This is a genomic window from Blautia pseudococcoides (genome assembly GCF_001689125.2).
In the GTDB taxonomy this organism is placed as follows: domain Bacteria; phylum Bacillota; class Clostridia; order Lachnospirales; family Lachnospiraceae; genus Blautia; species Blautia pseudococcoides.
Genome location: NZ_CP015405.2, coordinates 5,048,450 through 5,106,120, shown reverse-complemented (window position 1 = coordinate 5,106,120; position 57,671 = coordinate 5,048,450). Strand labels below are relative to the sequence as shown.

The following is a 57,671-nucleotide window of genomic DNA, read 5'->3' as shown; positions in this document are numbered from 1 at the left end:
GTATCCACTTTTGCCAAATAGTAAGAGTTTTGCCGGATTGTATCTTTTACCCGACAAAACCCTCATTTTCAAACTATCCGGCGTTATCCCCGTCCCCACCCAGATGGAAACTTATCCATCTCTATTCCTTTAAAAACACAACTCCATTTTCCCCAAATACTCCCGCAAACCCGCCTAGAATCAAGGTTTCCGCACCAGCAACACGGCGGTTTCCACATGCACCCCAGCCGGAAACATATCACAAACTGCCACCCTCTCCAACGCATACCCCTCACCGCACAAGATCTTCAAATCCCTTGCCAGTGTAGAGGAATCGCAGCTCACATACACGATCCTCTCCGGTTTCATGTCCAGCATAGTTGACAGCAGTTCCTCATCGCACCCTTTTCTGGGTGGGTCAACCACAATCACATCGGCATAGATTCCTTCTTCTTTGTACTTCTTTGGCAGGACTTCCTCTGCCTTGCCCACATAAAACGCCGCATTCTCTATCCCATTCAGCTCTGCATTCTTCTTGGCATCCTCTATAGCAGCAGGTACTATCTCAACGCCATTCACCTGCTTTGCTCTCTGCGCCAAAAACAAAGAGATGGTTCCAATACCGCAGTACAGATCCCAAACTGTCTCTTTCCCCGTAAGGCCTGCATATTCCAGTGCCGTCTCATACAGTTTCACAGTCTGCACGGGATTGACCTGGTAAAAAGAAAGGGGGGAAATCTGATATTTTACATTACCGATATAATCCGTGATATATTTCTGCCCCCACAGCGGAATGATCTTATCCCCTAAGATCACATTGCTCCGCTTTTTATTCACATTCGCCGTAATACTTGTCATCCCCTGAACCTGTGTAAGCTTTTCGACCAACCGCTCCTTTTTCGGAAGGCGCTCCCCATTGATGATCAGACATACCATAATTTCTTTTGTAGTAAAACCATAACGGATCAGCGCATGACGGACAAGGCCTTTCCCTGTCTCCTCATTGTACGGCTCCACGTGGTTTTCTTCCATATATGCAATGATACGATTCAGTATCTCCTCATTTTCTTTTACCCCCAGATAACAATTCCTGTTTGGAATAATGGCATGGGTCCTGCCGGCATAAAACCCTGTGACGATCTTACCGTCCTTATCTTTCCCAAAGGGAAACTGCGCCTTATTTCTGTAACGCCACGGCTCGTCCATACCCATTACTTTTTCAATGGCAAAATCCTGAAATCCCCCGATATGGCGAAGATTTCCGTCTACCTTGTTTTTCTTGAACTCCAGCTGTTTTTCATAGCTGAGAAACTGAAGCTGGCATCCGCCGCACGCTCTGGCCTTTGGACATTTGGGTTCTGTCCGGTCAGGGGACGGGACAAGTACATTCATGAGACGGGCAAATCCATAATTCTTTTTTGTCTTCATGATCTTTGCTTCCACTTCATCCCCAATCACCGCATCTTTAATAAAAAGCGTATACCCGTCCGCTTTACCGATTCCGGAACCGTCATGGCTCATATCTTCTATTTTTACTGTGACAATATCATTCTTCTTAAATTCCATCTCTGCTTCCTTCCATCCGGATACATTCCACTGCCTGTATCAAAGCATGTCTGAATCTTTATTCCGACATAGTGTAACGCACCTCTTGCCAAAAACAATTTTCAAACCCACTCCGGCCCAAAAAGGGAGTGGCTTCTGCCTAATGGCATTCTGCCGCTCCCCTTATAATGATTGCCGGGCAGATAGTTACAGTCTGCCCGGCTGCCTCGCGAGGTCAGAAAATATTCTCTTCCCCTTACTCTTCACATCCGGTCTTTCTCAAATTTGACTCAAACAGCCGATTATAACCCAGCCATTCCTTACTATCTCCTGCTGCGCGGAAGATTTCCGTCAGGGTCTCCATCTTGGCATCCGTATTGTCCGCAAGATTCAACGCCATGGCCTCAGCAAGGGCAGGCTTCTTGGGTGACCCGTATTCCAGCTCTCCGTGGTGGGCCAGTATACAATGCTTCAGCTCACTTTCCAGTTTTTCCGGAAATCCCGGGATTTCGCGGGCTTTATCATGGATCATTTCCGCCCCCATCATAATATGTCCCAAAAGCTGTCCGTCATCCGTATAATCGTTCATAGGAAACGGGCTGAGTTCTTTTGTCTTGCCGATATCATGGAGCATTGCCGCTGCGATCAGCAGGTCCTCCTTCAGAATCGGATATGTACTGCAGTAATAACTGCAGAGCTTCACTACACTCAGCGTGTGCTCCAAAAGTCCTCCGATAAATCCATGATGCACAGTCTTCGCGGCGGAGTTCCCCTTAAATAACTTGATAAAGGCCTCATCCTCGGCAAAAAAGCTGTGCAGAAGACGGGAGAGATAGATATTCTTCACTTTGCTTACAAAATTCAGGAGTTCCCCATACATGGCCTCCACACTTTTGTCGCTGACCGGAAGATAATTTCCCGGTTCATACTCTCCCTCCGATGCTTTGCGGGCACGTTTGATGCTCACCTGCAGAGCGCCCTGGAAGCTGGTAACATCACCAACAACATCCACATAGTCCAATGTACCGAAATCATCAATCCCAAGAGAATTAGGATCCCATATTTTAGCATCAATGGTGCCTGTCTTGTCCTGTAAAATCACATTTTCGTAGGGTTTTCCGTTTTTTGTGACTGCCGGCTGCTTGTGTTTGCACAGATAAATCCCCGCTAACTTTTCGCCTTCGTGCAGTTCATTGATAAATCTCATATTTCAACCACCGGCGCGGTCAAATGCACTCCGCCGCCGGTTCTGTGTGTCTGTTTCACACAGAATCCTTTCTTTTTATAATGCCCCCAGAGTCACTTCAAAAGTGACCTCCACATAGCCTTCTGTTCCCTGGCGCATTGCCTTGACTTCTATGACAGAACCGGCTTTGCAGGATTTAAGCTGCTGCTGATAGCCTTTGACTGTCTCCACCTTTTCTTTGTTGACCTCCACGATCACATCCGCATTCCGGATATCCGCCTGCATTGCCGGTGAATCCACCTCCACGCCTTCCACAAAAACGCCTTTGGGAATGCCTTTTTTCTCAGAGATCTCTGTGGTGATGGTCTGGCCCGTGACGCCCATATAGATAATATCCTTATTGTTGGACAGATTTTCGATCAGATCCTTCGTCTGGGAAATGGACAAACCGGTAATGATATTTTTTGTGTCCGCCTTGGCAAAGGACTGGGCTATGACACCCACAACCTCTCCCTTCAGATTCACCAGAATACCGCTTCCGTCTCCGCTCCCCACAATATCCGTTGTGAGGATACCGTACTCCGCGTCCACTTTTGACACAGAATTGGCGGTGGAAGTCACCACCCCATAAGCTATAGAATCACTATACCCCATCGGGCTTCCAATTGCAATAACAGGTTCCCCCTGATTTAATCCGTAGGAATTTCCGAGAGGTGCGGTTATGATCCTTTCCTTTGTCTCCGCCGGGATATCGGACACAGGAACCTTCAGGATGGTGAAACCTGTATTTTTATCCGCTTTCTGGAATCTGGCATCCACCATGCTTCCGTCACAAAATACCACTTGGATCCGGTCCACATTCTCCACGATCCTGTATTCTGTGAGTATAAACATCTCCTGCCCGTTATCCGCCACGATCAGACCTGATATCTGGTTCTCATAAGGCGTCTGAAACCAGTCCTCGTCCTTTTTGCTGCCAATCACCGTCACCATGGCTTTCTTAGGCTCTTCCGCCTGTTTCAGGATCTCTGTATACATGTTCTCGTAATCATCCAGGGTCATCTCCCTGGACTCCGCCTGGGCTGCCTGACTGTCCTCCCCTGTATTGTCTCCCGTCTGCTGCTCCGCCTGCCCGTTGTCCTCAGAAGACGTTTCCTCCTGGGTCCCGGGCTCTTCGTCCCCCGGAATATTTACATAAGGAACCTCTTTGCGCTGCATGTTTTTCTCTATTTTAGGTTCCACATAGGCAAATGTCAGCGCCGCCGCAAGGCCAAAAAGAACCCCTCCGGCTGCAAGAAAGCCGGCGTGCCTGGCCAGCTTTTTTTTATCAATAGGGCGCTCTTTGATTGTCTCTTTCAGAAACTCATAATTATCTGTTATACTGTCCTGTTCCTGCTTTTCATCCCCGTGCCTTAAATCTTCTTTTTTTTCATCATCCATAACACATCTCCTGCCGCTCTGTAAAAGATGCAATAACTTTTAATTATTTTATCAGACAGATATGAACAATTTGTGAAGAAGGAGAAAATTATTTCTCCTACTCATAAAATGCACCTTTCCTTTCCAGCAATTTTGCGTTAGAATAAGAATATCTGTATCATGGCCATAGTATGCCATCACAGAACCGGACATATCAATGATATACTAAAAAAGGTGAAATTTATGAATGAAAAAGCATTAAAAACTCTTGAGTATCACAAAATCATAGAACAACTGGAGAGCTTTGCCACATGTTCCATGGGAAAGGCCCTGTGCCGGGAATTGGCTCCGCTGGATGAAATCGGAAAAATAGAAGTGATGCAGCAGGAAACTGCAGATGCCCTGGCCCGGGTCTATCAGAAAGGCAGCCTGTCTTTCGGCGGGGTAAAGGATGTCCGCGGCTCCTTAAAGCGCCTGGAAGTGGGAAGTACCCTGGGCGCCGGCGAACTGCTGGCTGTCTGCTCCCTGCTGGAAAATACAAACCGGGCAAAAGCATACTCCAGAAAGGAAAACGAGGATGACCGCACAGACTCCCTGGACAGCATGTTTGAGGTACTTCAGCCCCTGACTCCCCTGTCTGCAGAGATAAGGCGCTGTATCCTCTCCGAGGAGGAGATCGCCGACGACGCAAGTCCGGGACTCCGCCAGGTGCGGCGCTCCATGAAAAACGCCAACGACAAAATACACAGCCAGCTTACTTCCATTGTGAACGGCGGCTCCCGCTCTTATTTGCAAGATGCGGTGATCACCATGCGGAATGGCCGCTACTGTATCCCTGTAAAAGCAGAGCACAAAGGCCAGGTACCTGGTATGATCCATGACCAGTCCTCCACCGGCTCCACTATTTTTGTAGAACCAATGGCTGTAGTAAAATTAAACAATGACCTGCGGGAACTGGAGATCAAGGAACAGCAGGAAATAGAGATCGTGCTGTCAAACTTAAGCGAATTAGCTGCCGAAAATCTGGAACTTATCGGCGACAACCTGAAAATCATGGTGGAACTGGATTTCATCTTTGCCCGCGCCCTGCTGGCGAAATCCCAGAACGCCTCAGAACCCGTCTTCAACCGGGATGGGATCATAGACATAAAAAAAGCCCGCCATCCGCTCATTGAAAAGCACCAGGTGGTCCCCATCGACGTGCGCCTGGGCCAATCTTTTGATCTGCTGGTAGTCACAGGCCCCAACACAGGCGGTAAAACCGTATCCTTAAAAACAGTTGGGCTTTTGACCCTGATGGGGCAGTCAGGCCTTCACATACCAGCCTTTGACAACTCCCGCCTCAGCGTTTTTAAGGAAGTCTACGCAGATATCGGAGATGAGCAGAGCATTGAACAGAGCCTCAGTACCTTCTCCTCCCACATGACCAATGTAGTGCGCTTTATTGAGAAGGCAGACAAAGATTCCCTGGTGCTCTTTGACGAGCTGGGTGCCGGAACAGACCCTACAGAGGGCGCTGCTCTGGCGATCGCCATCCTCTCCTCCCTGCATGAGCGGGGCGTGCGTGTTATGGCAACTACCCATTACAGTGAGCTGAAGGTTTATGCCCTCTCCACCCCCGGTGTGGAGAACGCATCCTGTGAGTTTGACGTGGAGACCCTGCGTCCCACATACCGTCTGCTCATAGGTGTTCCCGGAAAGAGTAATGCCTTCGCCATCTCCGGCAAACTTGGACTGCCGGAACATATTATTGACCGTGCCAAAGAGCAGATCAGCCAGGAGGATGAATCCTTTGAAGATGTGCTGACCAGCCTGGAGCAGAGCCGCATAACAATTGAAACGGAACGGGAGGAAATCGCTTCCTACAAAGAAGAGATCAAAGCCCTGAAGGCACAGCTTGAAGAAAAACAGGACAAACTGGAACAGCGAAAAGAGCGGATCCTTGCCCAGGCCAACGAGGAAGCACACCGTGTACTGCGGGAGGCCAAGGAGTACGCAGACCAGACCATGAAAGTTTTCAACAAGGCAGGTAAAGAAACCCTCTCCGCCAAAGAACTGGAGCAGAGACGTTCCGAACTGCGCAAAAAAATGGATTCCGCAGGTAAAAAGGTTGCCCTTAAAACACCTCCTAAGAAGACCTCCACACTCCGCCCCCAGGATTTATCTTTGGGCGACTCCGTCAAGGTACTGAGTATGAATATTAAAGGAACCGTAAGCTCCAAACCCGATGCCAAAGGAATGCTCTTTGTACAAATGGGCATCCTGCGCTCCAAGGTACACATTTCCGACCTGCAGCTCCTGGATGAACCGGTCATCACAGGCCCGGCACTTTCCAAAACAGGAGCCGGCAAGATAAAAATGAACAAATCCGCCTCTGTCAGCACAGAAATCAATCTGCTGGGCAAAACCGTGGACGAGGCTGTGGCAGAGCTGGACAAATATCTGGATGACGCATATCTGGCGCACTTAAACAGCGTCCGCGTTGTCCACGGAAAAGGCACAGGTGCCCTGAGGAAGGGGATACACAACTACCTGAAACGCCTGAAATATGTAAAAGACTATCATCTGGCTGAATTCGGCGAAGGGGATGCCGGAGTCACCATAGTAGAATTCAAGAAATAAACCATAGGGGGTATATAATGGCTGCGAAACAGAAAATACTGATCGTTGATGATGACAACAATATTGCAGAGCTTATCTCTCTGTACCTCACCAAAGAATGCTTTGACACCATGATCGTCAATGACGGGGAGGAGGCTCTGAAGGCCTTCGCCTCCTTTGGCCCCAACCTCATCCTGCTTGATTTAATGCTTCCGGGCATGGACGGCTATCAGGTCTGCAGGGAGATCCGTCACAAATCCAATGTTCCCATCATCATGCTCTCCGCCAAAGGGGAGATTTTTGACAAGGTGCTGGGACTGGAGCTGGGCGCGGATGATTATATGATCAAGCCTTTTGACTCTAAGGAACTGGTGGCAAGGGTGAAAGCCGTTCTCCGCCGCTACCAGCCCACCGTGGCTCCCGGAAACCAGCCTTCCGGCAAATATGTGGAATATCCAGATCTGGCCATCAATCTGACCAACTATTCTGTTGTGTACTACGGAAAACAGGTGGATATGCCGCCAAAGGAACTGGAGCTTCTCTACTTTCTGGCTGCTTCCCCCAATCAGGTCTTCACAAGAGAACAGCTTTTGGACCACATCTGGGGATATGAATATATCGGAGACACAAGAACCGTGGACGTACATATCAAACGTCTGAGAGAAAAAATAAAGGACCACCCCGCCTGGTCCATCAGCACCGTATGGGGTATTGGCTATAAATTCGAGGTCAAAAACGGATGAAAAAATCGCTTTATATCAAGTTCGTGGCATTTTTCCTGATCCTGGGGTTCATGGGATTCTTTGCGGTTTCCATGATAGGCCCCTCCATGGTGGAAAACCACCTGGAAGATGTCTACAGCGGAGATTTATACCGGGAGGCTGCCTCCATAGCGGAAAACAGAGCCTCCAAATATTATCAGGAACAGGCCTCCCTGGACAGTGTCGCCATGAATCTGAAAACCCTGTCCATCTATCAGGACGCGGAGATCTGGCTCATCAGTCCCAATGGTGAAATCCTTCTGAATACCTCCGATGATTTTTCCGCGGAGGAAAAAAAGATCATAGAGCATTTCAACCCCGGACATTCCAGCGGCTCCTATTATCAGATCGGCAGATTTTACAGCCAGTTTGAGGAGGACCATCTCAGCGTCATGGTGCCTGTCACCTGGAAAATGTCCATTCAGGGCTATGTTGCCATGCATCTGCCCATGTCCATTCTGCAGGAGCAGGAAAATGATGTCATGAATATTATTTACATTCTGATCCTGATCATTTTTCTGGTCATGCTTTTGATGCTGGCTGTATTCTCCTTCATGGTCTATCGTCCCCTGAAGAAAATCATTGCGGGAGCGGACCAGTTCGCCTCAGGTAACCTGAAACACAATATCCCGGTATACACCAGGGATGAGATGGGCTATCTTGCCCTGACTCTGAATTATATGTCCGATGAGCTTGACAAGACAGGAGAATACCAGCGGAAATTCGTCTCCAATGTTTCGCATGACTTCCGCTCCCCTCTGACTTCCATCAAAGGCTATACGGAGGCCATCCTGGACGGCACTATCCCCCCAGAACTCCAGACCAAATATCTGAACATTGTGGTGTACGAGACAGACCGCCTCTACAAACTGACCCAGAGTCTTCTCACCCTGAACGACATGGACGAAAAAGGTAGGATGCTGGACTATACGAACTTTGATATCAACAATACCATCAAGACCACTGCTGCCGCCTTTGAGGGCACCTGCCGGGAAAAGCGCATTTCCGTTGAACTGCTGCTCACAGGCCAGACCCTGTATGTTTCCGCAGACATGGGCAAGATCCAGCAGGTCCTTTATAACCTCATTGACAATGCCATCAAATTCAGCCCCGCAGATTCCGTCATCAAGGTGGAAACCACTATCAAACATGAGACTGTATTTGTCTCTGTAAAGGACTCCGGCTGTGGTATCCCCAAAAGCAGCCTTCCGAAAATCTGGGACCGCTTCTACAAAACCGACCCCTCAAGAGGCAAGGACAGAAAAGGCACCGGACTTGGACTATCCATTGTCAAAGAGATCATCAATTCCCATAACCAGCATATCAATGTCATAAGCACAGAGGGCGTGGGAACGGAATTTATCTTCACTCTTTCTAAAGGAACCGAAAACAAAAGCTAAAAACAACAGGCAGCCAAATACAGTGGATCATACTGATTTGGGCTGCCTGTTATTTTTATGCCTTCTATTGTTTCCAGTCGTATTTCGTCAGATGTCCCTCCATCTGCATATGGTCAAAATGGTTCTGCCGCAGCGCCTCATAGAGTACGATAGCCACGGAATTAGCCAGATTCAGAGAACGGATATTTCCAATCATAGGGATACGGATGGCTGTCTCCTGGTTTTCCAGAAGGATCTCCTCAGGAATCCCGGCACTCTCTTTGCCGAACATAATGTAACAGTCCTCCTCATACTGGACATCCACATAAGTCTGAGGGCCTTTTGTTGTTGCCATGTATATTTTGGCACCCGGATTGCGCTCCAGGAAATCCTCATAATTCATGTAGGTGGTCACATCCAGGTCCTTCCAGTAGTCCATTCCTGCGCGTTTGATCGACTTTTCATTCAGCATAAACCCCAAAGGCTCGATCAAATGCAGCCTGGTGCCTGTGGCAACACAGGTTCTCCCGATATTTCCTGTATTTGCCGGAATCTCCGGCTCGAAAAGTACAATGTTAAGTTTTGCCATAATTGTTTCGCCTCTTTTTCCGCCCGGACTCTTTCCGGTCCGTCTGCGGACTTTTATCCAAGATATATTTTATAAAGCTCGTCACTCTGGGGTTTATCCAGATATCTGGTATCCTCACCATTTCTCAGGATCCTGTCATTGCTGTCCGTGACTTTTCCCACCACTGCTGCATGAATTCCCGCCTGCTCCAGCTTTCTGACCAGACCAAACCCGTCATCTGTGGTTATCAGCATGGAACCGCTGGACATGAGGATATAAGGGTTCAGCCCCAGCACCTCACACACCTCCACAGTCTCCTGCCGGATGGGTATCTTCTTCAGATCAATATCAAGACCCGTGCCGGAACCGCTGCCCATCTCCCAGAGCGCACCGAACACGCCGCCCTCTGTAATGTCATGCATGGCAGAAACGCCCCAGGATTTTGCCACTCTGGCCTCGGGCACCACGGAAAGATACTGGTCAAACCTTTTCGCCGTCTCCACAAAAGAAGGGGCAAAACGCTCCAGCAGAGTTTCTTCTTTCTCTTTTGCAGCAATGGAAGTACCTTCCAGTCCGATCCATTTTGTTATGACAACATCCTGGCCGGGCATTGCCGCAGAGGTGGTCAAAACCTCTTCTTTGGGAATTCTGCCCACACCTGTTATGGAAATAAGGGGCTGCTTCACCACATCTGTGATCTCCGTGTGCCCTCCCATAACCTCAATATTCAACTGTTCACAGGCTGCCTCCAGCCCCCGCATCATCTCTTTTAACTGTGTTTCCTCTGTCTCCGGTGTCAAAAGTATCGTCACCATGATCCCCAGAGGCTCTGCCCCGGAAGCTGCCAGATCATTGGCTGTGATATGCACGCTGTGGCTTCCGATATCCTTTACGGTCCCGGTGATGGGGTCAGAGGAGAATACCAGCACATCTCCTTTTGCCGGCTCCAAAACCGCACAGTCCTGTCCCACTGCCGGTCCGACCAGGACCTCCGGCCTTCTATGCTGTACTTCTTTTAAAACGGAACGGATCAACACCGGTTCCGGTAATTTTCCTATCTTCATGTTCCCTGTCCTCTCTGTCTGTCAGTTTAAAAAGGACAATGCCATGGGAAGAACCATAGCCAGAACCAGAATCCCTGCCACAATACCTGCAACCACGCGTTTTACTTTTTTATTATTCATATTCATCATTGTCATTTCACCTCATAATCTTTCCATAACACCCTAAAATCGTATCTATCAGTCTGGAGGCTTCATTTTTAGTCAGGCTCTCCACATCCATGCTAAGCTCTATTCTATGATATTTTACTAATTCCTGCAAGTGGCGTTTTTGTGCCTGTGTGGCAGGTCCCTGCTTTTTAACTTTGTAATTCAGTTTTTTGGGTGTAAATAGCTCTGCATTGTCTTCGCCGTACTCACGTTTCAGCCTCTGATACAGAAGGTGTGTTGTCAGTGCGTCGTCCAGTGCCCTGTGGGCATTCTCCTGGGGAATCCCATAGTGTAAGCGGAGACTCTGCAGGCTGCGGCTTGGAAGGTCGGCAAGCAGCGCTCTGGAAATTTTCAGAGTATCCATTCCCTCCGCCTCAAAGGTAAGGCCGCTGTTGACTGCGCTGTGCTTTACAAACCTGTAGTCAAACATAATATTATGCCCCAAAAGCGGCAGGTCACCGCAGAAGGCAACAAGACCTGCCACCACATCTTTTATTTCCGGCATCCCCACCACCATATCCTCAGTGATTCCCGTCAGTTCTGTGACCTTTTCCGGAATCTCCATTCTTGGATCAATGAGTGTGCTGCATCTTTCCTCCACAATTCCATTCACCACCCTGGCAGCGCCTATTTCCAGGATTCTGTCTGATTTGGGTGACAAGCCCGTAGTCTCCAGGTCCAGAGCTATATATGCATCCATATCCTTAATACCCCTGTAACTGCTCAGTAAGTGTCCGGACCGTTATTGTTCAGACCTGCTGCTCTGTTACTTTTTCCTTTTCTTTTTTTGTCGTTCTTTATATTCTTTACAGTAATCTGTCAAAAAACAATCCTCACATTTTGGACTTCTGGCAAAGCAGATCTGCCGTCCAAAGGTGATGATCTGTATATTATAGAGAATCCAGTGTTCTTTTGGCAGAACCTTCATAAGATCCAACTCAATCTTTTCGGGGTCCTCCTCTTTTGTGAATCCCAGGCGTTTGGAGATCCGTTTTACATGGGTATCCACCACAACACTGGGCTCATGAAAAATATTTCCCCGGATGACATTGGCGGTCTTACGCCCCACTCCCGGAAGCAGTGTCAGCTCCTCCAGGGTGCCCGGCACCTCACCGCCGTATTTTTCACAGACCATCTGCGCACATCCTATAATATTCTTTGCCTTGTTGTGATAGAATCCTGTGGGCTTAATATCCTGCTCCAGCTCCTTCAGGTCCGCATGGGCAAATGCCTGCATATCCGGGTACTTTTTAAATAAATCCTTTGTCACTATATTAACCCTGGCATCTGTACACTGGGCGCTTAACATGGTAGCTATCAGAAGCTGGCCCGGATTTTCATGGTTCAGATAACATTTATATTCTGTTGTATAGACTTCATCCAGTTTATCAAGTATCTCTTTTGTCCTTTTTGTCATGGTCATCTCCTTAATTTTTAAAAGCCTTTTCCCGGCAAAACATTTACCGTTGCTGTCCACGCCTGGCCCGGTCCCCATTTATAGCTGCAGGTCAGCCGCGTACATGGCGGCATCATAGGTCAGCGGGTTCCGTTTCTGGTAATCAAAAAGTACCGGGAACTCCCCTCTTGCAGGCAACGCTTCATCGCCATCCGCCGTTCGCCCAATGCAGGCACGCTTCTCACTAACGCGCATTATATCGTAGTGGAAAACTTCCAGATGGGTCATTTTCATGGTCTGCCTGGCCTGATATCCTTTGTAGTCCCCAAGGAGAACCGGGGCTTCCTCCTCTTTTTTGTAGAACTCCAGTACTTTTTTCTTATAGGGCGCCATGTCACTTGCCCAGGCAGGCCTAGTCTTCAGGTTTTCCCTGGCATACAGGTCAAACAGCATCAGTTCCCGGAAATACGCCATATCCACCTGCTGCCTCTCCTCCAGATATTCCAGAAGTATTTCATACCTCCGGATACGCGTGTGGGAAATTCCCCGGTATCCCTTTTCATCATAAAACGCTGCCAGAGCCTCATACATGGAAAAGGCATCTGCAAACAGCTCTTCCATAGCTGTCACTGTGCGGATAAACTGGCTGCTGTTATAATAAACCTCCACCATCTCCTCCACACCTTTTAATTTCAAAATATCCCCATAGGAAATCCAGTCGGTCCTCAGGACTTCATAGGGTTCTGTCTCCTGATAGACACATCCGTACGCCTCTGCCTTCTCATACATATAAGAGCCTTTTAATACCTTCAGAAACCCAAGCTGAAGCTGCTGGGGCCTGAGGCTGTAAACCTGATCAAAGGATTGGCAGAAGCTTTTGTAATCCTCAAAAGGAAGGCCTGCGATCAAATCCAGATGCTGATGCACATTCTGCCCCTTCTGCACTTTCTTTACAGTCTCCTCAATTTTATCAAAACTGGTCTTTCTCCGTATTTCCCGGATAGTCTTTTCATTGGTGGACTGCACCCCGGTCTCAAGCTGGATCAGTCCGGGCCGCATAGTGGAGATCAGACTTGTTTCTTCCTCTGTCAGCAAATCAGCAGCGATCTCAAAGTGGAAGTTTGTTACCCCGTTGTCATGGTCCCTGATGTATGTCCAGACAGCCATGGCATGTTCTTTTTTACAGTTGAATGTACGGTCCACGAATTTCACCTGAGGCACCCTTTGATCCAGGAAAAACTGCAGTTCATCAAGTACCAGGTCCAGGCTGCGGAACCGCAGCTTTTTATCAATGGAGGACAGACAGTAGCTGCAGGAAAAAGGACAGCCTCGGCTGCTCTCGTAGTAGATGATCTTATGGGAGAACAAGGACATATCCCCATAAGGAAATACCAGTTTGTCCATATCCATGATAGGCCTTTGGTCAGTCTTTACCATGTCTTCGCCCTGTCTGTAAACAATCCCCTGAATGTCTTCCATGCTCCCTGTCTGCTGCACATAATGGGAGGCCAGTTCCAGAAAAGTCTCCTCCCCCTCCCCGCACATAACACCGCAGGCCCAGGGACAGCCCTTTAAAAATGTCTCCGCATCAAAAGAAACCTCCGGTCCGCCCACCCAGATATCCGTATCCGGCAGAATCTTTTTCACATCTCCCATAAGCTCTTTTACATAGGAAATGTTCCAGATATAGCAAGATACACAAAGTACATCCGGTTTCTGCCTGTATACACCCCGCAGGATCTCATCCTTCTGCTGATTAATAGTATACTCTGCAATATCTGCCCGGATCCCATGCCCGGCCGCATAAGACTGCAGGCTGTACACCGCCAGATTAGAATGTATATATTTGGCATTTACTGCCATAAGCATGATCTTCATGACGCATCCACCTTCTTTTTTGGTCCCCCGCAGCCTCTGCCGCAGTCCGAACAACTGCCGCTGCAGCTGCAGAATTTACCTTTTTTTATATCTTTCACCTTTTTTCGGATCACAAACCCGGCATAGGCTGACACCGCAGCAGCAAGTATAATGGTAACTGCCATATTTCCTCCTATTCAAAGGAGGTGCCGCACCCAAAAGCTCCCTGCGAAGCCCGATACAGCACCCCCACTATATATGATCCTTAAACGATTGTCACTAGTACTACAGGAACAAACTTCCCACCTGGAATACCAGCACAGATGCCGCGTATGCCAGTATAAGCTGAAACAACACCATTTTTAAAGTCCAGGCCCAAGACCTCGTTTCCCTCTTGATCGTGGCCAGTGTAGCCACACACGGTGTATACAGCAGACAGAACACCATCAGGGAGTAGGCATTCAGCGCGCCGAACCCCACAGTACCCAGGGAAGCGCTGAGCACTGCCATACCCTGGACGGAGTTTACGTTGTTCACACCGTAGAGCACGGAAAAACTGGATATTACCACCTCTTTGGCAGACAGGCCTGAGATCAGCGCCACCACGATCTGCCATGTACCCAGACCCGCAGGAACCAGCAGCGGTGCCACCACTTTTCCAATCTGGGCGCCAAAGCTCTGTGTCACATCCGCGGTCATGCCATGGATACCGTAATTTAAAATAAACCAGATAACAATAGAGGCGACAAAAATGGTTGTACCTGCTTTTGTCAGATAATCTTTCACCTTTTCCCATACATATATCCGGATCGTCCTGGCATTAGGTATTTTATAATCAGGAAGTTCGATCAGAAGGGTTGCCTTCTCACTGCTCTTCCACACCTTTCCTATAACCAGCGCTATGGCTATGGCCATCAGAAGTCCCAGAGCATAGAGGGAAAAAGCTGCGATCATGGCAAACTTTCCGAAGAACATATCCGCAAACAGAACGTAAATAGGCAGCCTTGCCGAACAGGACATAAACGGTGTCAGAAGTATGGTCTTCTTCCTGTCCTCCTGGTTTTCCAGCGTCCGGGATGCCATGACAGCGGGAACCGTACACCCAAAGCCCAGCACCATGGGAAGAAACGCCTTGCCGGAAAGTCCCACCCTTCCCATAATCCCGTCCATGACATAGGCTACACGTGCCATATAGCCGCTGTCCTCCAGAAAGGCCAGAGCCAGAAACAGGATAAAGATATTAGGCAGAAAGGTCAGGATACCGCCTACACCAGTCATGATGCCGTCCACCATCAGCGAGACGAGCCAGTCCGCAGTCCCCAGGTTTTCCAGCGTGTTTCTTGCCACAGTAAAGGCCAGATCCATCCAGGATTCAAACAATCCCTTAACTGCATCTCCCACTGTAAATGTGAGAAAAAACACCATGGCCATAATTCCCAGGAATACCGGAACTCCCCAGACGGGATGGGTCAAAACCCTGTCCGATTTCTCTGTCAGGGATTCCCTGTTTCCCTTATAGAAAACACATTCTTCCAGAACTGACTCTATATATTCATATTTCTGATTAATAATCTGTTTTTCATAATCCCTGTCGATCAGGTCAGACACATCAATGGGATGCTCCTTGAATATCTGCTCATCATTTTCCAGGATCTTTATACTGTGCCAGCGGATATTTTCACTGTCAGGATGTTCCGCTGCAATACGCTTGGACACTTCCAGGATCTTTCTCTCAATATCCGGACTGTATGTGACAACCGGGTCAGCCACAGGCTCCTCATAATGATGCTTGACTGCGTGCAGAAGTACATCCAGGCCGCTCCTTTTTCTGGCAGACACAGGTACCACCGGAATATTGCCCAGCATTTCCGGAAGTCTGTGAAGGTCCAGCTCCATTCCCCGCTCCTCCACAATATCCATCATATTAAGAGCCAGGATAACCGGTTTACCCAGCTCCAGAAGCTGCAGAGTCAGGTACAGATTCCTTTCCAGAGCGGAGGCGTCCACAACATTTACGATCACATCCACCTCACCGCCCAGAATAACCTTCCGGGATACCATCTCCTCCATAGAGTAGGAGGTCAGACTGTAAATGCCGGGCAGGTCGATCAGCCTCATCTTCTGCCCTTTATAGGATGTCTCCCCCTCTTTTTTCTCAACCGTGACACCCGGCCAGTTGGCAACCTTCAGGTTTGCCCCTGTATATGCGTTAAATAAAGTGGTCTTGCCGCAGTTTGGATTGCCTGCAAAGCCTACGCGAATTTCCTCTTTCATCCTCCAAGCTCCTCCACTTCTATTCCCTCCGCGATCTCATTGCCAAGCGCCCATCTGGTCCCTCTCACCTTGATAATAGTGGAACCATTGTGCTTTCTGTTCAGGACTACTACCTTTGTTCCCTCCAGAATTCCCAGTGCCTCCAGCCGCCGCTGGATTTTTTCCTGCTCCTGAACGCTGGTTATGCGGTAATTCCGCAATATATCCGCCTGATTCAGCTTCATCTGTTGTACTTCCTTCCGTTTCTATTTTCCCTGCTGCTTCCCGCCCACGTAACGGGACGCATCACTTTTTCCAGCCTCCTGGGCTTCTTCTATATGTTTTGCGTATTCATTCTCCTGATATTCTGCCTTGCCGCTCTTCTCACTGAAGGTCATCTTGAGCAGAATAGGTGAAATGATCGTTGTGATAACTACCACCACCACGATCGGCCCCAGAAGGGCGGAGGACATCAGACCTACTGCATTGCCCTTTGCGGCAACAATGAGGGCCACCTCGCCTCTGGATACCATGCCCATGCCGATGCGGACACAGTCCTTGTTCTTATACTGACAGACTTTAGCGCCCACACCGCAGCCCACGATCTTTGTGAGCACTGCCACAATAACCAGAACCACTGCGAACGTGATGATCATGGGGCTCATATCCGGAAGCTCCACCTGAATACCAATGCTGGCAAAAAACACCGGTGACAGCAGTATATATGACAAAATCCCAAACCGTCTTGCAATGTAATTGGTGTGCGTTGTCTTGGTGATGATCAGACCTGCAAAAAATGCCCCTGTAATGTCTGCGACTCCGAAAAATTTCTCTGCACAATAGGAAAAGAGCAGACAGATAACAAAGGAGATGATGACGAACCGCTGCAGGTCCCTCTCATAACCCTTCACCCACTTTTTAAAGATAATGTGAAGCACATAGCCTCCAACGCCTACAAACACGAAGAATCCCACGATTTTTGCAAATACAACCACCACATTCACGCTGGAATCCGCCAGGCTTGTGATGACGGTCAATGCGATAATACCCAGCACATCATCAATAATGGCAGCGCCCAGAATGGCATTTCCTGCCTTGGTGTTTAATTTACCCATCTCTTTTAAGGTTTCCACAGATATGCTCACACTGGTCGCTGTCAGAATGACACCGATAAAAATGTTCTGCAGCATAATACTTGCTGACGCATTGGATGCTATCATGCCCGGACGGTTGAAGAACCAGGCTACACCAAATCCTCCCGCAAGCGGAACCAGCACACCTAAAAGGGCAATGACAAAAGAGGCCTTGCCGCTCCTTTTCAGCTCATCAATATCTGTCTCCAGGCCTGCGCAGAACATCAGCACAATAACACCAATCTCCGACACCTCGTGGATAAACTCCGTCTGCTTCAGTATCCCAAAACAGGCCGGCCCCAAAAGCAGTCCCGCAAGCAGGGCGCCCACCACCTGAGGCATCCTGACTTTCCTGGTAAGAAGTCCAAAAACCTTGGTGCTCAGTAATATAAGCGCCAGGTCCAGTAAATAATTATAAGAGTTCATGTTGTTTCGTCCTTTCTCTCCCCTGTGTCTTACTCTTTTCCCGATTTCCGCACAAAACGAAATCGAATTAATCGTACCACACTTCTAAAAAAAAGGGAATGGAAAAACATCACAAAACCTCAAAAAACCACACAAAAGGCCGCCCCAAAAGGGCAGCCTTATCCTTGTCCGTCATCTCTGTGCTTTACATGGATCTGCGCTCTGCGATTTCCGCCATCTTGGCAGTGTTCAGCCTGGTATCACCATGTACACGGCTGTACGACAGATACCCGTTCATCCTGTCAATCTTAGTCAGGTTTGTGGACCCGCAGATCGGGCACACATCCATCTCCAGCTCCTCATGGCCGCAGTCATCACAGTAAGCCAGGGAGAGATTCACACCCTCATAATATCCCAGCGTCATGGCTCTTCTCACCAGCGCCCGGATCGCGTCTGTATTGTACCCGATGGGATAGCGCACATACTGGATCTTGCCGCCGTTGCACAGCTCCCAGAAACGGCCCTCACAGTCCTGCTTCTCAATGGGGGTGATCTCCTCTGTCACATGGCAGTGGAAACTGTTGCTGACATAGGGGCGGTCCGACACGCCCTCCACAATGCCGTACATCTTTCTGAACTGTTCCACCTGCAGACCGCACAGGCTCTCTGCCGGGGTGCCGTAGATCGCGTACAGATTGCCGTCCTCCTCCTTGAACTGGCTCACCTTATTGTTGATATACTGAAGGACCTCCAGGGCAAAGGCACCGTCCTCCCGGATGGACTTTCCGTTGTACAGCTCCTGCAGCTCGTTGAGGGCAGTGATGCCAAAGGAGGCTGTCATAGGTCTCAGAAGGGGTTTTATCTTGTCAGAGGGCTTTAGACTGCCTCCGTAAAATCCGCCCTCACAGTATGCCAGCGGATTGGTGGATGCCTTCATCTCCCCCAGATAGTCATAAGTTCTGATATGAAGCTGGCGGATCATTTCCAGGTAGAAGTCAAGCACCTCATAAAAATCACGGTTCTCCGCTCTGGCCTTTGCCAGGATCATGGGCAGATGCAGGCTGACAGCCCCCACATTGAACCTTCCCACAAACACGGGCACATCCCGGTCATCCGCAGGTGTCATACCGCCCCGCTCATACCAGGGGCTTAAAAAGGCGCGGCATCCCATGGGGCTGATCACCTTTTTATACTTTTTGTACATACTGGAAATATAGCCTTTCCCGCTCATGGACAGCCAGTCCGGATACATGGTTTTGGCTGAGCACGCAATACCGGCCTCGAACACATCCTCACTGGTGCCGCCCTCCCCGTGGATCTCCTCATCATATAAAAAGACAATCTTCGGAAACAGCACCGGTTTCCTGTGGCCTGCTTTTCCCTGTCCCTCTTTATGTACATTGAGAAGGGAAATACTGCACATCTTTTCAAACCGCTTGGTTCCCAGTCCCAGCGTCACTGTCACAAATGGGTAATCTCCTCTGGAGGAACCCACGGTATTGAGCTTGTACTCAATACCCTGCCATCCCTGATCAAAATCCCGCTGTACCTTGTCATATGCGTACGTTTCCGCTTTCTCCAGCGCGTGTTCCCACTCCGGGTCCACATATTTTAAAAATTCTTCTCTGTATTTTGTGTAGCTTTTCTCTGCATAAGGGGCAAGTATCTTATCCACCTCGGGCACAGTAAAACCGCCGTACTGCTGGGCAGCTGTACTCAGAATAATATCTCCCATAACATCAAAAGCGGTGTCCAGTGTCTTCGGTTCGTTGTACCACACATTCCCCATCTCAAATCCGCCCCTCAGCACATTTGCCACGTCAAAAAGACAGCAGTTCATGGTATCCAGCCTTGCGGACTGGTCATGAATGTAAATATAGCCGTCCTTACATGCCTGCAGCTCATTGCGGTTCATGAAGAATTTCCGGTACAATTCCTTGTTCAGTTCATTAAAGATCAGGCTCCTCTTGGTCGCAACCAAAGCACTGTCCGTATTGGCATTGCTCTTGTCACCGATATAACGGATAGACTGGCTTTTGGTATACACCTCGTCCATCATGTGGATAAAATCATGCTTATAATTTCTGTAATCCCGGTAGCTCTTGGCAACTGCAGGATTCACTTGCTCCAGTGCTCCCTCCACGATATTGTGCATCCCCTGGATGGTGATTTGGTCCTTTCCCAGGGACTCTGCCTTATCTGTGGCGTATCTGCACAGAAAGTCAATCTCCTGCTCTGTAAAGCTGTACATAATTCTTTCCGCGGATTTATTGACTGCTCTGACTATTTTCTGTACGTCAAATTCTTCTTTTGTTCCGTCTTTCTTAATTACATAAATCATTGCCTTCTCCTCATTGCAGCACTACATCTTGTGTCACTTATTATTTTATTGTTTTGTTATTACCAGATTTTGTATCACAAAGTATATCATGTTTCTCTTTGAAATGGAAGTGGGAATATTGCACAAATTCTTGACGAATTTAATCCAATATCCCCACCAAAGCCCTGTGGCCTCTGCATTTTCTACCGCGTAATATTATTAAGCCATTTATAACTTTTATACCGTTTCCAGGAAAACGGCACTTTTATCACCTCATCGCTGCACAATATTATGTAAACCCATGGCATGGGCACATGTATCACAAAGGCTGCCACAGCCGCAGCAAAAATAGAGCAGAGCCACATGATCCCCACATCCAAAAACAGCCCGAACATGGTATCTCCCCCGGCTCTGAACACGCCCACCACTAAAGTAGAGTTAAAGGACTGCCCCACCACATAGTAGGACATGATCACCATCATGACCTGAAGATAGGATTTTGCCAGAGGCGTCAGTTTCAGCATATTGCACACAAAGGGCGAGATGATCAGGATCAGGATACCTCCCGCTGCCCCAAACAAGAGGGACAACTTGGCAAACCGGTTTCCATAGTCCCTGGCAAGCTCCTCTTTCTTCTCTCCGATCGCCTTGCCTATCATGATGGCCGTTGCGTTGGAGATACCAAAGGCAATGACCATGGACAACTGTCTGCACACCTGTGCCACGGAATGCGCCGCCACAGAGGCGCTGCCCAGATGCCCCACAATGGAGGAGATTGCAGCCATACCCGCGCCCCAGGCAAATTCGTTGAGAAGCACCGGAAACGCATACACGAAAAAATCCTTTTCCAGCCATTTATATCTCTTAAACATGTCTTTGATGCGTATGAGGACCACATCATTTTTCTTCCGCGCATAATATACCACAATGATAACCTCCACAGCCCTGGCGCAGAGCGTGCCGATAGCCGCACCTGCTGCCCCAAGAGCCGGCGCCCCAAAAAGGCCGAAGATAAATATTGCATTCAGTATAATATTCACAGACAGGGATGTGGCGTACACCACCGTGGCGATGACCACACGCTCAATACTTCTGATTATGTTCAGATATACATTGGTAAACGCTGCAAGTATGTATGAAAATGCCACGATCCGCAGATAACTCACGCCCTCCGCAATGATCGCCTCATCTGAGGTAAAGATCCGCATCAGCAGGTCCGGCACACACACAGCCAGCGCCGTAAATACTGCAGCAGACAAAATGGCGATCCGAAAAGACATGCCCATAACCTTCTCAATGGTTCTGGTATCATGTTTTCCCCAATACTGGGCAGTCAGCACACAAGCCCCTGAGGTAAGCCCGAAGAAGATCAGGGACAATATAAAATACACCTGGTTAGCCAGGGAAACGCCGGAAAGGGCAGTCTCTCCCACTCTTCCCAGCATGATAACGTCCGTGGATGTAACCCCCACGTTGATCAGGTTTTGAAGTGCCATAGGCATGACAAGGCTCAGCACATTTCTGTAGAACCGCTTGTCCTCTGTTGTCATGCTAAATCTCATAGTTCAATCGTACCGTCAAAAACCACTTCCGCCGGACCTGTCATGTAAATGGTATTCTCTTTCCTGTCCCAGAAAATCTTCAGGTCGCCGCCCAGCAGTTTTACCGTTACCTCCTCCTCTGTATATCCGTTCATCACACAGGCCGCCGCCACTGCACAGGCTCCGGTTCCGCAGGCCAGGGTCTCCCCGCTGCCTCTCTCCCAAACCCGCATCTCCACGGTCTTCTCATCCAGGACCCGGACAAACTCTGTGTTGACTCCCTCAGGAAATGCCTGGTGTTTCTCAAAATACGGGCCGATCTCTTTAATATCCAGCCCTTTTACATCATCCATGAACACAACTGCATGGGGATTTCCCATGGAAACCGCAGTCACCTCGTAGACCTGCTGATCGACAGCCAGAGGCTCCCGGATGACTTTTTCTTTTTTATGCTTCATGGGAATATTTTCCGTGTAAAACTCCGGCTTTCCCATATTCACTTTCACCTGGGCCACCCTGCCGTTTTTCACAGTCAGATCCAGATATTTGATTCCGCTTTTGGTATCCACACTGATCCTTGTCTTATCCGTCAGTCCGTAGTCGTACACATATTTTGCCACACAGCGGATGCCGTTGCCGCACATAGCACCCTGGCTGCCGTCCGCGTTATACATCTCCATCTCAAAATCCGCATTCTCTGAAGGTTTGATCAGAATCAACCCGTCAGATCCAATGCCGAAATGCCGGTCACTGACCTTTCTTGCCGCTTCAGACGGATCTTCCACTGTCTCCTGAAAACAGTTTACATACACATAATCATTGCCGATTCCCTGCATCTTTGTAAATTTCATCACCGCTGCCTCCTTTGCTTTGTATCCTGTGTTCTCCTTTTTCTTTTCCTCCGGACAGCATAATTCCATATCCGGTCCGCAGAGAAAAAAGAGGGTGTCTGTAAAAGATACCCTCTTTGTTTCTTTGCTATTAATCATAGCAATCCATAATTCTTTTGTCAATGCAAAAAACAGTTATCACTATTCACAGTTTATGTCAGACTCTCCTTATTAGCAGGTAGCTCCGCCCACCTCATGAAGCTTGGCGGAAAGGATTTCCTCTTTCCTCTCCAGGATCTCATCGGAGATAAGCTGCGCTTCCACATTCTCAAATCCAAGACGCTCAATGGTATCTGAAAAACGCTCTCCTGTCTTACCCTGTTCCCTGTACAGAAGCAGTGTTTTCTCAATCAAGCTCATAAGCTCTTCTTTAGTTGTGAAAATTTTGCTCATAGGCTTACCAATGGCAATTTTCTTTCCCCATCTACCGCCCAGGTAAATCTTATAACCATAAGTACCGTCCTCGATAGCATCAAAATGACAGGTGCCGATACAGCGTCCGCAATTGATACATTTGTCCCTGTCAAGTTCCATAACGCCGTCAACTAACTTTACGGCATCAATAGGACAGGCTTTCACAACTCCGCACTTTTTACATCCGCTGCACATATCCTCATCATAGTTTGGAATGAGCTGACCAACGATACCCAGGTCATTCAGGTTCGGCTTTACGCAGTTGTTTGGACATCCGCCCACAGCGATTTTGAATTTATGAGGCAGTTTTACATCATGCCAATTTGTATAAAACTCATCATGGATCTCCTCTGAAAGACCAAAGGAATCTAAAAGACCATACTGGCAGGTAGTTCCTTTACAGGAAACCACAGGGCGCACTTTGGAACCGGTACCGCCTGTGTCCAGCCCGCATTTCTGGATATAGGCACGGAACTCGTCAATCTTCTCATAGGGAACTCCCTGTACTTCAATAGTAAGACGTGTGGTATATGTAACTGCACCGTTGCCGTACAGCTTTGCTGCCTCCCCAATACAAATCTGCTGTTCTGCTGTGATCTTTCCGTTTTTTGTGATAATCCTGGCGGAAAAATTGTCCGTTCCCTTGTTGCTCAAAAAGCCCAGGGCTTTTACTCTTTTTTCATCGTCCTTGCTCACTGTTAATGTTGCCATTTTAATTTCCTCCAACTTTTTATCTTTTATGGCCTTGCCTGTCCTGTGCGATCCTGTTGTTAATCTTGCTCATTTTGTCAGTCTTCCGTCAAATCTTCCCCGTTAAAGGTACTTCCGCCTTCCAGAACCTTTGTATTGGTATACCCATAAGATTTCAGGCGGTTCTGCAGCATGTATGCCCTCTTTCCTTTTGCACATACCAGAAGCATTTTCTCATCCTTGCTGTGGCCTTCCACTTCTCCGTCAACTTCCTCCAGGTTCATGAACTCCACACCTTCCAGGGTTGGTTTCAGGGAAGCGTCAATCACCTTATAACCTTCTGCCATTCCCTCTGCAAACTCAACCGGAGTAAAGGTCTCGAACGAACCGGACATCTTGTTCAGAAGAATATTGATGCAGTGTGCAAACGGATGGATGGCAGTTGAGAATGGCGGTGCGTAAGCAAAATCCAGATGCTCCAGCTGCTGCACCGTGGCCTTCAGACTCAGTGCCGCTACAGCAATATCCACCATCTTATCCACAGCGCCTTTTCCAAGAACCTGGATCCCCAGGAACTCACCTGTTGTTTTATCCCCAATCATCTTAACCAGGAAAGAACCCGCTCCCGGATAATAATGAGCCTTGTCATCCACTACAGCCACAACGGAAACCACATCGTGTCCCACATCCTTTGCCGCCTGCTCTGTAAGTCCTGTACGCCCCGCATTCAGACCCGGCAGTTTTACCACACCTGTTCCCAGAACACCGGGATAGGAAACATCCGCACCGGCAATATTCTGTGCCGCGATCCTGCCCTCAATGTTGGCTGAGGAACCCATAGGTGACCATGCCCTGGCATGTGTCATGCGGTTAGTGATCATGGAGCAGTCCCCGAGAGCGTAAATATTCTCATCATTGGTCCTCATATGGTCATCTACCAGAACGGTCCTGTTCGGTGCAAGCTCAATGCCTGTATCAGCCAGGAATGCGGTATTTGCACGGATACCAAGGGAGAGTACCAGAGCGTCGGCTTTGATGGCTCTTCTGGATGTTTTAACCTTCTCAACCGTTCCGCTGCCTTCCACACCCTCTAGCTTTGTATCCAGAAGTGTCATGATCCCCTGGTCTGCCAGATGATTCTCCACAAACTCTGCCATCTCCGGATCAAATCCCGGCATAATGTGAGGGAGCATATCCAGAACTGTAGTGCGGATACCGCGGCTCTGAAGATTCTCTGCAACTTCCAGACCGATAAATCCACCGCCTGCGATCACTGCTCGCTTAATTTCCCCCGACTCCGCTGCTTTTCTGAGCGCTTCCGCATCATCAGGAGTTCTCATAAGAAATACATTTTTCATATCCAGTCCCGGAAGGGGCGGTACAACCGGAGACGCACCTGTTGCTATTACCAGTTTATCATATGTATATTCTTTTGTCTCACCGGATTTCAGGTCTTTTGCAGTTACCTTTCTGCCCTCACGGTCAAGCCCTGTCACCTCAATACTTGTCTCAACTTCTGCTCCTGTCAGTTTTGCAAATTTCTGAGGTGTGTTGACGATCAACTGGCTTCTCTCATGAATGACATCCCCTACATAATAAGGAAGCCCGCATCCTGCATAAGATATGTCTTCACTCTTGGTCAGAATCAGAACTTCTGTTTCTCTGCTTTCTCTTTTCAGTTTTGCTGCTACCTTTGTACCTGCGGCTACACCGCCGATGATCAATACCTTCATAGCCCATACCTTCTTTTCTCAAATTTGCTTTTCATGTTATCCGGTCCCTGCTCCCGTCTCCGTTACCGTTCCGAAATCGTTAGGATCTGCAGACCTGCCTGCGAACAGTGACCAAGGATTCGTTACTGTTCGCGGGATAGTGTTGTGCGATCAGCAGCAGGAATTATTTTCCTTAGCTTTATATCCAGTATAGCACTTGTACATGTATAAGAAAAGTAATATAATATTATATAATTAATAGGTTTTACCTATGATAAAGGAGATTCGTTATGACAATCCGACATCTGAAAATATTTCTGGCTGTAGCAGAGGCGGGAAAGATGAGCCTGGCCGCGGAACAGCTTTTCATCACCCAGCCCTCCGTCAGCCAGGCTATCCGGGAACTGGAGGAACACTATGGGACCCTGCTCTTTGAACGTCTCTCTAAAAAACTATATATCACAGAGGACGGCAAAACCCTCTATATCACTGCCAAACAGCTTGTCACACAGTTTGAAAGCCTTGAGGAGAGCATGCGAAAGGAAAACCGGCGGGAGAAGATCCGCATCGGCGGCACCATTACCCTTGGCAGCGGTATCCTCTCTAAAGTAGTCCGGGACCTGAAAAAGGAACAGCCGGACCTTGATATTTATTCTTATATGAATAATACGCAGATCATAGAACAGAAGCTTCTGAACATGGAACTGGATGTGGGCATCGTGGAGGGCAGGGTCAAAAGCCGCGATCTGGTCAGCATTCCCCTTATAGATGACATGCTTGTGCTTGCATGCGGCCAAGACCATCTTTTTTATGGCCGTCATACCTTATTTATCAATGAGCTGAACGGACACGATTTTGTAAAGAGAGAGCCCGGCAGCGGCACAAGAGAGCTGTTTGAAAATTTCATTGTCCGCCACGGCCTTGATATCCACACAGTCTTTGAGGAGAGCACCCCTGATTCCATAAAAAATGCCATACAGATCAACAACTGTATGGCTGTTATCTCCATCCGTCTGTTGGAAAAGGAGATCCAGAACCAGGAGATCCATGTATTCACCGGTCCTCACAAAGAATGGAACAGGGACTTTTCCTTTGTATACCACAAGGACAAATACCTGACCGATTCCATTATCCGTCTGAAGGAGATCGTGAGCAGTTACAATGATGTGGAAGAAATAAAAAAACTGCCCGGAGGACAGTTAGTTGACCGCTGAACACGGAAAGGCGTTACTATTCAGCCCTCCGGCTTCACAGCAACAAAAGCATGCACACAGACTGCACAAACCGCAGTCTGGCGCGAGGCTGCCTCGGGATTGCCTTGCAATTGCAAGGCAACGCCTCGCGGACAGTGGAAGAAGGCTGAACTGTTACGAAAGGCTGCCGTTTTCAGCGGCAGCCCTTCCTACTTCATTTAAGCTTCTACAAATACTTCTTTTCCCATACCGCAGATTGGGCATACCCAGTCTTCCGGAAGGTCATCAAAAGAAGTTCCCGGTGCGATCCCGTTCTCAGGATCTCCTACCTCAGGGTCATATTCATATCCGCATGGTTCACATACATATTTTTTCATAATATTATATACCTCCTATAATCAGCTTCTCCAGTTATCTCCTGAATTACACTGATTTTATCACATATTCATTCATAAATCCAGTCTTTTTTTGTCCAATTTATCCATTACTAAATATTGTTAAGAAGAGACTGCGCACTTACAAAACTCATAAGTGCGCAGCCTCTTCATCCGGGAAAGTAAGAGGAGTTTACTTTCCCTTCCTTATAATTTGGAAACCCATATACATAAAACAGATTTCCTAGACATATTCTAAGTAACTATTTCTTTTTCTTGTAGCCAGCCATCTGCCGTGTGTCAGCATCCGCCACCACAGCTCTGGAATTCTTCTTTCTGGCCAGTACCATAATCTGTTTTGCATCTGCCTTTGTGAAAAACAAGCGCTTGCTTCTATTGCCCCTGCCAAAATGGAGCGCTATCAGTTCCGGATGCTTTCTGTCCTCACGGATCACCGAAACGATCTCTTTCCAGCTCCAAAAATCATAGTGTGTGGTAATCCTCATCTGATAAAAAATTTCCAGTCCCCTCTCGGTAATGACTGTATCCTTTTTCATCAACAGTGTCAGTATGTACAACACACCAAATACAGCAGCCACGCGGTAAGGCGTGATAATACCGCCGATGATCAGGGCGGCGGATAAGATCCAGCAGCCATATGTCACCCACGGTTTACGTGGTTTCAAATCCCTTGCATAATATATCGGTCCTTCTAATGAGTCCCAGGGAAGATGCTCAACGCTCACTATGATACTCCTTTCAAAAAACAATAGACATCATGTTTATGCCTGTGCTCTCGGTGCTTTACCTGCTGCACGCATAGCTTCAAGATTCTTCACTGCCAGCTCATGCTTATCTGCTGGAGCTGCTGCCGGTTTGCGCATGGTTGTCTTTCCAAAAATATTGGTATACGCACCGTCAGCCCAGAAGATATTGCGTCCCAGGAACGCCAGAATCGCCGCAAGAATCGGGTTTAACAAGTTAACGAATGCAAATGGGAAGTACATGAACGGATGCACTCCCAGAACGCCCATCTGGTAAGCGCCGCAGCCCGTCCACGGGAACATAACTGCCCACAGAGTACCACAGTCCTCCAATGTCCTGGACAACATATTTCGTCCCAGACCCATCTCATCATATTTGTCCACATAAAGCGGAGCCGGCACACCAATTCCCAGGAACTGGTCACACATGGTAGCATCGCAGAATAAGGATGTCAGAAGTGTGGCAAGAATCAGACTTCCCACAGAGTGAAGTCTCTTCTTCAGACCTCCGAACAGTGTATCCACACATCCGCAGCGCTCTAAAGCACCGCCGTAGGCTACAGCCAGCAAGATCAGATTGATGGTCCACATCTGGTGGTCCATACCTCCCCTGCTCAGCAAGTCGTTGGCCAGATCGTTGGTTGATTCAAATGTTGTACCATAATGCAGAATGTCAAACAGTTCTCCTAAGCTGTGCACACCCTGGAAAATTGCTGCAAACAGAACACCGCATCCAACAGAGATTGAAATACCAACCAGTCCCGGTACCTTCATGATACAAACAACCACGATCACAACAATAGGAAGCAGCAGAACCGGACTTAAATTAAAGCCTTCTGCCAGTGCTGCCTGTAAATCTGTTGCAACAGAGGCATCGAATCCTGATGTATCAATATTCAGGCCCATGATCGTATATAAGATCAGGGCGATCACAAACGTTGGCCCGGTGGTCGAGACCATGGCCGTAACGTGGTCAAATAGTCCCGTCTCTGAAACTGCTGCTGCCAGGTTTGTAGTATCGGACAGTGGTGAGAATTTGTCTCCCACGTATGCGCCGGAGATGATCATACCGGCTGTAATGGCAGGATTAATACCAAGGCCTGCGCCAATACCTAAAAAAGCAATACCAATGGTAGCGGTAGCCGTCCAGGAAGAACCACATGCCAGACCAACAACAGCACACATAATACAGCCGATCGGCAGGAAAAGCTTAGGTGTCAGTAAATCCAGGCCGTAATAGATCAGGGCCGGAATTGTACCGGACATAATGAAAGATGCCACGAGAATACCAACTGTACAAAGAATCAGTATGGCTTCCATTGTAGCACTCAGTCTGTCCAACATACCAGCTAACATGTCGGAAAAGCTGTGTCCGCAGAGACAGCCGATGATACAAGCCACTACGATAGATACCAGTAACGGCATATGGGCATCGCTGTATCCGCTTCCTCCTACGAAGCCATAAAGCATGAGTGCCATCATGACAACGATTGGAATAATTGCCTCGATAAAATTAGGAAGGCGAACCGTACGTTCTTTCTTTTCTTTTTTTCCCATTAAAACTTACCCTCTTTTCTTAAATTATTTTTGCAGGACAGTTTAAGAATTTATTTTGTTTCTATAGCTCCGCCAAGGGCCTCCTCTACCGCTTTGACGAGAGAGCCATCCTTAATAATTTCTTCACAGTAGTTGATATCACCATATAATTCACGGTCCTCATCTAATGTGGCAACCTGTTTGCGGACTAAGTCATAAGCAGCCTGTGTTCCTTTGCCCAGGCCTTTATTGCCGCGCATATCAATACCCTGGCATGCAACCATAAGTTCCATAGCCAGAACACGTCTTACATTCTTTGCGATCTCTCCTGCTTTTCTGGCAGCGATCGTACCCATAGATACGTGGTCTTCCTGACCGGCGGATGACGGGATACTGTCAACAGATGCCGGATGTGCAAGAACTTTATTCTCGGAAACTAATGCTGCTGCAGAATACTGCACGATCATGAATCCGGAGCAGACGCCGCCGTGAGGTGTTAAAAAGGCAGGCAGTTCACTGTATGCCGGGTTGACCAGACGCTCAATACGTCTCTCAGAAACGTTAGCCAGCTCGGAAACTGCGATTCCCAGGAAGTCAAAGCTTAATGCCATAGGCTGTCCGTGGAAGTTACCGCCGGAGATTCCGTTCTTATCTTCTTTAAAGATGATCGGGTTATCTGTTACAGAGTTGATCTCAATATTTACATGGTCAAGTACATAATTCACTGCATCCTTGCTTGCGCCGTGGATCTGCGGTGAACAACGCAGGGAATAAGCATCCTGTACGCGGATTTCGCCCTGGCGTGTAGTGTTCTTGCTGCCGTCCAGAAGTCTCAGCAGGTTTCTGGCTGTCGCAAGCTGTCCTGAATGAGGACGTACATCATGCAGACGGTGATCCAGAGCGCTCACAACTCCATTCTGAGCCTCGAAGCACAGAGAATCCGCAATATCCGCAACCTTCAGAAGCTGCAGTGCGTCGTGCAGTGCCAGAGAACCAGCGCTTGTCATAGCCTGTGTACCATTGTTCAGAGCCAGTCCTTCTTTTGCGGACAGTTCAATGGTCGGAATGCCTGCACGCTTCATAGCCTCTGCACCCGGAAGGAGTTCTCCTTCATAGTAAGCCATACCCAGGCCCAGCATAGGCAGAACCATATGAGACAACGGTGCCAGGTCTCCGGAAGCTCCAAGGGAACCTTTCTCCGGGATAAACGCAGTAACACCTTTATTCAGCATATCAACCATAGTCTGAACAGTTTCCAGACGAATGCCTGAAAACCCTTTGACCAGGTTGTTGATCCTAAGCAGCATAATACCTCTTGCAACATCAACGGGGAACGGATCACCAGCACCAACCGCATGGGTGATGATCAGGTTTTTCTGAAGAGCCTTGCACTGGTCCTGAGAAATTACAACATCGCTGAATTTACCGAACCCGGTTGTGATCCCATAGACAACCTTCTCTTCCGCAACAAGATCATCCACCACTTTTCTTGACTCGATAATGTTCTGTTTTGCCTCCTCGGCCAACTCAATTTTTGCATTCTCACGACAAATTAAAGCAATCTGTTCCAGTGTGAGGTCTTTACCAGTAATTACAATGTTGCTCATATCGCACCCTCTTTTCCTTATATTTTATAGTGCAATTATACAGACCCCTGTGTCAAAAAAGCGTCAATAAATGTCAAATTCCACAAACGAAATTATCTGACAATTCTCTTTCATCGTCAAATTCCTCGTGTCGCGGTCATTCTTCCGTCATTGACGAACAATATTTTTTCGTATTATCAGGCTAAATTAAAATATTTTTTTATAGCGGGAACCTTTTATCAGAATCCCGCTTTATTCTTGATCTCCTTCAAAACTTTCACCGTGGTCGGATTATTCATTTTTTCCGAGAGCTGTACCCCCTTTTTGTAATGGCTTTTTGCCTGCTCTGTCTCTCCCTGATCCAGAAGGACAAGTGCCATATATGCCTCAGCCCTCTCAAGTCCCCAGTAATATCCGTGTCTTTCAAAACAAGCGATGGCCTGTTCCAGATACTCCCGGGCTGCTTTTGTCTTTCCCAGAATATAATAAATCTGGCCAGCATTGGAATAGAACTGCCCCAGTCCGTTTGTGACCACCTTGCCGGTTCCCTTTTCTATGGCAATTTTATAGTAGGACAGGGCTGACTGGTAGTCACCGGTAGCACGGCAGGCATCCCCGATATAGTTATAACATGCCGCAATGCTCATAATATAGCGGGAATCTCTTCCGCTGTAATCCTCAAATATCTGGCGAGCCTCTGTCAGAGTCTGGCGGGACTCCTCATATCTGCCTTCATGGAGCAGGTACCAGCCTTTCAGCCTCATAAAGGCCCCCCTTTCATCCGGTTCCTGTACATTTATCAGGGACAGGCCTTCATCCACGTATTTTTTTACCAGCTCCAGGTCCTCCACCTGAATCCCGTAAAAAATCATCTGCTTGAAATTATTCAGAAGAGACTTTTTATCCTCCAGCATCTCAGCCAGTTTCATACTCTCCTCAATATTGCGGATGCCGGACGCGTAATCTCCTACAGCAATGTCAAAACGGCCCTTGATATAATACATTTCCTTTTTCATTTCCTGCAGCTGATGAGAATCCTCGTCAAACTGGATCACCTTTTGGGCCAATTCTAACAGTTCATTTGCCTCAAAGGTCACTCCATAGTTGTCGTCGCCATATTCCATCTCCCAATGAAGTACAGGAAAGTTTTCATTGACAATCGTATAATACTCTTTCAGATATTTAATCTTATATTGATACGCTTTCACCATATTATGGCACTTCTCATAGTGGTGGATCGTCATTGGAAGATACCCAAAATTTTTCTTCCCCTCAGCCTTTGACTCATAATACTCAGCCAGCATTTGATGATACATGCGTTTCTTGCCCTCGCTCTGGCGCTCGTAGATAAACTGGCGGAATACCTGATGCTCAAATTTATAGTAGACATTCCAGCCAACAAGGATTTCTTTGATCAAATGGCGCTCCTGCAGTTTTTCCAAAATGCGGACCAGCGTCAGCCTGTCCATCTTTGGCAGCAGAAGCTCTATCTCCTCAATACTGATCTTTTCCGGAAACATGCTCATGCAGTCCAGCACTTCATTTTCCGTTTCCGGCAGACCTGCGAGCCGGGCTTTTATCACATTGTTGGTCTTCTGGGATTTTTCCAGGGTATATCCTTTTTCTTTTATGAGACTGACCAGCTCCATCAGGAAAAATGCATTTCCATCCGTCATCTGGTAAATGCTTTTCTGTTTCTGCTCATCCCCATTGAGTTCAGGCAGATACTTGCGAAGCAGCTCCATGGTCTCCTCCTCCGTAAAAGGGTTCAAAGAGATCACATGAAGATAATCCTTTTTCATCAGTTTCTCCAGCGATTCCATAACCTCCACATCATTGTTCTGGTTATAGGTACACATGAGCAGGATCCTTTCTGTCCCAAGGGTCAGCAAGATCCTGTTCAACAGCTGGAAGCTCATGGTATCCATCCACTGGATATCATCAAAAAACAGCACTACCTTATGCTTCTCCACAATTTTGCGGAACATATCCAAAATGGCCTTCTCCATAAGCTGATATGTGAGTCTTCCAAGGGGTTTCTCATCCCCCAGAATACTGCCTTTGAAGAAGCGGTCAAGCTGTGCCTGCTCCTCCTTTGTGATGGAGCGCTCCAGCAGCCCGTTTTCCACGCATTGCTCCACCTCCCAGAAGATATCATTCCAGGGACGCAGGAAAAATTCGGACTCCTCCCTGTAGCAGGCAGCATACAGAGGGATCATCTGATAACCCCGTACCATCTTCTTTGCCTTATCAAGAAGGGCTGATTTTCCCACTCCGTCCTCCCCGTTGATCGCCACACATTGAGGATGGCGGCTTTTCCCTGTGCCCACAATACACTCGCTGACCTGGTATATTTCAGAAGTCCTGCCCAAAAAAGGAGCATTCCAGCCAGCGGCTTCCACAGTGGTATTACCTTTTACATTAAAAATGCGGTGAAACAGTTCCTTGATCTCCGGGGACGGCTCCACACCCAGTTCATCAGCCAGAACCTTCTCCAAATCGTAATACAGCTTGATCGCCATATTATAGTTTCCATTCACCGCATAGATGTCCATAATCTCATAGTACAGCTTTTCATTGTAGGGATCATGCTTCAGCAGAATATTGCTGTACTTTTGAATCAGATCCACATCTTTTGTGGCATCTGCGTCGTACAGCTTTTCCCTGGCACATTTTATAAAGGCCTGATTGTACTGCTCCTGCATGGAGGTGATCCACTCTTCGTATTCGTAGCTGTTTTTTATCATAAAATGGGAGAGAAATCCCTCTTCCTCGTTTTCCAGAATGTTCTCCGCACTGATATGGTCCCAGTCAATATCGGGCATACACTCCGGATTCAGAGAGATACTGGTATGGCCTGCTGTCACCAGAATTTCTTTGCCCAGCAGTTTTTTGATCTGGTAAACCGCTTCTCTCAGGTTCTTTCTGCCCACATTCTCATTGTCCGCACCCCAAAGCACGTATATGATCTCTTCCCTTGTAGCTGTCTTCTTCACACAGAGGTAATAGAAAAAACCCTCTGCTTTCTTATACGGAAAATTCACACGTTCTCCGTCTACCTCTACATAAGGCCTTCCCAAAAGATGTACACTGATGTTCGCCACAATTCATCCCTCATATTCTAAATCGGTCACTGGTCACAGCCCTGCAAAGCAGGAGCCTCATGGACAGTAACCTCCATTTACAGTCCCAAAGTCAAAAATTATACTGTGTTAAGTATACTCTAATGCGGACACAACTGTCAATACTTCACCAAATCATGGGATTTTAAAGCTTCTTCTTGTTATTACTTTACCATGTAAAAATGCAGCAGATGAATTTCATTGTATTTTTTCACTGATAAAGACAGGTTTCTTTCCTGTTTCTTATATATTTTCACAGTTTGTTTTTTCGCCTATTATTTATAGGAAGAAACTCCTTCGCAAAGTGTAAAGCGGTTCTTGCGGAACGTGATCAGCCCTTCCTCCTGCATTCTACCCAGCTCATCGGACAGAACACTGCGGTTTACGCAGAGATAGTTTGCCATTTCCTCCCTGGAATAGGGGATCTCCACGGTATCACTGCCTCTTTTGCGGCATTGAATGCGCAGGTATTTTAATACTCTCATTCTCACACTTTTGGTGGAGAGAATATCAATTCTGTAAAACTTCCTTACGTTTTCATTGGCTATGAACTCCATCAGCCTGCGTTCCAGCTCCTCCTCCCATTTTTCATGACCCGGCATCCAGTCAAAATACCAGACTTTTGCATCCTGGCTGCCGTAGGCCGAATAGGGACTTTGCCGGGTGGGAGTGCAGACAACATCTGCGCCAAGCATATAGGAGGGGACCAGTTTCTGGAAGAGTCTTTCATTTCCCTCCATATCAATGCGCACAATGCGCACCTCCCCTTCCAGAACAATGCCTAACTGTCCCACAGTGTCGCCCTCGTGCAGGAGTAGTTGTCCTTTACCGTAGTCTTGTATCCTTCCTCCGAGGAGACTGCAAAGTTTTTTGAGTTCTTCTTTATTTTTTTGTCTGAACAGGCAGCTGTGTGTTAATATTTTTTCATAATTCCCCAGTTGGTCCATTTTGTGTTATTCCACCTTTTTGTTTGCTTGTTTTATTTTATCATTTTTGGGTGGGTTCGTAAATTAGGTAATTTGTCACTTTGAATTGAAAGGGGACGGGCTGGCGGGGGTGTCTGCTATGCTCCTTTGGCAGCCAGCTTCGTTCCCCACTTCATTAATATTTACGAAAGATGTAAGAACCCCGTTGAAAATTCATAACATATAGTATATGATGAAATTATGAAAACTGCCTGGAGGGATTGTTATGATTCGCAGACCCAATATTTTATACTATAACAATGGGCAGACGGAAAAGGGAAAAGTTTTGGAAAAAGCGGCACGCCGTATGGGATTTGATTTTTCTCCCATACTCCCACAAAATGTACTGCAGACAGTGGGATATCTGGCGAAAATTAAAGGCTTTCCTCCGCGGAAAATATCCATGCTGGAAAACCTTCCTTCTATTCCTGTGGATGTTATGGTTATGTGTAATTTCACTGACGATAACCTGAACCACCTTCTTCGTATGATGAAGAACGGAGAACTTCCGTCCGTTGCCTTAAAAGCAGTCCTCACATCCCAGAACTGCTTCTGGACATTTGCTCATCTTGTAAAAGAGCTGGAGGAAGAACACAGAGATTTTATGGATAGAGAAGAGGAAAAATAAGGCTGGGGGAACGCAGGTGATGCGTTCCCTCAGCCTTGTTTTATAGCCCATAGGCTGCTGCTGTCATATAAGAATTTAAGGTAAGACGGATTCCGCTGCCCCCTGCAGAGTATTCCATACCGTCCCGGTCGTCTGAGGACCTTCCCTGCATAGTATTTTAGTTTCCCCTCCAGGTGCATTTATCTGTCCTCGTTTATGTACCATGGAAATTGACTGACTCTCAGTTTTGTGCAGCCATAAGGGATCAAACCAATCTCTTCCTCCTCACCGTCCGGACGTACGGGACTGGTTGGAAGGATTCCCGCGCTGTTTGCTTCCAGTTCCCAGGCGTCTAGCCGCCGCCCTTTAGTTTTCAGCTTCACCGGAGGATGCGCTTTTGAAAAAGGTGTTTCTCCCACTGGGTTTATGCTGACTTCAAAAGCCGGACTTTCTTCCAATGCATAATTCCAGGCACTTTCCGGATAAACCTCATAATCCCTGACTCCGGCTACCTCTTTTACTGTTTTCCATCTTTCTTTCATGTCCAGGGCATACACCAGGGGACCTCTTTCCACTGCCATGCTGTTATGGAACCAATAGGATCTTTCAATGTCCATGGAAAACTCTGCCCGGATCACATCACCTGTCTTAAGCCCTCTGCACACAGGCATTATGACTCCTGTCTTTTCTCTGTGATCCTCTTCTTTTATGCAAGTTTCGTTTTTGTATAGTTTATAGGTGCTGCACCACTGGGGAATTCTGATGCGGAATTCCAGGTTTTCATGGGAGGCTTCCTCCACGTGGAATGTAATTTTATCTTTGAAAGGATATTCTGTCTCCTCCCTGATGCATACCTTTCTTCCCTCTGCCTCTGTCTCCAGCCTGCATGGGGCAAATACCATGGAAACCAATCCCAGATCCTCCGCTCTGTACCACAGGCTCTTCACGAACTTCGGCCAGCCCTGATGCATATTTGCTGTGCAGCAGCCAAAATTCGGCTCCAGCCCAAACATGTTGGACTCCTCATTATTATTGAACCAGCATCGTTTGGCCCAGCTGACCAGCACCTGGTTTGCCTGCTGTACATACTGATGGGCCATAAAATCCTCTGTGATGGTGGCAGGCAGCGCATTGTAAGCCAGCCGCTCCATTTGATCCGCAAATCCTGGAAGGCCGAAGGCTTCCAGCATGGTCTGAAGGCTGAACATGTACTCCACCACGGAGCAGAGTTCCGCGCCCTGGGAAGGGTTATTTCCGCTTAAATGCTCATCTCCGTTTACAGCGCCGCTTGCTACCCCGTGATATTTCCGGGCATTCTCCATTCCTGCTAGGGAAATTGCCTCATAATCCCTGTCTTCAAAGAAATAAGACAGCATTGCCGGATATTTAAATCCCATGGTCACATTTACAATATGATTGGCGTGGTATTTCATGGTGTCATGGTAATCCTCCCATGAAAAATGGCTGTACTCCTTATCCCAGTTATAGTAATAACCCGCGGGCCTGGTAAATGGAAAATTCTCAAATATATCAGCCCAGTCAAGCGCCTGCTCACGGAGCATCTGCACCAGTGCATGGATGTCAAACGAAACACCCTCTGTATGGATATGCTCCTTCTCTCCCTGCTCACAATACCACTGGATACAGTACAGCAAATCTCCGATCCTGGCGCTGGACCACTGCTTCTAAACTGCCATAAGCGATGTCATAGAAAGAGCTGCCCATTTTTTCATTTTTCCTGCTTTCATAATTTTCCTCCTCGGATGCAGACCCCTTTTGTCTGCCCCATTATGCATTTTGATGTGTTTTACGTTGTATCGGACCGATATCTTGGGTATATTATACAAAAGCTTTTTCTATAAGTAAATTCATATTCTTTACCCAAAATAGTAAAATATTAACAGCATAAAATTGTAATAATTCAACACATCATCATGCAATATTTTTCTTTAATCGTTGATTTACAACAAATATTCATTTATAATTATAGTAAAATATAAACATATTTGATAGGAGGCCGCCATGGAATATGTGAACTTTTCTACTCCCCCTTACCCCCATTTCATTATTGCCGGGTCTGCGCTTTACCGTCCCGGAGACGCACACGGCAGAAGAAGCAATATCGGTATCTTTGATTTGATTTTTATTGAATACGGGGAACTTTATATTACGGACGGAGATGCTGCTTATCATCTCCGGGAAAATGAACTGCTTATCTTAAAACCGGACTCCACCCATTACGGCCACAAAAAAGTGGCGGAAAAGACTAAATTTGACTGGCTTCATTTCAGAAGTGTGGGAAATTATCAATACGCCGGTGAATTCCATCTGGTGAAAGAAGAACGGAAATCCCTGAGTACCTATACAGACCGGAAAAGCACCCTCACCCTTCCCTTATATAAAAAAATGACACCCATGGAAAGCAGTGAATTCACATCCATATTTTCAAAATTGATTTCAGCCAATATAGACAAATACCAGCAGAAGGAGACCCAGGATCAGGCCCCTTTATCCCCCCTGGAGTGCCAGGAGCTTTTCTTCAGGCTGCTGAGCTTTGTGCAGGTTTTCCAGCCCCAGAGAAATTCCTCGGAACTGCTGGCTGCCAATATTATGGAATACATACTGCAGAACTTTCACACACAGCTCACCCTGGAAAGCATTGCCGATTATTTTAACTTCCACCCGGTCCATATCATACGCTGCCTGAAAAAAGAATACGGTATCACCCCAAACAAAGCCATCATACAGATCAGGATCGACAACGCAAAAAAAATGCTCATAACCTCTAATCTGAGCATCAATAAGATTTCTGAATTTGTGGGCTTTTCCTCCCCTTCTTACTTTAATAAAGTCTTTCGGGAGTATACAAATATGACCCCTAAAGAATACAGAGCACAAAAAAGGCCCGGAGCATAAATGATATGCCCCCTGTCAAGTAGACCGTTTCTGACCCTTTGCCATCTGGATATTCTTGTGAAACTTTAGCTGGGAATTCAGTAGAATGTTTTGATTTTGGCATAAAAATTACCCCCTAAGTAGATTTTGGTTATTTACCTTGTCTACTTAGGAGGTATCATATCAAAACCGGACCTTTTCCTCTGTGTTTATTCTATTCCAGGCTGCGTCTGTACAGCCGCCTCTCTTTTTAACTCCCGCTCCAGCAGCAGTAAAAATACAAGTGCCGCCCCGCCGCACAGGGAACCTATGGCAAATACCACATTGATATCCATACCTCCCCCCAGATGGCATATGGCTGATATATGGACCCAATATGCGGATACCCTGTAAAAAATATGGCAAAGGCACCAAATATCAGTATCAGATATTTTGTCTTTACACCGGTTTTATTCTCTTTCACAATATCTCCCTCACAAGTCTTTCCCCTTTTTATGTAAACCACCATTTCCCCGTTAATGTTTTAAAATACCGGACAACAGCTTACACTGTTATCCGGTGCTTTATTTTCTATATACTTCCCTTACTGTGCCCGGTACGGTGTGTTGAATACCAGAATGTGACGTTTCACATTCTCATATGTTCCCTGTACCATCGCTTCATTCAAGTCAAAGTAATTGTGTTTTCCCTCTGTGGCAATGTACTCTTCCACCTTCTTTGTCAGACAGTTGAAACTTGCTGTTGCAATATTTACTTTCTTGATCCCAAGAGAGACAGCCTTCTGGAAATCAGAATCCGTGATGCCGCTGCCTCCGTGAAGTACCAGAGGGATATCCACTTTATTGTGAATCTGTTCCAGCACGTCAAAGGCCAGCTTTGGGGCTGACGGATAATTTCCGTGTGCATTTCCGATGGCCACCGCGAGAGCGTCGATACCGGTCTGCTCCGCGAATACTTTGGCATCATCCGGGTCTGTACAGCGAATGCCGTGGTCGCAGCTTCCGTCCTCGCTGCCGCCTACCAGGCCAAGCTCTGCCTCCACGGTCGCACCGTATTTTGCAGCCAGCTCCACAACCTTTTTGGTGTCTGCAATATTTTCTTCAAAAGGAAGTGTGGAGGCATCCAGCATCACAGAGGTGAAGCCCAGTTCCAAAGCTCTCTGCACAGTCTCAAAGGTAAGGCCGTGATCCAGATGCACCGCAACATCCACCTTTGCAGATTTGGCTGCCTGCACCATCATGGGTCCCATCAGATCAAGAGGGGAGTGTTTCAGACGGACTTCCGCGATCTGCAGGATGATGGGAGTGTCAAGCTCCTCAGCCGCACGGACAGCTCCTTTTACCATTTCCATATTGCCTACGCTGAATGCACCGCATCCTCTGTTGTTTTTTGCTGCATTTTCCAGTAATGTTTTCATTTTTACCAGTGCCATAATTTTTTCCTCTCCTTTATATCAATAAATTCATTTCGCAAAACTTTTCGTTCCCATTGCCACAACCTCTGATTTCTCCCTTTTCATTTCCCTCTCCAGAAGAAGCAGGAACAGGAAGGAAATTGCCGCGCAGACAGCCCCGATGACAAATACCACGTTGATGTCATATCCCTGTCCGAGAACTGTGTTTGTGATCGCAGGGGCTCCCAGTGTGGCAACTGCGATACCCAGCATAACGTATCCGTAATTTTCACCGGAATGTGCCATGCCGAATATGTTGCTTGTCAGCGACGGGAAGCTGCCCATAATACCGCCATAACATGCATATACCAATACCACGCAGACGGTTGTGACTGCTGCCGGAGCTATGACCAGCAGCACCATGGCTGCCGCTGCCACCGCCAGAACCACTTTCAGACAAATGATCCTGCCCACTTTATCTGCTGCTGTGGGGAGTGCCAGGCGTGTACCCGCATTGAATACTGAGCCTGCCATAACTGCTGCCACTGCCACGGTTGATGCGATTCCCCTATCCATCTGAACAGTTTGGGAAAGGGGGGATAAAATAAGGTATGGGATCAGGCCGAACAGCATGGTTGCCAGAAGGAAATAGAACTTTTTGGTCTTGATCATCTCCATGGAGGAATACTGTTTTCCCTCAAATCTGTGGACTTCATGTTCCCCTGTCTTATGTAAACTATCCGGATTTTTAATAAAAATACTTGCAAATATCCAGGAGATGCCTATCATAGCACCGATCACAAGAAATGTCACTTTAATTCCCTGACCCGAGAGCAGTGCTCTTGAAAATGGTGCCATAAAAAATCCGAACAAGCCGTTGGCAGTCACAATGACGCCTGACGCGAATCCGGTCCTTCCCGGAAACCATTTCTGCGCGGTGGAGATGATGGTGGTATAAATCATACCCTGTCCAAATCCCTGCAGAATTCCGTATGTAAAATACATCATCATTGGTGACGGACGGAGCGCCAGCGCACAGAGCAGAACACTCACTGTGAAAATACCGCCTCCGAAGATCACTGCTATCCTGGGACTGTATTTATCCTGAATACGGCCGCCGAAAATATTACCCAGTACAAATGTGACAAAATACAGATAGAAACACATAGATGCCTGACTCTGGCTCCAGCCGGTCAGCTCCATGGCATATGGCTGGTAGATGGACCAGATATGGGGATACCCTGTAAAAAATACTGCAAAGGCACCAAATATGAGAATCAGGTATTTTGTTTTAGAATTTGCTTTTCCTGTCATAATAGCTTCCCTTCCTCTTTTGATAAACTTTTTATTATGTTTTGGTTATCTCTTTGTATTTAAAATAGCACCTTTTGGGTATTTAGTCAATAGATTTTGATTATATTTTGCATCTTTTTCATTTATCTCTTCACAACTTACCCAAAATATACTATACTTATATCAGATTCCATGGAAAAAAGTAATTGTCCCGGGATGTGGTTTTCCCAAGGGGATGCTGAAAGGATAAGATTATGCGCACAAAACGAATTGATTTAATAGAGGCTTTCATTGAACAGGAAAAATCCGTATCTCTGGATACCCTGTGTGAAAAATTCAATGTATCCAAGAACACCATACGAAGGGATATTGACGATCTTGTAAAAAAGGGAACTGCAGAAAAGGTATACGGCGGTGTGGTCAGCACACAGCAGCCCTCTGATACAAGGCTGCTGCCCTATGAACAGCGCCACACGGTTCTGAGTGCGGAGAAGGACGCCATATCAAAAAAAGCCGCATCCTTTGTCGAGAACGGAGATGTGATTTATATTGACACAGGTACCACCTGCCTGAATATGGTAGACTGCCTGTCACACCTGAACTGCACCATCATCACAAACAGCCTGCAGATTTTTATCCGCGCGGTTCCATACCCCAATCTGCAAGTCATCTCCCTGCCCGGCATACTAAACAGGGACACGCTCTCCTTTGTGGGAAGTGAGATTCCGGGATATCTGCGCACCTTTAATATCACCAAAGCGTTTATGGCATCCACAGGTGTCACCATTGAAAACGGCCTGACCAATGCCTCCGCTGGGGAATATGCCGTTAAAAAAGCGGTCATCCAGAACAGCCGGACACGTTATCTGCTTTCTGACCATACAAAATTCGGGAAATTCGCTCTGATGACTTACTGCCGTTTAAATGAAGTACAGCATGTGATCACAGACCAGGCGCTTACCGTGGAATATCAGGATTACTGCAGGGAATACGGGATTTCTGTCCACCTGGCATGAATCTTAAGCGTAACGTCTCCATTCCTGCCATAGCACCAAAGGCGAAAAACAGCCAAAGGCACCGGCTCCATCAGGAACCGATGCCTTTGGCTGTTTGTAACTGTTCCGCAGATTCACAGTTACGGTTGTTTTCAATATATTCCATTTTCATTCAGAGGTAACTATTTTTATAAACCGGTCTTTTCGGCAATGAATCTTCTTGCCTTCACGGCATATTCCAGCGGGTTGGCCTTTGCAGGGTCCTGCTCTGCCTCCACCAGCATATAGCCTTCATATCCTGCATCTTCCAGCACTTTGAAGATCGGCTCAAAGTCTATGCAGCCGTCACCCGGTACGGTGAAGGCTCCAAGGCGCACGCCTTCCAGGAAGCTTAAATTCTCTTTCTTTACTTTTTCCACCACTTCCGGACGGATATCTTTTAAATGTACGTGTTTGATCCTGCCCACGTATTTCTTCACCATCTCCAGAGGGTCTGCCCCGCAGTAGGTGAAATGACCGGTATCAAATAACAGACTCACATATTCCGGGTCTGTATTCGCCATCATGCGCTCCACCTCGTCCGGGTCCTGTACCACTGTCCCCATGTGGTGATGGAATGTCAGACTGATCCCGTACTCTTCTTTTGCGATCCTGCCAAGCTTGTTCATTCCTGTGCAGAAGGTCTCCCACTCCTCATCGTTCATCACGTATTTATGGCCGAAGATAGGGGTGTCCTGCATTCCCTGCACGCTGTGGCTCTGCTCGGACGCGCCGATGATCTTGGAACCCATTGCCTTTAAGAAAGCAAGCTGTGCGCGGAACTCTTTTTCCACCTCCTCAAAAGGCTTTGTGATCAGGAAGGAAGAGAACCACTGGTTGCAGATTTCAATGCCGCGGAGTTTCAGGGCTTTTTTCAGCACTTCCGGGTCTTTCGGATATTTATTTCCCACCTCTGAGCCTGTGAAGCCTGCCAGCGCCATCTCGCTGACACACTGCTCAAAGGTATTCTCTTTTCCCAGGTCGGGAAGGTCATCATTGGTCCATGCGATCGGTGCAATACCTAATTTTACTTTTTCTTTATTAAACATGATCTGCTCTCCTGTCTTTGTCAAAAGGGATATTTGCAGCCCGCCCGGCTGTCTTTTGACAGCCGGAGGGAAATCTGTAGTATGCTGCTCTTAATTACATGATCTCAGAAATCTTAACCGGTCTGTGCTCCTCACAGGATTTCTTTGCAGCCAGTCCCATAAGCACCGGTTTCAGTCCATCCATAACATTCAGAGGCGTTTCTTTGTCATTAACGATGGCATCAATAAATGCTCCGATCTCTTTTCCGTATGCGTCCATGTATCTCTCCAGGAAGAAGAACATCGGCTTCTCTCCTGTCACACCGTCAGCGTTGCTGATCACTGCGTTAGACTGGCTGTCATTGCTGACTGCAACCATTCCCTCAGAGCCGAATACTTCTGCTCTCTGGTCATATCCGTAAACAGCCTTTCTGCAGTTGTCAATAACAGCGATAGCGCCGTTTTCCATCTGTAAGGTGATAACTGCTGTATCCACATCCCCTGCTTCTCCGATAGCCGGGTCAACCAGGTTGGCACCCTGTACATAAACCTCTGTGGCATCACAGCCGGCCAGAAAACGTACCATATCGAAATCATGGATCGTCATATCCAGGAACATGCCTCCGGAAACTTTTACATAGTCAATACTGGGCGGTTCCGGGTCGCGGGAAGTGATCTTGATGATCTCCGGTTTGCCGACTTTGCCTGCTGCGACAGCCTGCTGAACGGCCTCAAAGTTATGGTCAAATCTTCTGTTAAATCCTACCTGGTATTTAAGGTTGGTTCCTTCCAGGGCTTCGATCACTTCTTTGATCTTATCTACATCATGGTCAATTGGTTTTTCACAAAAAACATGTTTTCCTGCTTTGATGGCTTCCAGGGAGATTGGAGAATGTGTGTCTGTGGAGGAACAGATCAACACAGCGTCAATTTCCGGGTCATTGATGATTTCTTTGTAATCTTTTGTTGTATGCTCCACACCCATGCTCTTAGCCCATGCTGCTGTCTCATCATTTAAAAACGGGTCTGCAACTGTTTTGATAACAGCATCTTTTACTCTTGTGCTGATGCTTGTGATATGTACTCTTCCGATTCTGCCTGCTCCGATTATACCTACTTTTACCATTTCTTTCTTCTCCTTTATACTTTGAGATTTATTTATGTGTTCTTTTCGTGTGCCCGAACACGCATTGCTGATAATGTTATAATAGCACTGCGTGCCCGAAAACGCAACCCGGGAAATTGTACAATTTTACCATAATATTTCTATTCAATTTTACCAAAAAAACACTCCGGATGGACAGCTGATATAAAATAAGCCATCTATCCCGGAGTGCAAATCCTTAAACTATAGTAACAGTAGGACAAGCCGAACTGTTACAAACTATATTCTCTTTAAATCTCCGCATCTTCCAAATCTATTTCCACCTGATCCCGCTCACAGACCAGTTCTCCATCCCGCACAAGAAGTTCAGCTGTCTGGATAGAACTGCGGTTTCTGCGGTTTTCTGAAATCATATCCTCCGCGCTGTACATGTGCTCCCGGCACGCCGCCGTCTTTGCGGATACCCGGAGTCTTCAATATATTGGAACATCTTTCCCACTTCTTAGCATCCTCACTCACATACACCCCCAGCCCATCCCAGGGATCTGTGATCATTTCGGACCTTCATGGGCGCAGTCTGTGATCTCTGCCCCGCCTGGCTGCCAGTGATACAACTCTCTACTGTATGCCGCAGCAATCCATATCTTCCGGTATGGTATACTCATTCCTGATGAAAATCTCCGTATACTGCAGCTCTCCTTTAGGCTGTTCCCCATTAAAGAGAAGCCGGAAAAGGATCATGACAGGCTCATATCCCTGGATCTGGGCATCCTGTCCGATCAGGAAATGGATACTTCCCTCCCGCATCAGTTCATAGTTTTTTCCCATAAAATCATTGGCGATCATCTTAACCGTACCTGCCCTGCCATATTTTGAAAGCATCCGGCACACACCCTCCTCACCGTGGGAGGTCATATAAATTCCTTTTAAATCCGGATTTTCTTTCAAAATTTTTTCTGTTGCCTGTCCTGCCAGGTGATTGTCCTCAAAGCAATATTCCGGTCCCACCAGCTCAATATCCGGGTATTTCACCTTCAGCTCGGAATCGAAACCAAGGACACGGTTACTCAGAGAGGGATTAGAACTATATCCGGATATGACAGCTACTTTTCCGCAGCCCCCCACCAGTTCCCCCATCAGACCGGCAGCGGCACGTCCGCACTGAAAAGCATTCTGTCCCACAAAACAAAGCCGCCTGGTATCCTCCATATCAGAGTTAAAGGTCACGATGGGAATCTGGTATTCCTCTACAAAAAGGTTGATATGCGCCTTGATCTCTTCCTCCTCAATAGGCACCATGGCGATGGCGCTGACCCCTTCCTTTCTCATATACTCCATAGCATCTATGGTATCGCTGCAGCTTATATGAGGAATTTTACATAGAATGACCGTGCCGCCCAGGCTGTCCACCTCTTCCTTCGCCCGCTCAATGCCTTCCAGGACGCACTGCATAAAAGGTGTCTCCGCCGCTTGAAGGATCACCCCTATTTTAATATTATTTTTACTCATGGAAAGGGCCCGTCCAAGCTGGTTGGGCTTATACCCCATCTCCTCTGCGATCTGTCGGATCCGCGCAGCCACTTCCGGCTTGATCCTGCCCCGGTTGTTAAGCGCCCGGTCCACAGTTCCCCGTGAGACTCCGGCCGCCTCCGCTATCTGCCGTATTGTCACTCCCATACTGTCTCCTTTTCGCGCGCCTCCCTGTGTGCGTTCCTGGGCACGCAATGTCTATGCTTATTATATAATCCCCTTGCAGAATGTGCAAGAGATATCCGCATTCTCAGATGGGAATTGCTTTCTTATTGACATGGGCATTATTTTCTGTATAATAGTTCTATAAAGAACAGTTTTATATAGAACTATTATACAAGCCTTCCACCACTCTTTTCAAACAGGAGGTACCAATGAACACACTAAGTGATATTCTAACAACAAGCTGGCTTTTCCATCAGCTATATTCACGGATAATAGGCGAAACCACAGCCCCCTATGAAATTTCCAAAACAGAGGCTGACATCCTCCTCTTCCTCTGCAACAATCCCGGTTTCGACACAGCCAGAGACATTGTAAATATCCGGGGGATTGCAAAATCTTACGTCTCCAGATCCATAGAGATACTGGTCCAAAAAAACTACCTGACCACCTCAACGGATTTAAAGGACCGAAGGATCACACATCTGCGGCTCACTGCGGAGGCCGGCACTGCACTTGCCGATTTAAAAAAAGCCCAGGAGGAAGTTTTTACCCTGATCACCCGGGATATCCCGGAAGAAAGAAAAAAAGAAGTCAGACTGGCGTTTCAACAAATAGCGAAAAACATTAAGGAGGCACTTTAATATGATTCTGAAACTAATTGTATATCTTCTTGCAGGTATGGGGGCAGGTATAGGAACCGGACTTGCCGGACTTTCCGCTGCCGCCGTGATTTCCCCCATGCTGATCACTTTCCTGCATTTTGACCCCTATCAGGCTGTGGGAATTGCCCTTGCATCTGATGTACTGGCATCTGCGGTCTCAGCCTATACCTACAAAAAGCATGGAAACCTGGATGTCCGGCACGGTATCATCATGCTTTTCTCTGTTCTTGCATTTACCCTGTTTGGAAGTTATATTGCATCCCTGCTTCCCGGCACCACCATGGGCAGCTTTTCCGTATTCATGACACTGCTCCTGGGTATTAAATTTATCATACGCCCTGTCATGACAGAAAAAAGCGCACAGGAAAAGAAAAGTGAGAAGAAAAAAATCATTCATTCCCTTCTGTGCGGAGCTGTCATTGGTTTTATATGCGGATTCATTGGCGCCGGCGGCGGTATGATGATGCTCCTCATTCTCACAAGCGTACTGGGCTATGAACTGAAGACAGCTGTTGGCACAAGCGTATTTATTATGGCTTTCACCGCATTTACAGGAGCTGCCTCCCATTTCTTCATTGATGGTTCTCTGCCCGATTTAGGCGCACTGTTTTTCTGCATCCTGTTTACCTTTCTGGGCGCCAGGGTTGCCGCTCTGTTCGCAAACAAAGCACCTGCAAAAACCCTTAACCGTGTCACCGGCGTAGTGCTGTCTCTTCTGGGGCTGCTCATGGTCGGGGTAAAATTTTTAAGCTGACAAATAAAACAGCCGGCTCATCAAGTCTGTTTCCACAAAAAAAGATACTGCTGTCAAAACAGTTCCCTTCAGGTCCTGTTCTGCGGCAGTATCTTTTTGTTTCACGATCATAACGGTTCCGTGCCTGTAGTAACCGGATAGTCTTACCGGATCGTTACCTGTGATCTAACTCCTCATCGTTCATCACGTATTTATGGCCGAAGATAGGGGTGTCCTGCATTCCCTGCACGCTGTGGCTCTGCTCGGACGCGCCGATGATCTTGGAACCCATTGCCTTTAAGAAAGCAAGCTGTGCGCGGAACTCTTTTTCCACCTCCTCAAAAGGCTTTGTGATCAGGAAGGAAGAGAACCACTGGTTGCAGATTTCAATGCCGCGGAGTTCCAGGGCTTTTTTCAGCACTTCCGGGTCTTTCGGATATTTATTTCCCACCTCTGAGCCTATGAAGCCTGCCAGCGCCATCCCGCTGACACACTGCTCAAAGGTATTCTCTTTTCCCAGGTCGGGAAGGTCATCATTGGTCCATGCGATCGGTGCGATTCCTAATTTTACTTTTTCCTTATTAAACATGATCTATTCTCCTTTACTTATCAAACTCCCCAGCGGGCCGTTCCTTTGTTCTTGAATAAAGGATACCAGAAATTCACCATGTCTGAAATCGGAAATATTTTTAGCTTTGTTGTATTTACATGTGTTGTTTTCATCACATCAGAGAATGAAGCCCCCCTGATTCCGCGGCTGCTGGTGCTCCCTGCGGTAATCCGCCGGGCTGCAGTCATTGAGCTTCTTAAACGTTTTGGAAAAATAGTGGTAATCATTAAATCCCGCCTCTGATGCCACATCCTTAATTTTATAATTGGTTGTGCAGAGAAGTTCTTTTGCGCATTCCATTCTGCACTCCTGCAGATAATTGGAAAATCCAATCTGCATCTCCTGTTTGAACAGATAACTTAGATAGGCAGGGTTGACTCCGGCAGCCTCTGCTGCATCCTGAAGGCTGATGGGCTTTTTGTAGCTGCTGTTGATAAATTCAATGGCATGGCGCACTGCCCCCGATACCCCGGGCGGTATGGCCATTTTCTTGTCAGCAAACAAGTCCTGTCCATATTGATCGGCAATCCTGCACAGTTCATCTATACTGTGCACATTGCTGTAAAAATCCGCCTTACGCTCCAGACCTGCCCTCTTATCCAGACGTTTGAGCCACTGCAGGACCAGTTTGCCGTCCACATGGGAACGTTTGCAGGCATCTGTTACCCGCTTCCACATTTCCGCCAGTTCTTCCTGCTTTCTTCCCACTTTCAGGATTTCTATCCGTTCATACAATTCTTCCGCAGCAGCGGGCATCTGTGAACTGATTTCTTTCCTATTGTCAAAATAGAGGATATCACTGTCATCATAAAAGCTCAGCTTCATCATTTCTCTGGCCTGCTGGTATGCCTGACGGATGCCCTCCTCCCCGATACAGATATTGCTCACGCCGATCCCGAAATGATATGGCTCCTTTTTACAGTATCGGAAACAAGCAGATGCCACATTTGTCAGGCGCTGGCGCATCACCGAACTTCTCCGCATGGATGACATATCCAGAAAACAGCAGAATATCCCTGCCCCCAGATAAATGATCTCCGCGTGATCACTGTCCTCCTGCAGAAGCTCCTCCATCTCTGTCATAAGCCCGTGGCGGAAACTCTGGGAATACTGTTCCGCCTCCAGGGGGCTCCATATCTGGTTCTGGTCATTCCATTCGTGCATGAACATATTAATGACTGCACTGTTCTGAAAACGCCCTCTGATACCGGCTTCTGCCCGCTTTTCCTCCCGCTCCTGACCGTTTAAAGTACCGGAGAGGATGCCGTTGAAGAAGTGGTATTTCAGAGTATGGCTTCCCATTCGTATCAGTTTCCTGGTCCGCTCCTGCTGGCTGCTTTTCTCCAGCCTTGTCTCTATCTGATGCCTGGACTTCTCCAGGATTTCAAAGAGCGTGTCCTCATCCAGGGTGTTTTTCAGAATATACTCATCCGCCCCCAGACGCATGGCCTCCTTGACATACTCGAAATCATCATGGCAGCTCAGTACCATAATGTATATATTTTCCTTTTCTTCTCTGATATGCCGTATAAGCTCAATACCGTCCATGAGCGGCATGGAGATGTCTGTGATGACCACATCAATCTTCTCTTCCTCCATAATGTGCAGCGCCTCCTCGCCGTCCTGCACATCCTTTACCACCTCATACCCCGCTTTTTCCCAGGCACCCAGAGTTTTCAAATAACTCCTGACCAAAAAATCGTCATCCACTAACAATGTACGAAACATAGGCATCTTCCCCTTTGTCACATTTTATCTGTCTGTCAAATATCCACTTCCCTGTTTGCCGGAAGGAAAATAGTGGCAGTGGTCCCGTTCTCACCACTCTCATATATAATGCCGCCCTCCGCCTCATAATAAAGCTCCAGGCGCTCCCTCACATTGGGCACTCCAATAGCGCTGAGACCGTTAGTCTTCTTGGCCTTGCTGCAAAGCAGTGTCTCTATCTGCTCTTTTGTCATTCCCCGTCCGTTGTCAATGACAGACAGGTTCAGACGCGTGCCTTCCACTCTGCCCCGGATGATCAGACGGCCATTGCCGCCCTTCATATCAATTCCATGGAGTATGGCGTTCTCCACCAAAGGCTGCAGGATCAGTCTCGGAATATAACATCCGCAGGCTTCCTTGGCAATATCATACTCCACGTCAAAACTTCCCTGATAGCGGAATTCCTGCAAATGAATATAATTCTTCAGAATATGCAGTTCATCGGCCACGGAGATAAACGTTCCTTTTTTATTGATGCTGGCCTGAAGCAGCTCAACAAAATCCCCGATCAATGCCCCCAGTTCCTTTTCCCCTTTGATCAGGGCAGCGTATTTGATGGAATTTAGTGTGTTGTACATAAAATGAGGGGTGATCTGATACTGCAGTGCTTCCAATTCCGCATCTTTTTTCAGCCTTTCCTCCTCGATCACTCTGGCGATCAAGTCCTCCAGGTTATCCAGCATGTGATTGAATTCCCTGCACAGAGTTCCGATCTCATCCTCTGTGGTCACATCTACGCGAAGGCTCAAATCCCCCTTGCTGACTTTTTCCACAGTATTTGTCATATTCTTAATGGGTTTGTACATGGCTCTCGTGATGGAGGTGGCAAGAATGCCCCCAATCATAAGAAAGAGAAAGAAAATGGCCACCAAAAAAATCTGCATCTGCTTTAAATCCCCCAAGACCTGGCTCTTCTGGATATCCATGTAAAGACCGCATTTGGAAAATGCCCCCTGGTAAAAAATACGGATTTCCTTTGCATCCTGATTCTCAATGCCGCTGACTGCCGGAAGCCGGTCTTTCCCTTCATAGACCTGTCCCACACTCTCATAATCTTTACTTGTGACAATTTCTTTATTTTTATCCAGAATCAATGCCTGGGATACCTTATCATCATACACGGGTTCCAGATATTCATAGAACAGCGTCCTCTCCTCTGTATTTGCCAGCATATATCCCAGCACAGTGCCATCCTTATCAACCACTGACTGGATGCAGGAAAGCTGTTTTCCCGTTTCATGGACCATATCTCCAAACATGATGGGAACAGCCTCCTTTGCCTCAGCACGGCGGATCTTTTCTATCTCTCCCTCCGGTATATCCCTTTTACAAACAGGATAATCCTCCGATGTGACAGCTATCCTCTCATCCGGAAAAATGAAATACAGAGAACTCAGATCCTTGTATTCCGTGCGGTAAGTTCTGAGAAGTTCTGCGATCTCATCCAGCGACCCATTGTCCCCTGATGTCCTGTATTCTTTTACGCATTTTATCATATTAATATCACTGGCCGCTTTTATGTTGATATAATAAATTTCCTGCAGGGAGTCATCCAGGGATGTGATCGTCTGCTTCACCCTGCCATAGAGGTTTGTGGAATAATTCTCCTCTATCATACCTGCCGATTTGAAATAAAAAACCACCGTGATGGAACAGGCGGTAACCATAGTCACCGCCAGAATTGCCAGCAGCATCTTACTTCTGATACTTTGCAGCATACTCTCTCCTTTGCTGTCCATACATGCTGATGCACGTTGCTTATGCGAACATTATAACATAGAACCTACTAGAAATCACGTCTCCGCACTGATCCGCCTCCTGTCCGAAGGGATTTTTTCTTAAGGAATAACAGAAGTGTGCTGCAAAAAAACAGCACACTTCCAAATTTATAAAGGTCTTCCTCTAAACAATATGAGTACGGATCAGTATTCAATTTTAACGATTCCGCCTTTTTTCCATGCCTCTGTGGTGGCAAAGCCAATCTGGGTGGATTTTGTTCCGTCATATACGGTCACTTCCGGTTTTCTGCCGGATTCTACACAGTTGATAAACTCCTGCATCTCTAACTGATAAGACTCTGCGAATCTCTCCGGGAATCCGCTGACACACTCAACAACGGCACCGTTCTTGTCGTAAATCATGCACAGGTTTTTCTCCGGAACCGGGCTGATGCGGAGAGAACCTTCTGTTCCAATGATCTCTGTCTCAACATGATAGCCGTGTGCTGCGGTACGTCCCACATGTACAAATCCCAGCGCGCCGTTTTCACAACGGTACATAGCAACACCTGTCTCGTCATCGCCTGCCTCTTTGAATTCCGGATGTTTGAAGGTAGCTCCTGTGGCATAAACCTCCACAGGATCAGATCCTAAGAACCATCTCATCAGGTCAATGTCATGGATCGCCATGTCAATGAAGATACCGCCGCTGGTAGCTACAAATTTGATCGCCCCCTCAACCAGTGCTTCCGGGTCAATGCCGGTAGCTTTCACCATGTATGGAGTTCCGATTGCACCTTCCTCAATTTTCTTCTTTGCGTAAGCATAAGAAGGGTCAAAACGGCGCATGAATCCTAAAAAGAATGCCAGTTCCGGATGGCGCTCAACCGCTTCCTCTGCCAGCCTGCACTCCTCAACCGTAACCCCCAGCGGTTTGTCTGAGAATACATGTTTTCCGGCATCCAGGGCTGCCGCGATCTGCCAGCAGTGCTCACCGCTTGTGGTAACGATCGCTACTGCATCAATGTCTGCTTTTTCCAGCATCTCACGGTAGTCAGAGTAAACTTCCTTCACTCCCAGCTCCTTTTTTGCGTATTCCAGCTCTGCCGGCATAATGGAGCAGGCTGCTGTCAGCTCTGCGTTTGGAATCTTAAATGCAATATTGTTTGCGTGTACTTTTCCTAATCTGCCTAATCCTGCAATGCCTACTTTTACTTTCTTCATGTTTACTTACCTCTTTCTATATATGGATCAATGAAAAATCATATTGAAATTTGCCAAAGGCAGTTCTGCTTAACTTTTCGCCTGTTACGATGACGGCTGAACAGCTGCGCCTCTTTTCTGTTACTCCGCCTGACTGCTCATCACATAATCCCAGATAAGGTCTGCTGCCTTCCGGATGGAAAATCTGCTTGTGTTGATCATCAGGTCATAATTCAGAGGTTCTCCCCATTTCTGCCCTGTATAGTAATTGTAATAACGTTCACGGGTTTTGTTCTCTTTTTCCAGTTCTTTGATGGATTTATTTCCATAAAACTCTTTTGCTCTCTCTTTTCTGAATTCGGCATCTGCATAGATGAAGAAATTGTAGCATTCCGGATAATCTTTCAGAACCACATCTGCGCATCTTCCCAGAAATACAGCGCTTTCCTTTTCCGCTATTTTGCGGATAACTTTGGCCTGTTCCCGGTACATCTTATTATAAGAAGGAATGGTCTCATATCCCAGGGAATTCACACCCTCCATGAAGGAGCCTATGCTGTTGTCCGGCATTTTATAAGACATATCCAGGATCGTGTCCATATCCAGGTCTGAGTCCCCCAGTTTTTCCGCTGCCAGATACAAAATCTGCCTGTCATAGCAGCGGGTCTCCATCTTTTTTGCAAGCAGTTCTGCGATTTCCTTACCGCCGCTGCCATACTGACGGCTGATTGTGATCAATGTACGCTCTTTCATATTTTATAACTCCCCTCTTGATTCACGTTCTATTAACTCCTTCATAATATCCGGGTATATCTTATCCAATTTGTACAGTGCAAGTGTGATAAAAGCAACTGCCGCAATAAGGATCGGGCCGAACTTATAAATGTTTATGATCATATTAAGCGCTTCTTCCGGCTGCGCTGCTGTTCCCACTGAGGAACTTACATATCCTGCCAGAGAGAGAAGTCCTGTCATGGCTGCGGAGGCAAATCCTGCCCCTACCTTTGTTCCGATGGAACCGCCGGCAAAGATAAGGCTTTCCTGTCTGATATGTGTCTTCCACTGACCAAATTCCACTACGTCACCAACCATACCAAACACAACTGCATTCAGAGGAGCCAGGCCGATGGCACGTGCCACACAGCTCATTACCATCCATGGGAAACTGTATGGATTCAGGAAGAACAGAAGCTGACCGACCAGTGCGATCATGGCGCCTACAAGTGCAATATTCCGTTTTCCGAATTTACGGATCAGCGGTGTACAGCAGAAAATGCCTGCAACCAGTGTCAGTGTCTCTGTGAGGAACAGTGCACTGTACATCCATGTATCATTGCCAAATATGTATTTACAGTAATACGGTAAGATTGTGCCTGAGATACTAAAGGAAACACTCTGTACCATCCATAATACTAAAACTGCCCAGAAATACTGATTTTTGAAAAGCGCTGCAAATCCTTTTCCAAGAGGTACTTTTGCCGCTTTTTCTTTGGCTGCAATCCTTACAGTCTCCTCACATTTGAAGAAACATACAAGAAGAAGGATCAGTGCCAGCACTGCCCAGATGGACATGGTCTTAACCCATGCTGCCTGGTCATTTCCAAATAGTTTAACGATTGGAAGCGTACAGGTAGCAGCAATGATCTTACCGATGGGAGAGAGTCCCATTCTCACAACACTCAGCATATCTCTCTCAGAGGAAACCCTGGTCATCATGGCTGAGAGGCTTCCGTAAGGAAGATTGATGGCTGTATAACAGACTGTTGTACAGAAGTTATAAGTTACGAACAGATAGAGGAACTGAAGCATTCCTGTGGTATGGGGTACTGTAAATAACAAAACTGCTGACAATGCGAAGGGTACGCTCATCCAGAGGATCCACGGTCTTGATTTTCCCCATTTGGAATTGGTACGTTCCACGATAACACCCATGATCAGGTCAGACACACCGTCAAAAAGCCTTGACAGCAGCATCATCAAACCTACAGTAGCCGGGCTGATTCCCACATAATCTGTGTAGAACAGAGTAAGCAGCGTGCCGATCATTCCGAACACAACGTTACACGCCACGTCACCGCTGGCATAAGACAGTCTGGTTCCCCACGACAGCTTGCCTCCGGTTATTTTTTGCGCTAATTCTTTTCCCATTTTATTTCCCTGCCTTTCTTTGAATCATCCTTTTGATGATTTTATTTTACCTTTTTGCAGGGAAAATCCTAGTAATAGAAATTTTAGATTCCTTAGTTTTATTTTTACGTTTTTTCTTAGATGGTTCTAAAAATATTCCTATTTTTCAGCACAGCTCCGCCTCCCGCTTTATGACTGGGAATATTTTTAGATTTTTGTGTCATTTTTTTAGGTTCTGGTAATCTTCCACGTTTTCCCGGGTCAGAATTTGTGTGTCCAAAATCTTTTCCCAGTCCTGTTTTACCCCTTTTTTATCATTCACAATATATTTCACGGTCTCATATCCGATATCATACCCGGACTGGGCGCCCAGCACAGTGATACGTCCTTCCTCCACTGCCCGGATGGCATCCTCCTGGTCATCCACAGAGGCTATGGCAATGCCGCTTCCTTTGGTAGCCTCCGCAAGCCCCAGCGCTGTGACCGCGCTGGTGGTCATAATACCGTCCAGATCCGGATAGTTGCTCTGAATCTCCGCCATCTCCTGTTCCGACACCCGCAGGTTACTGTATCCGCTCTTCTCCACCTCAATATGCATATCCGGTTCCTGCTCCATATACTTTTCAAACCCGGCGATCCTTTTTTCGTGGGACGTCTGCTCCCTGCTTCCTGCGATGATGGCAATATTCCCTTTATGCCCCATCTTCTCAGCAAGAGCCTTGGCAAGCTCATACCCCACTTTCTCATTTTCAATGCCAATATAGGGCACATCCACATCCGCAATGGGAGTATCGTAAGAGTATACCGGGATTCCCAGTGCTTGAGCCTGCAGATAATAGTCCTGATTGTCATTAGAATCAATGGGGGACACAGCCAATGCATTCACCTTCATCTTCAGCAGGTCCCGGATCATTTTCTTTTGTATTTTTTTATCCGTCTCGGTGTCCGGGGAGAGAATAACTGTTTTCACGTTCATCTCTTTGGCAGCCTTCTCCATTCCGGCGTTGACGGACATCCAGTATTCGCTGTTTCTGGATTTTGTCACAACGCCTATGATAAACTCCCCCTCCGGTTCTTGCACATCCTTCCCGGCGCAGCCGCCAATACATAGCAGGCACACTACTGCCAGAAGAAGGCATCTCTTACGCTTTCGCATTCCACATTCCCTCATTTTGTTTTTCTGTCCTAATTTTAACATTTTCTGCTGTTTCTTACAATACTGTGTGTGATGGCGGAGTTTTTTTACAATACGGACGGGCTGTTTCTCCCTCCCCCGGCCTTCTACCTATATCCTCAAAAAAGCCCCAGAAACCGATACGCCCACCGGTCCCTGGAGCTTCATAATATCTATTGGATTACCACAAATTCCTATAAATCTGTTTCACATCATCCTCAGTAACATCTCTCATAGTGTTCTGTGGACTTCCGCTGTCCATAGCATCAAATGCCATCTTATCAATCACTTTAAAGAACTCGTCTTTATCAATCCCAAACTCAGCCAGTGTAGGTGTTTCCAGTTCTTTTGTGATAGTATCTACTGCTGCCAGGAATTTTTCACTTGCTTCTTTGTCAGAATCCGTATCTGCTGCAACGCCAACGGCGCGTCCCAGTTCCGCAAAACGGTCATATGCGCCTTCCAGTGCAAAGGTCAGACACTCTTTTAACAGCATGGCATTGGAAAGACCATGTGCAACATGGAACAGGGCGCCAATGGGACGGCTCATTCCGTGGATGATGGTAACGGATGCATTGTTAAATGCAATGCCAGCCTCCAGTGCTGCTACGGACATCTGTACTCTGGCTTCCTCATTGCTGCCGTCCTTGAATGCTGGCGGCAGATATTGGAAGATACGTTTTACTGCTGACATAGCAAAAGTATCGGAAAGTGTCTGTGCTTTTCTGGATGTGTAGGCCTCCACTGCGTGGCATAAAGCATCCAGGCCTGTAGCTGCTGTGATCTTAGGCGGTGCGGTCATGGTGAACTGCGGGTCAATGATGGCCAGGCTTGGCATCAGGACTTTTCCCTTTAACAGCATTTTGATATTTTTCTTTGTATCTGTGATGATCGTGAACTGTGTAGCTTCAGAACCGGTTCCTGCTGTGGTGGGGACCGCTACCATAGGAGGCACTTCCACATCAATCACTTTGCCCATGTAGTCAGAAATATTTCCTCCGTTTATGACCAGAGAACCAATGGCTTTCATGGAATCAATGGGACTTCCTCCGCCCAGGGCTACCAGGAAGTCACAGCCTTCCTCTTTGTATAATTTCAGGCCATTTTCAATCATGGTATCTGTAGGCTCGCCTACGATCTCAGAGTAGATCGCATATGCAACCCCCTGATTTTTCAGCGCTGCCTCAACTTTTGCACAGTTTCCAAGCTGGATCATCACTTTATCTGTAACAATAAGGGCTTTCTTTCCAAGTCCTTTTAATACTGTCTCTGCCATATTTAATGCGCCTGAACCGGAAATGATCTGACCCGGTACGATAAATTCTCTTGCCATAATGGTGTACTCCTTTTTCTTATTCTCTATTTTTTTATTATGGGATTGCTTAAAATGCAGCGTCGTGCAGCCAGGTGTAACGCTCATCCTCACAGCGGTCTGTCTGCAGCCATGGATTTCCTTCAATATGGCGGATCATCCAGCAGGTGTACATCTGGAATCCCGGAGCCACTGCCTGGGGATGCAGCTCACCACCCGGAATTGCGGAAAAGCTTCCGTCTGTGCTCTTGAAGACCTGGTCTCCCACAAAGCTGGCTCCAAAACCTTCCGGACGGTCAAACATGAAGTAATATGTCTCCGGCTGGGGATGTCTGTGGGGCAGATATCCTGACCAGTTTCCTCTGTCGTTGAGGACTTCACCCAATACCATGTTGGACCAGGGAGCGATATCATGGTCAAAGATAGTGTTGACTCTTCTCTTGGCAACATTGCCGAATTTGCCTTTGCAGGAATAGCCCCAGGGAGCATCTTCCGGTCTATATAATTTAGCGGCA

48 protein-coding genes and 1 pseudogene (1 of these 49 cut by a window edge) are annotated in these 57,671 nt (G+C 47.3%); 9 read left to right on the top strand and 40 right to left on the bottom strand.

Translation table 11 applies throughout. The features are described 5' to 3' along the window. Positions 1-180: 180 nt before the first annotated feature. The 3 genes from rlmD to A4V09_RS23925 all read right to left on the bottom strand — a co-directional run bounded on the left by rlmD (position 181) and on the right by A4V09_RS23925 (position 4,150). Positions 181-1,545: a 23S rRNA (uracil(1939)-C(5))-methyltransferase RlmD gene (rlmD, locus tag A4V09_RS23935; RefSeq protein WP_065544539.1), complete on the bottom strand. Its 1,365-nt coding sequence runs from the start codon at positions 1,543-1,545 to the stop codon at positions 181-183. Positions 1,546-1,780: 235 nt separating this feature from the next. Next, positions 1,781-2,731 (bottom strand): 3'-5' exoribonuclease YhaM family protein, encoded by a 951-nt coding sequence (locus A4V09_RS23930; protein WP_065544538.1) that lies wholly within the window; start codon positions 2,729-2,731, stop codon positions 1,781-1,783. A gap of 75 nt (positions 2,732-2,806) precedes the next feature. Beyond that, positions 2,807-4,150, bottom strand: a complete 1,344-nt coding sequence (locus tag A4V09_RS23925) for a S1C family serine protease (protein WP_171286238.1) — start codon at positions 4,148-4,150, stop codon at positions 2,807-2,809. Positions 4,151-4,372: 222 nt separating this feature from the next. Between A4V09_RS23925 and A4V09_RS23920 the strand changes: the two genes are divergently transcribed. From A4V09_RS23920 to A4V09_RS23910, 3 genes are read left to right on the top strand one after another with little or no spacing between them, the layout of a single operon-like run. After that, positions 4,373-6,751 carry an endonuclease MutS2 gene (locus A4V09_RS23920; RefSeq protein WP_065544944.1) on the top strand — a complete coding sequence of 793 codons (2,379 nt, stop codon included), beginning with the start codon at positions 4,373-4,375 and terminating at the stop codon, positions 6,749-6,751. A 17-nt stretch (positions 6,752-6,768) separates the two neighbouring features. Next, positions 6,769-7,473, top strand: coding sequence for a response regulator (locus tag A4V09_RS23915; protein WP_018592951.1), 705 nt, complete (start codon positions 6,769-6,771; stop codon positions 7,471-7,473). Beyond that, positions 7,470-8,891: a sensor histidine kinase gene (locus A4V09_RS23910; RefSeq protein WP_065544537.1), complete on the top strand. Its 1,422-nt coding sequence runs from the start codon at positions 7,470-7,472 to the stop codon at positions 8,889-8,891. Before A4V09_RS23915 ends, A4V09_RS23910 begins: the two co-directional genes overlap by 4 nt. A 64-nt stretch (positions 8,892-8,955) precedes the next feature. Here the strand turns inward: A4V09_RS23910 and trmL are convergent, their stop codons facing one another. From trmL to A4V09_RS23840, 14 genes are all read right to left on the bottom strand, one after another. Next, the gene (trmL, locus tag A4V09_RS23905; RefSeq protein WP_065544536.1) at positions 8,956-9,459 is read right to left on the bottom strand and encodes a tRNA (uridine(34)/cytosine(34)/5-carboxymethylaminomethyluridine(34)-2'-O)-methyltransferase TrmL; all 504 of its coding nucleotides are present in this window, start codon (positions 9,457-9,459) and stop codon (positions 8,956-8,958) included. A 53-nt stretch (positions 9,460-9,512) separates the two neighbouring features. Further along, positions 9,513-10,502, bottom strand: coding sequence for an AIR synthase family protein (locus tag A4V09_RS23900; RefSeq protein WP_065544535.1), 990 nt, complete (start codon positions 10,500-10,502; stop codon positions 9,513-9,515). Between the two features lie 136 nt (positions 10,503-10,638). Beyond that, positions 10,639-11,349: a 3'-5' exonuclease gene (locus tag A4V09_RS23895; protein WP_065544534.1), complete on the bottom strand. Its 711-nt coding sequence runs from the start codon at positions 11,347-11,349 to the stop codon at positions 10,639-10,641. Between the two features lie 66 nt (positions 11,350-11,415). Then, positions 11,416-12,066: an endonuclease III gene (gene nth, locus A4V09_RS23890; RefSeq protein WP_065544943.1), complete on the bottom strand. Its 651-nt coding sequence runs from the start codon at positions 12,064-12,066 to the stop codon at positions 11,416-11,418. A gap of 78 nt (positions 12,067-12,144) precedes the next feature. Beyond that, positions 12,145-13,923, bottom strand: a complete 1,779-nt coding sequence (locus A4V09_RS23885) for a B12-binding domain-containing radical SAM protein (protein ID WP_065544533.1) — start codon at positions 13,921-13,923, stop codon at positions 12,145-12,147. Beyond that, positions 13,920-14,087, bottom strand: coding sequence for a FeoB-associated Cys-rich membrane protein (locus A4V09_RS23880; RefSeq protein WP_084043762.1), 168 nt, complete (start codon positions 14,085-14,087; stop codon positions 13,920-13,922). Before A4V09_RS23880 ends, A4V09_RS23885 begins: the two co-directional genes overlap by 4 nt. Positions 14,088-14,187: 100 nt before the next feature. Further along, a complete protein-coding gene (gene feoB / locus A4V09_RS23875; protein WP_065544532.1) occupies positions 14,188-16,176 on the bottom strand; it encodes a ferrous iron transport protein B in 1,989 nt (662 codons plus the stop codon). After that, positions 16,173-16,400 carry a FeoA family protein gene (locus A4V09_RS23870; protein ID WP_065544531.1) on the bottom strand — a complete coding sequence of 76 codons (228 nt, stop codon included), beginning with the start codon at positions 16,398-16,400 and terminating at the stop codon, positions 16,173-16,175. Before A4V09_RS23870 ends, feoB begins: the two co-directional genes overlap by 4 nt. Before the next feature lie 21 nt (positions 16,401-16,421). Continuing rightward, a complete protein-coding gene (locus tag A4V09_RS23865) occupies positions 16,422-17,714 on the bottom strand; it encodes a cation:proton antiporter (RefSeq protein WP_065544530.1) in 1,293 nt (430 codons plus the stop codon). Between the two features lie 184 nt (positions 17,715-17,898). Next, complete coding sequence (gene nrdD, locus A4V09_RS23860; protein WP_065544529.1) at positions 17,899-20,034, bottom strand: anaerobic ribonucleoside-triphosphate reductase; 2,136 nt, start codon at positions 20,032-20,034, stop codon at positions 17,899-17,901. Positions 20,035-20,216: 182 nt separating this feature from the next. Beyond that, positions 20,217-21,563: an MATE family efflux transporter gene (locus A4V09_RS23855; protein WP_330396477.1), complete on the bottom strand. Its 1,347-nt coding sequence runs from the start codon at positions 21,561-21,563 to the stop codon at positions 20,217-20,219. Between the two features lie 8 nt (positions 21,564-21,571). Further along, positions 21,572-22,405 (bottom strand): diaminopimelate epimerase, encoded by an 834-nt coding sequence (dapF, locus tag A4V09_RS23850; protein ID WP_065544942.1) that lies wholly within the window; start codon positions 22,403-22,405, stop codon positions 21,572-21,574. 210 nt (positions 22,406-22,615) lie between these two features. Next, positions 22,616-23,569: a ferredoxin-like domain-containing protein gene (locus A4V09_RS23845; RefSeq protein WP_065544527.1), complete on the bottom strand. Its 954-nt coding sequence runs from the start codon at positions 23,567-23,569 to the stop codon at positions 22,616-22,618. A gap of 77 nt (positions 23,570-23,646) precedes the next feature. Next, positions 23,647-25,281 carry an FAD-dependent oxidoreductase gene (locus A4V09_RS23840; RefSeq protein WP_065544526.1) on the bottom strand — a complete coding sequence of 545 codons (1,635 nt, stop codon included), beginning with the start codon at positions 25,279-25,281 and terminating at the stop codon, positions 23,647-23,649. Between the two features lie 269 nt (positions 25,282-25,550). Between A4V09_RS23840 and A4V09_RS23835 the strand changes: the two genes are divergently transcribed. Beyond that, positions 25,551-26,474, top strand: a complete 924-nt coding sequence (locus A4V09_RS23835) for a LysR family transcriptional regulator (RefSeq protein ID WP_065544525.1) — start codon at positions 25,551-25,553, stop codon at positions 26,472-26,474. Between the two features lie 197 nt (positions 26,475-26,671). Here the strand turns inward: A4V09_RS23835 and rd are convergent, their stop codons facing one another. The 6 genes from rd to A4V09_RS23800 all read right to left on the bottom strand — a co-directional run bounded on the left by rd (position 26,672) and on the right by A4V09_RS23800 (position 34,782). Then, a complete protein-coding gene (gene rd, locus A4V09_RS23825; RefSeq protein ID WP_065544524.1) occupies positions 26,672-26,830 on the bottom strand; it encodes a rubredoxin in 159 nt (52 codons plus the stop codon). A 260-nt stretch (positions 26,831-27,090) separates the two neighbouring features. After that, complete coding sequence (locus A4V09_RS23820) at positions 27,091-27,573, bottom strand: PH domain-containing protein (RefSeq protein WP_065544523.1); 483 nt, start codon at positions 27,571-27,573, stop codon at positions 27,091-27,093. Between the two features lie 36 nt (positions 27,574-27,609). After that, positions 27,610-29,148, bottom strand: coding sequence for a Na+/H+ antiporter NhaC (nhaC, locus tag A4V09_RS23815; protein ID WP_065544522.1), 1,539 nt, complete (start codon positions 29,146-29,148; stop codon positions 27,610-27,612). 50 nt (positions 29,149-29,198) lie between these two features. Next, a complete protein-coding gene (hutH, locus tag A4V09_RS23810) occupies positions 29,199-30,734 on the bottom strand; it encodes a histidine ammonia-lyase (RefSeq protein ID WP_065544521.1) in 1,536 nt (511 codons plus the stop codon). 218 nt (positions 30,735-30,952) lie between these two features. Further along, positions 30,953-33,817 (bottom strand): ATP-binding protein, encoded by a 2,865-nt coding sequence (locus A4V09_RS23805; RefSeq protein ID WP_065544520.1) that lies wholly within the window; start codon positions 33,815-33,817, stop codon positions 30,953-30,955. 293 nt (positions 33,818-34,110) lie between these two features. Continuing rightward, positions 34,111-34,782, bottom strand: a complete 672-nt coding sequence (locus tag A4V09_RS23800) for a Crp/Fnr family transcriptional regulator (protein ID WP_065544519.1) — start codon at positions 34,780-34,782, stop codon at positions 34,111-34,113. 244 nt (positions 34,783-35,026) lie between these two features. Here A4V09_RS23800 and A4V09_RS23795 point away from each other — a divergent pair, with 244 nt between their 5' ends. Next, positions 35,027-35,428 (top strand): DUF3783 domain-containing protein, encoded by a 402-nt coding sequence (locus A4V09_RS23795; protein WP_065544518.1) that lies wholly within the window; start codon positions 35,027-35,029, stop codon positions 35,426-35,428. A gap of 179 nt (positions 35,429-35,607) precedes the next feature. Here the strand turns inward: A4V09_RS23795 and A4V09_RS23790 are convergent, their stop codons facing one another. Further along, positions 35,608-37,062 carry a beta-L-arabinofuranosidase domain-containing protein gene (locus A4V09_RS23790; protein ID WP_242963899.1) on the bottom strand — a complete coding sequence of 485 codons (1,455 nt, stop codon included), beginning with the start codon at positions 37,060-37,062 and terminating at the stop codon, positions 35,608-35,610. 367 nt (positions 37,063-37,429) lie between these two features. Here A4V09_RS23790 and A4V09_RS23785 point away from each other — a divergent pair, with 367 nt between their 5' ends. Then, complete coding sequence (locus tag A4V09_RS23785) at positions 37,430-38,323, top strand: AraC family transcriptional regulator (RefSeq protein ID WP_065544517.1); 894 nt, start codon at positions 37,430-37,432, stop codon at positions 38,321-38,323. 188 nt (positions 38,324-38,511) lie between these two features. Here the strand turns inward: A4V09_RS23785 and A4V09_RS25825 are convergent, their stop codons facing one another. The 3 genes from A4V09_RS25825 to A4V09_RS23770 all read right to left on the bottom strand — a co-directional run bounded on the left by A4V09_RS25825 (position 38,512) and on the right by A4V09_RS23770 (position 41,009). Beyond that, on the bottom strand, positions 38,512-38,637 hold the full coding sequence (locus A4V09_RS25825) for a hypothetical protein (RefSeq protein ID WP_274537182.1): 126 nt from the start codon (positions 38,635-38,637) through the stop codon (positions 38,512-38,514). Between the two features lie 248 nt (positions 38,638-38,885). Further along, positions 38,886-39,734, bottom strand: coding sequence for a class II fructose-bisphosphate aldolase (locus A4V09_RS23775; protein ID WP_065544515.1), 849 nt, complete (start codon positions 39,732-39,734; stop codon positions 38,886-38,888). A gap of 30 nt (positions 39,735-39,764) precedes the next feature. Beyond that, positions 39,765-41,009: an MFS transporter gene (locus A4V09_RS23770; protein WP_065544514.1), complete on the bottom strand. Its 1,245-nt coding sequence runs from the start codon at positions 41,007-41,009 to the stop codon at positions 39,765-39,767. Between the two features lie 233 nt (positions 41,010-41,242). On the opposite strand from A4V09_RS23770, the gene A4V09_RS23765 reads away from it, so the two are divergent. Beyond that, the gene (locus A4V09_RS23765) at positions 41,243-42,004 is read left to right on the top strand and encodes a DeoR/GlpR family DNA-binding transcription regulator (RefSeq protein ID WP_065544513.1); all 762 of its coding nucleotides are present in this window, start codon (positions 41,243-41,245) and stop codon (positions 42,002-42,004) included. Between the two features lie 167 nt (positions 42,005-42,171). Here A4V09_RS23765 and iolE read toward each other — a convergent pair whose 3' ends face one another. The 4 genes from iolE to A4V09_RS23745 form a co-directional block, all read right to left on the bottom strand. Then, positions 42,172-43,071 carry a myo-inosose-2 dehydratase gene (gene iolE / locus A4V09_RS23760; protein WP_065544512.1) on the bottom strand — a complete coding sequence of 300 codons (900 nt, stop codon included), beginning with the start codon at positions 43,069-43,071 and terminating at the stop codon, positions 42,172-42,174. Positions 43,072-43,165: 94 nt separating this feature from the next. After that, complete coding sequence (iolG, locus tag A4V09_RS23755; protein ID WP_065544511.1) at positions 43,166-44,176, bottom strand: inositol 2-dehydrogenase; 1,011 nt, start codon at positions 44,174-44,176, stop codon at positions 43,166-43,168. Positions 44,177-44,521: 345 nt separating this feature from the next. Continuing rightward, on the bottom strand, positions 44,522-44,710 hold the full coding sequence (locus tag A4V09_RS25045) for a hypothetical protein (RefSeq protein WP_065544510.1): 189 nt from the start codon (positions 44,708-44,710) through the stop codon (positions 44,522-44,524). Positions 44,711-44,773: 63 nt separating this feature from the next. Continuing rightward, positions 44,774-45,832 carry a LacI family DNA-binding transcriptional regulator gene (locus A4V09_RS23745; RefSeq protein WP_065544509.1) on the bottom strand — a complete coding sequence of 353 codons (1,059 nt, stop codon included), beginning with the start codon at positions 45,830-45,832 and terminating at the stop codon, positions 44,774-44,776. A 227-nt stretch (positions 45,833-46,059) separates the two neighbouring features. Between A4V09_RS23745 and A4V09_RS23740 the strand changes: the two genes are divergently transcribed. Together A4V09_RS23740 and A4V09_RS23735 are read left to right on the top strand one after the other, a co-directional pair. Further along, on the top strand, positions 46,060-46,491 hold the full coding sequence (locus A4V09_RS23740; RefSeq protein WP_065544508.1) for a MarR family winged helix-turn-helix transcriptional regulator: 432 nt from the start codon (positions 46,060-46,062) through the stop codon (positions 46,489-46,491). Between the two features lies 1 nt (position 46,492). Further along, positions 46,493-47,266, top strand: coding sequence for a sulfite exporter TauE/SafE family protein (locus A4V09_RS23735; RefSeq protein ID WP_065544507.1), 774 nt, complete (start codon positions 46,493-46,495; stop codon positions 47,264-47,266). A 169-nt stretch (positions 47,267-47,435) separates the two neighbouring features. On the opposite strand, the pseudogene A4V09_RS23730 reads toward A4V09_RS23735, so the two are convergent. From A4V09_RS23730 to A4V09_RS23690, 9 genes and pseudogenes are all read right to left on the bottom strand, one after another. Beyond that, a pseudogene (locus tag A4V09_RS23730) lies at positions 47,436-47,834 on the bottom strand (IolE/MocC family protein); the annotation flags it as partial. Positions 47,835-47,972: 138 nt separating this feature from the next. Continuing rightward, the gene (locus tag A4V09_RS23725; protein WP_065544506.1) at positions 47,973-49,583 is read right to left on the bottom strand and encodes a response regulator; all 1,611 of its coding nucleotides are present in this window, start codon (positions 49,581-49,583) and stop codon (positions 47,973-47,975) included. A gap of 35 nt (positions 49,584-49,618) precedes the next feature. Beyond that, positions 49,619-51,340, bottom strand: a complete 1,722-nt coding sequence (locus A4V09_RS23720) for a cache domain-containing sensor histidine kinase (protein ID WP_065544505.1) — start codon at positions 51,338-51,340, stop codon at positions 49,619-49,621. A 204-nt stretch (positions 51,341-51,544) separates the two neighbouring features. Then, positions 51,545-52,564 (bottom strand): Gfo/Idh/MocA family protein, encoded by a 1,020-nt coding sequence (locus tag A4V09_RS23715; RefSeq protein ID WP_065544504.1) that lies wholly within the window; start codon positions 52,562-52,564, stop codon positions 51,545-51,547. A gap of 120 nt (positions 52,565-52,684) precedes the next feature. Further along, a complete protein-coding gene (locus A4V09_RS23710; RefSeq protein ID WP_065544503.1) occupies positions 52,685-53,296 on the bottom strand; it encodes a cytidylate kinase-like family protein in 612 nt (203 codons plus the stop codon). 3 nt (positions 53,297-53,299) lie between these two features. Next, the gene (locus A4V09_RS23705) at positions 53,300-54,691 is read right to left on the bottom strand and encodes an MFS transporter (RefSeq protein ID WP_065544502.1); all 1,392 of its coding nucleotides are present in this window, start codon (positions 54,689-54,691) and stop codon (positions 53,300-53,302) included. Between the two features lie 199 nt (positions 54,692-54,890). Continuing rightward, positions 54,891-55,826: a substrate-binding domain-containing protein gene (locus tag A4V09_RS23700; RefSeq protein ID WP_065544941.1), complete on the bottom strand. Its 936-nt coding sequence runs from the start codon at positions 55,824-55,826 to the stop codon at positions 54,891-54,893. Between the two features lie 199 nt (positions 55,827-56,025). Next, entirely contained in the window at positions 56,026-57,177 is a 1,152-nt protein-coding gene (locus tag A4V09_RS23695; RefSeq protein ID WP_065544501.1) for an iron-containing alcohol dehydrogenase, read from the bottom strand. 49 nt (positions 57,178-57,226) lie between these two features. Continuing rightward, positions 57,227-57,671, bottom strand: partial view of a 5-deoxy-glucuronate isomerase gene (locus A4V09_RS23690; RefSeq protein WP_065544500.1) — the 3' portion only. Its footprint extends 341 nt past the window's final position; 445 of the gene's 786 nt are visible here — the last part of the coding sequence; the start codon falls outside the window, past its right edge; the stop codon is at positions 57,227-57,229.

Bases quoted from the DNA above. Each gene is read 5' to 3' on its own strand.
- A4V09_RS23885 (WP_065544533.1), bottom strand. From the start codon at position 13,923: ATGAAGATCATGCTTATGGCAGTAAATGCCAAATATATACATTCTAAT.
- hutH (WP_065544521.1), bottom strand. From the start codon at position 30,734: ATGAGCAACATTGTAATTACTGGTAAAGACCTCACACTGGAACAGATT.
- A4V09_RS23795 (WP_065544518.1), top strand. From the start codon at position 35,027: ATGATTCGCAGACCCAATATTTTATACTATAACAATGGGCAGACGGAA.
- A4V09_RS23745 (WP_065544509.1), bottom strand. From the start codon at position 45,832: ATGGGAGTGACAATACGGCAGATAGCGGAGGCGGCCGGAGTCTCACGG.
- A4V09_RS23900 (WP_065544535.1), bottom strand. From the start codon at position 10,502: ATGAAGATAGGAAAATTACCGGAACCGGTGTTGATCCGTTCCGTTTTA.
- A4V09_RS23725 (WP_065544506.1), bottom strand. From the start codon at position 49,583: ATGTTTCGTACATTGTTAGTGGATGACGATTTTTTGGTCAGGAGTTAT.
- A4V09_RS23920 (WP_065544944.1), top strand. From the start codon at position 4,373: ATGAATGAAAAAGCATTAAAAACTCTTGAGTATCACAAAATCATAGAA.
- rd (WP_065544524.1), bottom strand. From the start codon at position 26,830: ATGAAAAAATATGTATGTGAACCATGCGGATATGAATATGACCCTGAG.
- A4V09_RS23720 (WP_065544505.1), bottom strand. From the start codon at position 51,340: ATGCTGCAAAGTATCAGAAGTAAGATGCTGCTGGCAATTCTGGCGGTG.
- A4V09_RS25045 (WP_065544510.1), bottom strand. From the start codon at position 44,710: ATGATCACAGATCCCTGGGATGGGCTGGGGGTGTATGTGAGTGAGGAT.
- A4V09_RS23930 (WP_065544538.1), bottom strand. From the start codon at position 2,731: ATGAGATTTATCAATGAACTGCACGAAGGCGAAAAGTTAGCGGGGATT.
- A4V09_RS23845 (WP_065544527.1), bottom strand. From the start codon at position 23,569: ATGGCAACATTAACAGTGAGCAAGGACGATGAAAAAAGAGTAAAAGCC.
- A4V09_RS25825 (WP_274537182.1), bottom strand. From the start codon at position 38,637: ATGGATATCAATGTGGTATTTGCCATAGGTTCCCTGTGCGGCGGGGCG.
- A4V09_RS23800 (WP_065544519.1), bottom strand. From the start codon at position 34,782: ATGGACCAACTGGGGAATTATGAAAAAATATTAACACACAGCTGCCTG.
- A4V09_RS23740 (WP_065544508.1), top strand. From the start codon at position 46,060: ATGAACACACTAAGTGATATTCTAACAACAAGCTGGCTTTTCCATCAG.
- A4V09_RS23785 (WP_065544517.1), top strand. From the start codon at position 37,430: ATGGAATATGTGAACTTTTCTACTCCCCCTTACCCCCATTTCATTATT.
- rlmD (WP_065544539.1), bottom strand. From the start codon at position 1,545: ATGGAATTTAAGAAGAATGATATTGTCACAGTAAAAATAGAAGATATG.
- dapF (WP_065544942.1), bottom strand. From the start codon at position 22,405: ATGAAATTTACAAAGATGCAGGGAATCGGCAATGATTATGTGTATGTA.
- nrdD (WP_065544529.1), bottom strand. From the start codon at position 20,034: ATGATTTATGTAATTAAGAAAGACGGAACAAAAGAAGAATTTGACGTA.
- A4V09_RS23915 (WP_018592951.1), top strand. From the start codon at position 6,769: ATGGCTGCGAAACAGAAAATACTGATCGTTGATGATGACAACAATATT.
- A4V09_RS23735 (WP_065544507.1), top strand. From the start codon at position 46,493: ATGATTCTGAAACTAATTGTATATCTTCTTGCAGGTATGGGGGCAGGT.
- A4V09_RS23715 (WP_065544504.1), bottom strand. From the start codon at position 52,564: ATGAAGAAAGTAAAAGTAGGCATTGCAGGATTAGGCAGATTAGGAAAA.
- nth (WP_065544943.1), bottom strand. From the start codon at position 12,066: ATGACAAAAAGGACAAAAGAGATACTTGATAAACTGGATGAAGTCTAT.
- A4V09_RS23895 (WP_065544534.1), bottom strand. From the start codon at position 11,349: ATGGATGCATATATAGCTCTGGACCTGGAGACTACGGGCTTGTCACCC.
- A4V09_RS23700 (WP_065544941.1), bottom strand. From the start codon at position 55,826: ATGCGAAAGCGTAAGAGATGCCTTCTTCTGGCAGTAGTGTGCCTGCTA.
- feoB (WP_065544532.1), bottom strand. From the start codon at position 16,176: ATGAAAGAGGAAATTCGCGTAGGCTTTGCAGGCAATCCAAACTGCGGC.
- A4V09_RS23880 (WP_084043762.1), bottom strand. From the start codon at position 14,087: ATGGCAGTTACCATTATACTTGCTGCTGCGGTGTCAGCCTATGCCGGG.
- A4V09_RS23835 (WP_065544525.1), top strand. From the start codon at position 25,551: ATGACAATCCGACATCTGAAAATATTTCTGGCTGTAGCAGAGGCGGGA.
- A4V09_RS23770 (WP_065544514.1), bottom strand. From the start codon at position 41,009: ATGACAGGAAAAGCAAATTCTAAAACAAAATACCTGATTCTCATATTT.
- A4V09_RS23870 (WP_065544531.1), bottom strand. From the start codon at position 16,400: ATGAAGCTGAATCAGGCGGATATATTGCGGAATTACCGCATAACCAGC.
- A4V09_RS23705 (WP_065544502.1), bottom strand. From the start codon at position 54,691: ATGGGAAAAGAATTAGCGCAAAAAATAACCGGAGGCAAGCTGTCGTGG.
- A4V09_RS23775 (WP_065544515.1), bottom strand. From the start codon at position 39,734: ATGGCACTGGTAAAAATGAAAACATTACTGGAAAATGCAGCAAAAAAC.
- A4V09_RS23695 (WP_065544501.1), bottom strand. From the start codon at position 57,177: ATGGCAAGAGAATTTATCGTACCGGGTCAGATCATTTCCGGTTCAGGC.
- nhaC (WP_065544522.1), bottom strand. From the start codon at position 29,148: ATGGGAAAAAAAGAAAAGAAAGAACGTACGGTTCGCCTTCCTAATTTT.
- A4V09_RS23865 (WP_065544530.1), bottom strand. From the start codon at position 17,714: ATGAACTCTTATAATTATTTACTGGACCTGGCGCTTATATTACTGAGC.
- A4V09_RS23910 (WP_065544537.1), top strand. From the start codon at position 7,470: ATGAAAAAATCGCTTTATATCAAGTTCGTGGCATTTTTCCTGATCCTG.
- A4V09_RS23765 (WP_065544513.1), top strand. From the start codon at position 41,243: ATGCGCACAAAACGAATTGATTTAATAGAGGCTTTCATTGAACAGGAA.
- iolG (WP_065544511.1), bottom strand. From the start codon at position 44,176: ATGGTAAAAGTAGGTATAATCGGAGCAGGCAGAATCGGAAGAGTACAT.
- trmL (WP_065544536.1), bottom strand. From the start codon at position 9,459: ATGGCAAAACTTAACATTGTACTTTTCGAGCCGGAGATTCCGGCAAAT.
- A4V09_RS23925 (WP_171286238.1), bottom strand. From the start codon at position 4,150: ATGGATGATGAAAAAAAAGAAGATTTAAGGCACGGGGATGAAAAGCAG.
- A4V09_RS23855 (WP_330396477.1), bottom strand. From the start codon at position 21,563: ATGACAACAGAGGACAAGCGGTTCTACAGAAATGTGCTGAGCCTTGTC.
- iolE (WP_065544512.1), bottom strand. From the start codon at position 43,071: ATGTTTAATAAAGAAAAAGTAAAATTAGGTATTGCACCGATCGCATGG.
- A4V09_RS23710 (WP_065544503.1), bottom strand. From the start codon at position 53,296: ATGAAAGAGCGTACATTGATCACAATCAGCCGTCAGTATGGCAGCGGC.
- A4V09_RS23840 (WP_065544526.1), bottom strand. From the start codon at position 25,281: ATGAAGGTATTGATCATCGGCGGTGTAGCCGCAGGTACAAAGGTAGCA.